Source organism: Cognatishimia sp., assembly GCF_049116455.1.
Lineage (GTDB): Bacteria > Pseudomonadota > Alphaproteobacteria > Rhodobacterales > Rhodobacteraceae > Cognatishimia.
The window spans coordinates 515,741-572,784 of record NZ_JAGDYW010000005.1; the positions used below are offsets into that span (position 1 = coordinate 515,741).

Annotated in this window: 55 protein-coding genes (2 of these 55 running past the window's edge); 30 read left to right on the top strand and 25 right to left on the bottom strand. The window is 53.5% G+C overall.

Annotated features, from left to right (window positions below; all coding sequences use genetic code 11):
- The 3 genes from JXQ85_RS14450 to JXQ85_RS14460 all read left to right on the top strand — a co-directional run.
- Positions 1-717: the 3' portion of a hypothetical protein gene (locus JXQ85_RS14450; RefSeq protein WP_421749649.1), read on the top strand. Its footprint begins 12 nt before the window's first position; 717 of the gene's 729 nt are visible here — the last part of the coding sequence; its start codon lies beyond the left edge, outside the window; the stop codon is at positions 715-717.
- 447 nt (positions 718-1,164) lie between these two features.
- Positions 1,165-1,284, top strand: coding sequence for an entericidin A/B family lipoprotein (locus JXQ85_RS14455; RefSeq protein ID WP_421749650.1), 120 nt, complete (start codon positions 1,165-1,167; stop codon positions 1,282-1,284).
- Between the two features lie 187 nt (positions 1,285-1,471).
- A complete protein-coding gene (locus JXQ85_RS14460; protein WP_421749651.1) occupies positions 1,472-1,804 on the top strand; it encodes a GYD domain-containing protein in 333 nt (110 codons plus the stop codon).
- A 32-nt stretch (positions 1,805-1,836) separates the two neighbouring features.
- Here the strand turns inward: JXQ85_RS14460 and JXQ85_RS14465 are convergent, their stop codons facing one another.
- Complete coding sequence (locus JXQ85_RS14465; RefSeq protein ID WP_421749652.1) at positions 1,837-3,060, bottom strand: urate hydroxylase PuuD; 1,224 nt, start codon at positions 3,058-3,060, stop codon at positions 1,837-1,839.
- An 88-nt stretch (positions 3,061-3,148) separates the two neighbouring features.
- Here JXQ85_RS14465 and JXQ85_RS14470 point away from each other — a divergent pair, with 88 nt between their 5' ends.
- Complete coding sequence (locus JXQ85_RS14470) at positions 3,149-4,054, top strand: LysR family transcriptional regulator (protein ID WP_421749654.1); 906 nt, start codon at positions 3,149-3,151, stop codon at positions 4,052-4,054.
- Here JXQ85_RS14470 and uraH read toward each other — a convergent pair.
- Entirely contained in the window at positions 4,051-4,404 is a 354-nt protein-coding gene (uraH, locus tag JXQ85_RS14475; RefSeq protein WP_421749656.1) for a hydroxyisourate hydrolase, read from the bottom strand. The two genes, JXQ85_RS14470 and uraH, sit on opposite strands and share 4 nt — an antisense overlap.
- A 140-nt stretch (positions 4,405-4,544) precedes the next feature.
- Between uraH and puuE the strand changes: the two genes are divergently transcribed.
- From puuE to lpdA, 6 genes are all read left to right on the top strand, one after another.
- The gene (gene puuE / locus JXQ85_RS14480) at positions 4,545-5,960 is read left to right on the top strand and encodes an allantoinase PuuE (protein ID WP_421749658.1); all 1,416 of its coding nucleotides are present in this window, start codon (positions 4,545-4,547) and stop codon (positions 5,958-5,960) included.
- The gene (locus JXQ85_RS14485) at positions 5,957-6,442 is read left to right on the top strand and encodes an ureidoglycolate lyase (protein ID WP_421749659.1); all 486 of its coding nucleotides are present in this window, start codon (positions 5,957-5,959) and stop codon (positions 6,440-6,442) included. Before puuE ends, JXQ85_RS14485 begins: the two co-directional genes overlap by 4 nt.
- A gap of 64 nt (positions 6,443-6,506) precedes the next feature.
- Positions 6,507-7,820 (top strand): uracil-xanthine permease family protein, encoded by a 1,314-nt coding sequence (locus tag JXQ85_RS14490; RefSeq protein ID WP_421749660.1) that lies wholly within the window; start codon positions 6,507-6,509, stop codon positions 7,818-7,820.
- Between the two features lie 321 nt (positions 7,821-8,141).
- The gene (gene aceE / locus JXQ85_RS14495; protein ID WP_421749661.1) at positions 8,142-10,793 is read left to right on the top strand and encodes a pyruvate dehydrogenase (acetyl-transferring), homodimeric type; all 2,652 of its coding nucleotides are present in this window, start codon (positions 8,142-8,144) and stop codon (positions 10,791-10,793) included.
- Positions 10,794-10,815: 22 nt separating this feature from the next.
- Positions 10,816-12,081: a dihydrolipoyllysine-residue acetyltransferase gene (gene aceF / locus JXQ85_RS14500; protein WP_421749662.1), complete on the top strand. Its 1,266-nt coding sequence runs from the start codon at positions 10,816-10,818 to the stop codon at positions 12,079-12,081.
- Between the two features lie 12 nt (positions 12,082-12,093).
- Positions 12,094-13,824 (top strand): dihydrolipoyl dehydrogenase, encoded by a 1,731-nt coding sequence (gene lpdA / locus JXQ85_RS14505; protein WP_421749663.1) that lies wholly within the window; start codon positions 12,094-12,096, stop codon positions 13,822-13,824.
- A gap of 33 nt (positions 13,825-13,857) precedes the next feature.
- Here lpdA and JXQ85_RS14510 read toward each other — a convergent pair whose 3' ends face one another.
- From JXQ85_RS14510 to JXQ85_RS14525, 4 genes are all read right to left on the bottom strand, one after another.
- The gene (locus JXQ85_RS14510) at positions 13,858-14,409 is read right to left on the bottom strand and encodes a cysteine hydrolase family protein (protein WP_421749664.1); all 552 of its coding nucleotides are present in this window, start codon (positions 14,407-14,409) and stop codon (positions 13,858-13,860) included.
- A gap of 2 nt (positions 14,410-14,411) precedes the next feature.
- On the bottom strand, positions 14,412-15,413 hold the full coding sequence (locus tag JXQ85_RS14515; RefSeq protein WP_421749665.1) for a type I glyceraldehyde-3-phosphate dehydrogenase: 1,002 nt from the start codon (positions 15,411-15,413) through the stop codon (positions 14,412-14,414).
- 93 nt (positions 15,414-15,506) lie between these two features.
- Positions 15,507-16,328 (bottom strand): bifunctional allantoicase/(S)-ureidoglycine aminohydrolase, encoded by an 822-nt coding sequence (locus JXQ85_RS14520; RefSeq protein WP_421749666.1) that lies wholly within the window; start codon positions 16,326-16,328, stop codon positions 15,507-15,509.
- Positions 16,329-16,433: 105 nt separating this feature from the next.
- Positions 16,434-16,739, bottom strand: coding sequence for a DUF1992 domain-containing protein (locus JXQ85_RS14525; protein WP_421749667.1), 306 nt, complete (start codon positions 16,737-16,739; stop codon positions 16,434-16,436).
- A gap of 124 nt (positions 16,740-16,863) precedes the next feature.
- Between JXQ85_RS14525 and JXQ85_RS14530 the strand changes: the two genes are divergently transcribed.
- Complete coding sequence (locus JXQ85_RS14530; RefSeq protein ID WP_421749668.1) at positions 16,864-17,871, top strand: serine hydrolase domain-containing protein; 1,008 nt, start codon at positions 16,864-16,866, stop codon at positions 17,869-17,871.
- Between the two features lie 49 nt (positions 17,872-17,920).
- On the opposite strand, the gene JXQ85_RS14535 is transcribed toward JXQ85_RS14530, so the two are convergent.
- Positions 17,921-19,501 (bottom strand): bifunctional metallophosphatase/5'-nucleotidase, encoded by a 1,581-nt coding sequence (locus JXQ85_RS14535; protein ID WP_421749669.1) that lies wholly within the window; start codon positions 19,499-19,501, stop codon positions 17,921-17,923.
- Between the two features lie 154 nt (positions 19,502-19,655).
- Here JXQ85_RS14535 and JXQ85_RS14540 point away from each other — a divergent pair, with 154 nt between their 5' ends.
- The 3 genes from JXQ85_RS14540 to arsC are packed head-to-tail and all read left to right on the top strand — an operon-like array spanning position 19,656 to position 21,387.
- Entirely contained in the window at positions 19,656-19,997 is a 342-nt protein-coding gene (locus JXQ85_RS14540) for a DUF952 domain-containing protein (protein ID WP_421749670.1), read from the top strand.
- Entirely contained in the window at positions 19,994-21,052 is a 1,059-nt protein-coding gene (locus tag JXQ85_RS14545) for a quinone-dependent dihydroorotate dehydrogenase (protein ID WP_421749671.1), read from the top strand. The genes JXQ85_RS14540 and JXQ85_RS14545 overlap by 4 nt, the downstream gene beginning before the upstream one ends.
- Positions 21,049-21,387 carry an arsenate reductase (glutaredoxin) gene (gene arsC, locus JXQ85_RS14550; RefSeq protein WP_421749672.1) on the top strand — a complete coding sequence of 113 codons (339 nt, stop codon included), beginning with the start codon at positions 21,049-21,051 and terminating at the stop codon, positions 21,385-21,387. The genes JXQ85_RS14545 and arsC overlap by 4 nt, the downstream gene beginning before the upstream one ends.
- Here arsC and JXQ85_RS14555 read toward each other — a convergent pair.
- Genes JXQ85_RS14555 through JXQ85_RS14565 form a run of 3 tightly spaced genes read right to left on the bottom strand, consistent with a single transcriptional unit; the run spans position 21,384 to position 23,654 of the window.
- Complete coding sequence (locus tag JXQ85_RS14555; protein WP_421749673.1) at positions 21,384-22,712, bottom strand: MATE family efflux transporter; 1,329 nt, start codon at positions 22,710-22,712, stop codon at positions 21,384-21,386. The two genes, arsC and JXQ85_RS14555, sit on opposite strands and share 4 nt — an antisense overlap.
- A 7-nt stretch (positions 22,713-22,719) precedes the next feature.
- The gene (locus JXQ85_RS14560; protein WP_421749674.1) at positions 22,720-23,232 is read right to left on the bottom strand and encodes a PaaI family thioesterase; all 513 of its coding nucleotides are present in this window, start codon (positions 23,230-23,232) and stop codon (positions 22,720-22,722) included.
- Positions 23,229-23,654: a PaaI family thioesterase gene (locus JXQ85_RS14565; protein ID WP_421749675.1), complete on the bottom strand. Its 426-nt coding sequence runs from the start codon at positions 23,652-23,654 to the stop codon at positions 23,229-23,231. The genes JXQ85_RS14560 and JXQ85_RS14565 overlap by 4 nt, the downstream gene beginning before the upstream one ends.
- Positions 23,655-23,773: 119 nt before the next feature.
- Here JXQ85_RS14565 and JXQ85_RS14570 point away from each other — a divergent pair, with 119 nt between their 5' ends.
- The 8 genes from JXQ85_RS14570 to JXQ85_RS14605 all read left to right on the top strand — a co-directional run bounded on the left by JXQ85_RS14570 (position 23,774) and on the right by JXQ85_RS14605 (position 31,427).
- Positions 23,774-24,142: a MerR family transcriptional regulator gene (locus JXQ85_RS14570; protein ID WP_421749676.1), complete on the top strand. Its 369-nt coding sequence runs from the start codon at positions 23,774-23,776 to the stop codon at positions 24,140-24,142.
- Positions 24,143-24,434: 292 nt separating this feature from the next.
- Positions 24,435-24,836: a MerR family transcriptional regulator gene (locus JXQ85_RS14575; RefSeq protein ID WP_421749677.1), complete on the top strand. Its 402-nt coding sequence runs from the start codon at positions 24,435-24,437 to the stop codon at positions 24,834-24,836.
- Positions 24,837-24,854: 18 nt separating this feature from the next.
- Entirely contained in the window at positions 24,855-26,630 is a 1,776-nt protein-coding gene (locus tag JXQ85_RS14580; RefSeq protein WP_421749678.1) for an acyl-CoA dehydrogenase C-terminal domain-containing protein, read from the top strand.
- Between the two features lie 9 nt (positions 26,631-26,639).
- Positions 26,640-26,852: a hypothetical protein gene (locus JXQ85_RS14585; protein ID WP_421749679.1), complete on the top strand. Its 213-nt coding sequence runs from the start codon at positions 26,640-26,642 to the stop codon at positions 26,850-26,852.
- Positions 26,853-26,905: 53 nt separating this feature from the next.
- Positions 26,906-27,547, top strand: a complete 642-nt coding sequence (locus tag JXQ85_RS14590; RefSeq protein WP_421749680.1) for a glutathione S-transferase family protein — start codon at positions 26,906-26,908, stop codon at positions 27,545-27,547.
- A gap of 10 nt (positions 27,548-27,557) precedes the next feature.
- The gene (locus JXQ85_RS14595; protein ID WP_421749681.1) at positions 27,558-28,769 is read left to right on the top strand and encodes an acetyl-CoA C-acetyltransferase; all 1,212 of its coding nucleotides are present in this window, start codon (positions 27,558-27,560) and stop codon (positions 28,767-28,769) included.
- Positions 28,769-29,245 (top strand): cupin domain-containing protein, encoded by a 477-nt coding sequence (locus tag JXQ85_RS14600; protein WP_421749682.1) that lies wholly within the window; start codon positions 28,769-28,771, stop codon positions 29,243-29,245. Before JXQ85_RS14595 ends, JXQ85_RS14600 begins: the two co-directional genes overlap by 1 nt.
- On the top strand, positions 29,238-31,427 hold the full coding sequence (locus JXQ85_RS14605; protein ID WP_421749683.1) for a 3-hydroxyacyl-CoA dehydrogenase NAD-binding domain-containing protein: 2,190 nt from the start codon (positions 29,238-29,240) through the stop codon (positions 31,425-31,427). The genes JXQ85_RS14600 and JXQ85_RS14605 overlap by 8 nt, the downstream gene beginning before the upstream one ends.
- A 14-nt stretch (positions 31,428-31,441) precedes the next feature.
- On the opposite strand, the gene JXQ85_RS14610 is transcribed toward JXQ85_RS14605, so the two are convergent.
- A complete protein-coding gene (locus tag JXQ85_RS14610; protein ID WP_421749684.1) occupies positions 31,442-32,089 on the bottom strand; it encodes a sulfotransferase family 2 domain-containing protein in 648 nt (215 codons plus the stop codon).
- A gap of 134 nt (positions 32,090-32,223) precedes the next feature.
- Here JXQ85_RS14610 and JXQ85_RS14615 point away from each other — a divergent pair, with 134 nt between their 5' ends.
- Positions 32,224-33,858, top strand: a complete 1,635-nt coding sequence (locus JXQ85_RS14615; RefSeq protein WP_421749685.1) for an AMP-binding protein — start codon at positions 32,224-32,226, stop codon at positions 33,856-33,858.
- 63 nt (positions 33,859-33,921) lie between these two features.
- Positions 33,922-34,932, top strand: a complete 1,011-nt coding sequence (locus JXQ85_RS14620) for a hypothetical protein (protein WP_421749686.1) — start codon at positions 33,922-33,924, stop codon at positions 34,930-34,932.
- Positions 34,933-34,972: 40 nt separating this feature from the next.
- Here the strand turns inward: JXQ85_RS14620 and JXQ85_RS14625 are convergent, their stop codons facing one another.
- The 6 genes from JXQ85_RS14625 to JXQ85_RS14650 all read right to left on the bottom strand — a co-directional run bounded on the left by JXQ85_RS14625 (position 34,973) and on the right by JXQ85_RS14650 (position 40,358).
- Positions 34,973-35,773, bottom strand: coding sequence for a hypothetical protein (locus tag JXQ85_RS14625; protein WP_421749687.1), 801 nt, complete (start codon positions 35,771-35,773; stop codon positions 34,973-34,975).
- A gap of 64 nt (positions 35,774-35,837) precedes the next feature.
- Positions 35,838-36,470: a uracil phosphoribosyltransferase gene (gene upp, locus JXQ85_RS14630; RefSeq protein ID WP_421749688.1), complete on the bottom strand. Its 633-nt coding sequence runs from the start codon at positions 36,468-36,470 to the stop codon at positions 35,838-35,840.
- The gene (locus JXQ85_RS14635; RefSeq protein ID WP_421749689.1) at positions 36,467-37,453 is read right to left on the bottom strand and encodes an adenosine deaminase; all 987 of its coding nucleotides are present in this window, start codon (positions 37,451-37,453) and stop codon (positions 36,467-36,469) included. Before JXQ85_RS14635 ends, upp begins: the two co-directional genes overlap by 4 nt.
- Positions 37,450-38,661 (bottom strand): phosphopentomutase, encoded by a 1,212-nt coding sequence (locus JXQ85_RS14640; protein ID WP_421749690.1) that lies wholly within the window; start codon positions 38,659-38,661, stop codon positions 37,450-37,452. Before JXQ85_RS14640 ends, JXQ85_RS14635 begins: the two co-directional genes overlap by 4 nt.
- Positions 38,658-39,965 carry a thymidine phosphorylase gene (locus JXQ85_RS14645; protein ID WP_421749691.1) on the bottom strand — a complete coding sequence of 436 codons (1,308 nt, stop codon included), beginning with the start codon at positions 39,963-39,965 and terminating at the stop codon, positions 38,658-38,660. The genes JXQ85_RS14640 and JXQ85_RS14645 overlap by 4 nt, the downstream gene beginning before the upstream one ends.
- Entirely contained in the window at positions 39,966-40,358 is a 393-nt protein-coding gene (locus tag JXQ85_RS14650; RefSeq protein WP_421749692.1) for a cytidine deaminase, read from the bottom strand.
- Between the two features lie 253 nt (positions 40,359-40,611).
- Here JXQ85_RS14650 and JXQ85_RS14655 point away from each other — a divergent pair, with 253 nt between their 5' ends.
- The 3 genes from JXQ85_RS14655 (at position 40,612) to JXQ85_RS14665 (ending at position 45,424) form a co-directional block, all read left to right on the top strand.
- Positions 40,612-42,891 (top strand): NADP-dependent malic enzyme, encoded by a 2,280-nt coding sequence (locus JXQ85_RS14655; RefSeq protein WP_421749693.1) that lies wholly within the window; start codon positions 40,612-40,614, stop codon positions 42,889-42,891.
- A gap of 251 nt (positions 42,892-43,142) precedes the next feature.
- Positions 43,143-45,035 carry a propionyl-CoA synthetase gene (locus JXQ85_RS14660; RefSeq protein ID WP_421749694.1) on the top strand — a complete coding sequence of 631 codons (1,893 nt, stop codon included), beginning with the start codon at positions 43,143-43,145 and terminating at the stop codon, positions 45,033-45,035.
- Between the two features lie 182 nt (positions 45,036-45,217).
- Entirely contained in the window at positions 45,218-45,424 is a 207-nt protein-coding gene (locus JXQ85_RS14665; protein ID WP_421749695.1) for a cold-shock protein, read from the top strand.
- A 76-nt stretch (positions 45,425-45,500) separates the two neighbouring features.
- Here the strand turns inward: JXQ85_RS14665 and JXQ85_RS14670 are convergent, their stop codons facing one another.
- Positions 45,501-46,262: an NAD kinase gene (locus JXQ85_RS14670; RefSeq protein ID WP_421749696.1), complete on the bottom strand. Its 762-nt coding sequence runs from the start codon at positions 46,260-46,262 to the stop codon at positions 45,501-45,503.
- Between the two features lie 173 nt (positions 46,263-46,435).
- On the opposite strand from JXQ85_RS14670, the gene glyA reads away from it, so the two are divergent.
- Entirely contained in the window at positions 46,436-47,731 is a 1,296-nt protein-coding gene (gene glyA / locus JXQ85_RS14675; RefSeq protein ID WP_421749697.1) for a serine hydroxymethyltransferase, read from the top strand.
- 93 nt (positions 47,732-47,824) lie between these two features.
- A complete protein-coding gene (locus tag JXQ85_RS14680; RefSeq protein ID WP_421749698.1) occupies positions 47,825-48,682 on the top strand; it encodes a DUF817 domain-containing protein in 858 nt (285 codons plus the stop codon).
- On the opposite strand, the gene JXQ85_RS14685 is transcribed toward JXQ85_RS14680, so the two are convergent.
- Positions 48,679-49,053 (bottom strand): hypothetical protein, encoded by a 375-nt coding sequence (locus JXQ85_RS14685; RefSeq protein ID WP_421749699.1) that lies wholly within the window; start codon positions 49,051-49,053, stop codon positions 48,679-48,681. The genes JXQ85_RS14680 and JXQ85_RS14685 overlap by 4 nt on opposite strands.
- A 73-nt stretch (positions 49,054-49,126) precedes the next feature.
- Here JXQ85_RS14685 and JXQ85_RS14690 point away from each other — a divergent pair, with 73 nt between their 5' ends.
- Positions 49,127-49,891, top strand: a complete 765-nt coding sequence (locus JXQ85_RS14690; protein WP_421749700.1) for an alpha/beta fold hydrolase — start codon at positions 49,127-49,129, stop codon at positions 49,889-49,891.
- 1,240 nt (positions 49,892-51,131) lie between these two features.
- Here the strand turns inward: JXQ85_RS14690 and JXQ85_RS14695 are convergent.
- The 6 genes from JXQ85_RS14695 to arsB all read right to left on the bottom strand — a co-directional run.
- On the bottom strand, positions 51,132-51,356 hold the full coding sequence (locus JXQ85_RS14695) for a hypothetical protein (RefSeq protein WP_421749701.1): 225 nt from the start codon (positions 51,354-51,356) through the stop codon (positions 51,132-51,134).
- A gap of 45 nt (positions 51,357-51,401) precedes the next feature.
- The gene (locus tag JXQ85_RS14700) at positions 51,402-51,722 is read right to left on the bottom strand and encodes a hypothetical protein (RefSeq protein WP_421749702.1); all 321 of its coding nucleotides are present in this window, start codon (positions 51,720-51,722) and stop codon (positions 51,402-51,404) included.
- A gap of 148 nt (positions 51,723-51,870) precedes the next feature.
- Complete coding sequence (gene lepA, locus JXQ85_RS14705; RefSeq protein WP_421749703.1) at positions 51,871-53,685, bottom strand: translation elongation factor 4; 1,815 nt, start codon at positions 53,683-53,685, stop codon at positions 51,871-51,873.
- Positions 53,686-53,799: 114 nt separating this feature from the next.
- Positions 53,800-55,047: an organoarsenical effux MFS transporter ArsJ gene (arsJ, locus tag JXQ85_RS14710; protein ID WP_421749704.1), complete on the bottom strand. Its 1,248-nt coding sequence runs from the start codon at positions 55,045-55,047 to the stop codon at positions 53,800-53,802.
- 51 nt (positions 55,048-55,098) lie between these two features.
- Positions 55,099-56,097 carry an ArsJ-associated glyceraldehyde-3-phosphate dehydrogenase gene (locus tag JXQ85_RS14715; protein ID WP_421749705.1) on the bottom strand — a complete coding sequence of 333 codons (999 nt, stop codon included), beginning with the start codon at positions 56,095-56,097 and terminating at the stop codon, positions 55,099-55,101.
- 25 nt (positions 56,098-56,122) lie between these two features.
- A protein-coding gene (gene arsB, locus JXQ85_RS14720; protein WP_421749706.1) for an ACR3 family arsenite efflux transporter crosses the window boundary here: on the bottom strand, positions 56,123-57,044 show its 3' portion. Its footprint extends 143 nt past the window's final position; only the last 922 of its 1,065 coding nucleotides appear in the window; its start codon lies beyond the right edge, outside the window — the gene reads right to left on this strand; it ends in the stop codon at positions 56,123-56,125.

Consider the following 57,044-nt stretch of genomic DNA (forward strand, 5'->3'; position numbering starts at 1 on the left):
CATATTAAGCGCGATCTTAAGAAAATTGGACTACAGGCAACGCTGATTTATTCGATACTTTTAATTGGAGGCATTCCCTTCGGTTGGTATTTCGAATTTTTAGTACTTAAGCCAATATCGATAAATGAATTAGGTGATTTTCTTGCGGGCGCTTTTGGTCCGCTAGCACTCTTTTGGTTAATTCTCAGTTTCTTTCAACAAAGCAAAGAACTTCAAAATAGTGTCGATGCGCTGAACTTGCAGGCCCGCGAGCTACAACGAACTGTAGAGCAGCAGACGAAGCTGACAGAAATTACTGAAGCGCAACATCAACTAGATGTCGCGGCACGCGAAGAAGAAACTCAAATGAGGTTGGATCGCGAAACTCCCAATATTTCAATTAGCTCTCGCGGAGCATCCGGAGGCAAGGAGATTACCAATCAATTCGCTGCAAAAAACAAAGGCGGGGACGCAAACAGAGTATTAATCACAACAACACCAAAGATAAAAAGAACAAGCCCATCTGTATTGCATAGGTTGGACAGCAAAGCTGATAGCAACTTCAACCTAATTACTGAAACAGCAATGTCAAAAACACCCGGCCTAAACTTGATTGTTATCAGTGAAGGAGCAAACGGAATGTCGCGAATTCAAGAGTTCGATATTAGCAAACCTGGCTGGCCAGAAATAAACAACAGAATATTTAAAACCGGTGAAGCGGAATCAACCGTCGACTAAATTAACCTTGATAGCTTTGGCTATGGAACAAATGCAACAAACCAGAATACTGCTTAACGCTTAGATGGACATCGCCTGACCGCGGGCGGAAGCCAAGCGCCCGCCCATGGGGGCGGTCGGGCGCTGCCCGTGCCGCAAGCGTCACTGGCGGGAATTGTCGGGACGTTTCTGTGCAATTGCGTATTTGCCTTCGGCAAATTGGGGGCGGTCACCTCTCATCGATTGCAAGCAATCGACTACCGGTCAATGGGGCGCTGCCCGTGCCGCAATCGTCACGGGTGGGGTTTGGTGGAACGTTGCAGATAAATGCGAAATGTAGGCCGGGCTTCAGCCCGGCATTGGGATGCTGCATCTTGCCGGGCTGAAGCCCGGCCTAGGGGTTGCCTCGCCTGAGGGTGTCGTTAAATTCAACCCAAATCAATTCCCAGTTTCTATCTTGGAGCCGACATGACCCGCATTCTGATGATCACCGCCCTCTTCGCTCTGACCGCCTGCGAAACCATCGAAGGCGCGGGCCGCGACCTTGCGACGGCGGGCAACGCCATCGAAAACGCCGCCAAGAAGTAAGGCGCGCAACGCCAAATTAAATCTCACTTTGAGATTTCGCCCATCCTGCGGTATATTCCTGCTTGCGGGAGGGGCCGTCGCACTCAAGTCAACTCAAGATCAACGCATGTTCGAGAACCGAGCATCCGATCGTCCCATTTTATCAGGCATACCGATCAGAGCAGGGTAACCTGTTCAGGAGAACGCTATGCCTACATTCATTACATACGGATCCTTTTCCAACGAAGGCTGCAAAGGGCTGATCGCCAAACCGGAAGACCGCGCTGTTGCGCTAAAACCCATGTTTGATGCCGTTGGAGCCACGATCCAAAACATCTATTTCACCACAGGCAGCAACGATGTGATTGTCATCAGCGAAGCCCCGGATGGCACTGATACCGTCACCCTTGGCATGGTAGTAGCCGCTTCAGGCGCGATGTCGAGCATCGAGACGGTGCGCGCCTGGACTTCTGCGGAATTCGTGGAGATCGCCCAACGTGCAGGCTCAATCGCCTCAAGCTACTCACCACCGGGTTCATAAAGGTACGGCGGGCACCTGCCCGCCCAATCGACCTAAGACCCGTTTTTGAACCAACGCACAATCTGCGCGCGCTCTGCGTCTTCCATCCAAGACACATTCGCGGGCGGCATGGCGTCGCTTTTGCCCGATTGCACATAGATCATCTGCGCAAGGGCTGCGATCTCGCCATCTGTTTCCAGCAACACGCCTCTCGGGGCGCGGTGAATCCCATCATAAACCGGCTCCCGCGCGTGGCACATAGAGCAGCGCCCCAGCACAATATCGCGCGCCTCTTCAAAACCCTCCGCCTCGGCAAATTGCACAGCATGGGCGGGCATCTCGGCCTCGGCTTCTTCCAGCGGTTTCATCACCGGCCCCGCTTGCGAGAGCCACATGATCGCGATGAACAAGAGTACTGTGACCAGCCAGGTCCACCAATGCATGCCTTTGCGGGCGTGCATGGAGTTGAAGAAATGCCGGATCGTGACACCCATCAAAAATACCAACGCGGCGATCAGCCAGTTGTACTGCGTCGCGAAGGCCAGCGGGTAGTGGTTTGACAACATAAGGAAAATCACGGGCAGCGTGAGGTAGTTATTGTGCGTGCTACGCAGCTTGGCGATCTTGCCATATTTGGCATCTGGCACCCTGCCCGCCTTCAAATCCGTCACCACAATCCGCTGGTTCGGCATGATGATAAAAAAGACATTCGCCGTCATGATCGTAGCCGTGAATGCCCCCAGATGCAGCATCATAGCGCGGCCTGTGAAGACTTGATTGAGGCCGTAGCCCATCACCACCAGCAACACGAACAAAAGCACCATTAGGACAGTGGGATGCTCCGCCAAGGGCGATTTACAGAGCGCATCATAGATCACCCAGCCAACGCCCAAAGTGGCGGCAGAGAGCAATATCCCCTGCCAGATCGCCAAATCGGATTTGCCAGCGTCGATAAGATAAAGCTCTGCCCCGGTCCAATAGACAATCATCAACAGGACAAATCCTGAGAGCCAGGTCGAGTAGCTCTCCCACTTAAACCATGTCAGGTGATCGGGCATGGCCGCTGGGGCAACGAGGTATTTGCGGATGTGGTAGAACCCACCGCCGTGCACCTGCCATTCTTCGCCATCTGCACCGCCGAAATCCCCGTCACGGCGCAGGCCTAGATCCAAGGCGATGAAGTAGAAGGACGAGCCGATCCAAGCGATTGCCGTAATAACGTGCACCCAGCGAGCGGCGAAGCCCAGCCATTCCCAGATAATCGGCCATTCCTGCATGTGTCTCGCTCCGCCTTCTTGACTATCTGTTGATTAGATTATCTTCTATCTTCTAACAAACCCGAAGAGTTTCAAGAAAAACCTTACAATGTCCTACTTTGAGAATATCCGAACCTTCATCCGTGTCTATGAATTGGGCAATATGTCTGCGGCTGCGCGGGATCAGCGTATTTCAGCGGCCGTCGCAAGTTCGCGGATTGCGCAGCTGGAAGAGCATCTGAAGGTACGGCTGTTTCAGCGCACAACACGTCAGCTGCATCCCACCGAGCAAGGGCAAATTTTTTACGGTGGGGCCTGCAAAATTGTGGAAGCCGTCGAGCAAGCCGAGGCCGATGTGGAAAGCGTTACGTTGACCCCTCGCGGGTCTTTGTTAGTGGCGGCGCCCTTGGGGATCGGACGTCGCTTGATTGCGCCTCTCATCCCAAAATTCAAAGAAGCATACCCGCTGATCGACATTCGCCTGCGACTGTCGGATCGCGCGCTCGACATCACCGGCGAGGGTCTGGATATCGCTTTCTTTCTGGGTCTACCCAAAGACAGCGCGCTGAAAATCCGCAAAATTGCAGATTGTGCGCGTGTGCTCTGCGCAGCTCCGGCTTACGTGCAACAAAAGGGGCACCCCAAATCCCCGCAGGAATTGGAAGATGGCACCCATGACTGTTTGAACCTAAGGTATCCCGGCGCGCCAGAATTCCAGTGGCCGCTGCAAACATCTGATGGCACAGCGAAATTTGCGGTCAAAGGCCCGTTTGAAACAGATGATGGGGATGTGCTGACGTCATGGGCCCTAGAGGGACATGGGATTATCTTGAAGCCGGCCTTTGAGGTGCAAGAGCATCTAAAGACGGGCGCTTTGGTGCCGGTTTTACCGGAACATGCCCCGATCTCTGTGCAGCTAGGTTGCCTTTATAGCCATCGCCGTCACCAAGACCCAAAGACGCGGCTGTTTATTGATTTTCTCGCCAAACCCATGGCCAAAGCTGTCGCTACTTAGCTGCCGCGATAGGTCGAATAGCCATAGGGCGAAAGCAGCAGCGGTACGTGGTAATGCATCTCTTCACTCATGCCGAACCGGATGGGCACCTGATCTAGAAACATCACATTGCCCTGATTGTCGCCGTGATTGCGCAGGTAGTCGCCACAGAAAAAGATCAATTCATAATGCCCGGTTTTGAATCTCCCTTCGGGCAGGATCGGCGCATCGGTACGGCCATCAGCGTTGGTTAACGCCGATGCAATTTTGCGATGAGAATTGCCTGACACCCGGTAGAGTGCAATTTCAATCCCCTCAGCAGGGCAGCCCCGCGCGGTGTCCAAAACATGAGTTGTCAGATATCCGCTCATTACGCTCTCCATTTAGGCAAATCTTTCATAGACGCTCTGCATTCCTACTGCCCACTGTACAGATGCCGTCAGGTCTTTCAAAATACTTGATAAAGTCAGGCTGATCTTTTCATCCTATGGTGCAGCCAAAGGAGTAATACATGAACAGATACCCTCGCGATTTGCGCGGATATGGGGCAACACCCCCCAATGCCAATTGGCCGGGCGATGCGCGGATCGCGGTGCAGTTTGTGTTGAACTTCGAAGAAGGTGGCGAGAATTGCCTGCTGCACGGTGATGCTGCATCCGAAGCCTTCTTATCTGATATCCCGGGTGCGCAGCCATGGGTTGGGCAACGCCATTGGAATATGGAGTCGATCTACGACTATGGTGCACGCGCAGGGTTTTGGCGGTTGCATCGCTTGTTCACTGGACGCCACATTCCTTTGACAATCTATGGTGTAGCCTCTGCTTTGGCCCGCGCTCCAGAACAGGTTGCTGCGATGAAGTCCGCAGGCTGGGAAATCGCAAGCCACGGTCTGAAATGGGTTGAGCACAAAGACATGGCTGAGGAAGACGAGCGAGCTGCGATCGTTGAGGCGGTCCGTCTGCATACTGAAGTCGTCGGGGAACGCCCAAGGGGATGGTACACGGGCCGGTGTTCCGAGCGCACTGTGCGTCTGGTTTCTGAAGAAGGTGGCTTTGACTACATTTCGGATGCCTATGACGATGATCTTCCTCATTGGATTGAGGTCGATGAAAGAGATCAATTAATCATCCCTTACTCGCTGGAAACCAATGACATGAAATTCTCAACTGCTCCCGGCTGGGTGACAGGGCAGGATTTCTACACCTATCTCAAAGATGCCTTTGATGTGCTTTATGCCGAAGGACGCGAAGGTGCGCCAAAGATGATGAGCATCGGGCTGCACTGTCGCCTGATCGGCCGTCCCGGCAAGATCGCTGGGTTGATGCAGTTTCTCGACTACATCGCGGATTTTGAAGGTGTGTGGACGCCACGCCGCATCGATATTGCACGCCATTGGGCGACGGAGCACCCACATCGCCGCTTTGAACGCCCTCGCGACATGCCTAAGAAAGACTTCGTTGCCAAGTTCGGTGGTATCTTTGAGCATTCTGCGTGGATTGCAGAGCGTGCTCATGGTTTGGAATTGGGGCCTGCGCATGATTCAGCGATGGGCTTGCATAATGCCCTGGCGCGGAGCTTCCGCAGCGCCTCTTATGAAGAGCGTCTTGGCGTTCTCAATGCCCATCCTGATTTGGCTGGAAAGCTCGCAGCAGCCGGGCGGCTGACAGCGGACTCGACGTCAGAGCAAGCCAGTGCAGGATTGGATATGCTGACCGATGCTGAACGTTCAGAATTCCAAAAACTTAACGCGGAATACACAGCCAAACATGGATTTCCATTTATCATTGCCGTGAAAGATCACGCCAAGGCCGACATTATGCGAGCCTTTGAGCGACGGATCGCGAATAAGACCGAGACTGAGTTTGATGAGGCCTGCCGACAGGTTGAACGGATTGCTGAACTTCGTCTGAAAGATTTGCTGCCATGACAACGATCACTCCCATCCCTCTCACCGCAGAGGGCTTTGCACCTTTTGGAGATGTGATCGAGCTTGGGACGAAGGCTTTTAAAATAAACGACGGCATGTGTGATCGTCACCACGACCTCGCGCAACTGGAATTCCTCGAGGGCAAAGCGGGTATCAGCCTGTTTCAGGCTGTGCCACGTGAATTGCCCTACGCCATTGATTTGGTTGAGCGACACCCAAAAGGCAGTCAGGCCTTTATTCCAATGTACCTGACTTCTTTTCTGGTGATTGTCGCGCCTGACGAAAACGGAACTCCGGGTACGCCACTGGCGTTTTTGACCAACCCCGGTCAAGGCATCAACCTACAGCGCAATACATGGCATGGCGTCCTGACACCACTGCAATCGCCGGGCTTGTTTGCTGTGATCGACCGGATCGGGGACGACACCAATTTAGAAGAACATATCTTTGAGACACAATATGTGGTAGATTCACCGGGCTAATTGCGCAGATATCGCGCAATTGCCGGAATACTGTGCAACTTAATCAACTGTAGAGGGACAGAAGATGACTGCAACAGACTACCGGGATCCAAACGTGACCCCACCACTCGGGCAAGCGATACCGCTTGGCTTTCAACACGTTTTGGCGATGTTTGCGTCAAACGTTACTCCATCCATCATCGTTGCCGGGGCCGCGGGCCTGGCCTTTGGCGGTGCCGAGCAGGTTTATCTAATTCAGATGGCCATGCTGTTTGCCGGGATCGCAACGTTATTCCAAACCGTTGGCTTTGGTCCAGTCGGCGCGCGACTGCCAATCATGCAGGGAACAAGCTTTGCTTTTGTGGGTGTTCTTGCCGGGGTCGCTGCAACTCAAGGGCTGGGCGTTGCTTTGACGGCCTGTATCATTGGCGGTGTGATCCACTTCATGCTGGGCTCAGTCATTGGTAAGCTCCGCTGGCTTTTCCCACCGCTCGTAACCGGCCTCGTGATTTTGGCGATCGGTCTTTATCTAATTCCGGTGGCAATCAAATACGCCGCAGGAGGCGCAGCCCAGTTCCAGATGGAAGCGGAAAGCTTTGGATCGCTGAAACACTGGAGCGTCGCTCTGACAGTTGTCGTCGTCTCTTTGGTCCTGAAGTTTTTCACCAAGGGCATAACTTCCAACGCCGCCATCCTGATCGGACTTTTGGCAGGGTATGTTCTTGCATTCCTGGTCGGCATGGTGAATTTCGGCGCCGTTGGCAAAGCCTCATGGATAACGGGGATCACGCCCATACCTTATGGTTTTGAATTCAGCCTAGGGGCTGTCATAGCGGTCACTTTGGTCTCTATCGTTTCGGCAATTGAAACCGTCGGGGACGCTTCGGCGACCGCAAAGGCAGGTGCCGGGCGTGACGCCACAGACGAAGAAATCGCAGGCGCGACCTATGCCGACGGCCTTGGCACTGCGGTCGCCGGGGTTTTTGGTGGCCTTCCAAACACCTCCTTCAGCCAGAACGTTGGTATTGTCGGCATGACAGGCGTCATGAGCCGCCATGTTGTCACCATTGGTGGCCTCGTCTTGGTGGCCTGTGGCTTGATCCCAAAAATTGGCGCTGTGATCGCTTCTATGCCCCTGCCCGTTCTTGGCGGTGGCGTGATCGTCATGTTTGGCATGGTCGCCGCTGCGGGCTTGAATGTTCTGTCCGAGGTCAAACTTAACCGGCGCAATATGGTGATTATCGCGATCTCGCTTGCGATTGGCTTGGGTCTGAATTTGGTCCCAACTGCCGTTCAATATCTGCCAGGTGTGGTTAAGATCCTCATGACATCAGCGGTGGCCCCAACAGCGCTTTGCGCCATCGTGTTGAACCTGATCCTGCCAGAAGAAGCGGAGTAACATGCTCGGTCGGCGTTGAATACACCCGCCGAATAACTGTATCGGGCCGCATGCTCTGCATGCGGCCCTTTCTATTTTTCGAGTCCTATTTCAGTGGAAGCACTGCGCTCTCTTTCGTCAAAACTTATATAGTTTAAAATTAAACCAATATCCCAAACCAACTTTCGATACTCCGCCTCCAATAAGCTGATAAACTGTCAAAATACCCAAAAATACGAGTTTCCCGCTCCGTGCATGGCTGCTATGTCGCAGGAGTACTACCCAAGTAGTTTAATATTAAACTATAAGAGATCAGCCCAATTCGGAGGAGGAAGCCCAATCATGGCAAATTTCGAAGACATTGATCCAATTGAATCCCGCGAATGGCAGGAAGCCATTGAAGACGTGATTGCAAAAGATGGCGCTGATCGCGCGCATTTCCTGCTGGATCGCGCTGTACAACAGGCCCGCGCCGCTGGCGCCACCCTGCCTTTCTCAGCAACAACACCTTATCAAAACACCATCCCAACCGATGATCAGGAGCCTTTCCCGGGCGATCTCGACATGGAATGGCGTATCCGCACAATCAACCGCTGGAACGCGATGGCGACAGTTGTCCGCCGCAATAAAGTTTCAAGCGAATATGGCGGTCACATCGCATCATTCGCGTCCTCCGCCGTCATGTATGATATCGGCTTGAACCACTTCTGGCGCTCCAAGTCAGCCATCCACGGTGGCGATCTGGTCTTCTTCCAAGGTCATGTGATCCCGGGGATCTACGCGCGCTCCTTTATGGAAGGCCGCCTGACCGAAGAACAGCTGGAAAACTTCCGTTCTGAAGTGAATGGCAACGGACTATCCTCCTACCCACACCCATGGCTGATGCCGGATTACTGGCAGTTCCCTACGGTTTCCATGGGCCTTGGCCCGCTTATGGCGATCTATCAAGCGCGGTTCATGAAATACATGCACAACCGTGGTCACATTGATATGGCCGACCGAAAAGTCTGGGTCTTCCTCGGCGACGGTGAAATGGACGAGCCTGAATCTCGTGGTGCTATCGATCTGGCGGCGCGCGAAGGTCTGGATAACCTGATCTTTGTGGTGAACTGCAATCTGCAACGTCTTGATGGCCCAGTGCGGGGCAACGGCAAGATCGTTCAAGAACTCGAAGGCGGCTTCCGCGGCGCGGGTTGGAACGTCATCAAATTGCTTTGGGGCAAAGGCTGGGACGAGCTGCTAGAGAAAGACACCTCAGGCAAGCTGCGTCAGCTGATGGATGAAACCGTCGACGGTGACTACCAGACATTCAAATCCAAAGACGGCGCCTACATTCGCAAGCATTTCTTTGGCAAATACCCAGAGACCGCGAAGCTGGTTGAAGACTGGTCAGACGAGCAAATCTGGTCCTTGCGTCGCGGCGGCCATGACCCGCAGAAAGTATATACCGCTTTCAAACGTGCGTCTGACACCAAGGGTCAACCAACCTGCCTGCTGGTGAAAACAGTCAAAGGCTACGGCATGGGTTCAGCTGGCGAAGGCCAGAACACCACCCACCAGCAAAAGAAAATGGCCGAAGATCAACTGCGTGCCTTCCGAGATCGTTTTGAAATCCCGGTCAGCGACGAAGATCTGCCAAAAGCGCCGTTTGTCAAATTGAACAACGCACAAAAGGCCTATCTGGCGGATCGTCGTCAGGCTTTGGGCGGGGCCTTCCCGAAACGTGAAGCAAAATCCGACAAGCTGGAAATCCCAGCGCTGGATAAATTCGCAGCCCAGCTGAAATCCACAGGCGAGCGTGAAATCTCGACCACAATGGCCTTCGTCCGCATCCTGACCACGCTTCTGCGTGATAAGAAGATGGGTAAAAACGTTGTGCCGATTGTGCCGGATGAAAGCCGCACCTTTGGTATGGAAGGCCTGTTCCGCTCTGTCGGCATCTACAACCCGCTGGGTCAGAACTATACGCCAGAAGACGCTGATCAGATGCAGTACTACAAAGAGACCACTGATGGTCAGGTTCTGCAGGAAGGCATCAACGAGGCCGGCGCAATGGCCGATTGGATTGCGGCGGCAACGTCTTATTCCAACCACGGCGTACCGATGATCCCCTTCTTCATCTACTACTCGATGTTTGGTTTCCAGCGTATTGGCGACCTTGCATGGGCGGCTGGTGACAGCCGTGCGCGTGGCTTCATGCTGGGCGGTACTGCAGGTCGGACAACGCTGAACGGCGAAGGTCTGCAGCACGAAGATGGCCACAGCCACATTCTGGCGGGCACTGTGCCGAACTGCATCAGCTATGACCCAACCTTCCAATATGAGGTTGCGGTGATCATCCGGCACGGCATGAAGGAAATGTATGAAGAACAGAAAGACGTCTTCTATTACCTGACGCTGATGAATGAAAACTACGCGCACCCTGATATGCCGATGGGCGTTGAAGATGACATCATCAAAGGCCTTTACCGTTTCAAAGAGGTTGCAAAACCGGGCAAGAAACACGTCACATTGATGGGCTCTGGCACCATTCTGATGCAGGCGATCAAGGCTGCCGAGATGTTGGAAGAGGACTTTGGCGTGACGTCTGAAATCTGGTCCGCGACAAGCTTCAACGAGTTGGCTCGCGATTGTCAGGATGCAGAGCGGCACAACCGCCTGAACCCGCTGGCAGAGCCAAAGACCCCGTTTGTGGCAGCACAATTGGCCAAAACCAAAGGCCCGATTATCGCAGCAACTGACTACATGAAGAACTTCGCCGAGCAGATCCGCGCCTGTGTGCCCGGTCGCTACACGGTGCTGGGAACAGACGGCTACGGCCGATCTGACAGCCGCGTGAACCTGCGTCGCTTCTTTGAGGTCGATGCAAACCACATCGCAGCCGCGGCCATGGTGGAGCTTTTCCGTGAAGGGGCCATCACCAAAGCCGTGCTCGAGAAGGCGCTGAAGAAATACGACATTGACGGCAACAAACCGAACCCCCGTCTGGTGTGATCGGGACAGAGGAGACAAGATCATGACAATTGAAGTCAAAGTACCTGATATTGGGGATTTCGACGCGGTTCCCGTTGTATCCGTTCTGGTTGAAGTCGGCGATGTGATCGCCGTCGAAGATCCAATCATCGAGTTGGAATCCGACAAGGCAACGATGGAGGTCCCCTCCTCTTCCGCCGGTAAGGTTCTGGAAATCAAAGTCGCTGAAGGCGATGAGATTGGAGAAGGCGCCGTCGTATTGGTTCTGGAAGCTGAAGCAGGTGCTGATGCGCCAGCCGCGGCAGCAACTACAGAAACGCCTGCGGCGGCACCAGCATCCGCTACGCCCGCAGCGGCTCCTGCTCCGGCGGCGTCAGTGGCGGTAACCGACAGTGGGTTTGGCAAAGCACACGCCTCCCCTTCCGTTCGTGCCTTTGCTCGCCAGCTGGATATCGATATCGCGAAAATCAACGGTTCGGGCCGCAAAGGTCGCATCCTGCGCGAAGACGTCACAGCCTTCCTGAAATCCACTTCCGCGCCTGCGGCAGCAGCGCCTGCAGCAAGCGGCGGCATGGGTATCCCACCGATCCCTGCAGTTGATTTCAGCAAGTTCGGCAAGGTCGAAGATGTTGAGATGCCACGCATCAAAAAGATCTCTGGCCCTGCCTTGCATCGTTCCTGGTTGAACATCCCGCATGTGACGCACAACGACGAAGCGGACATCACGGATCTCGATAAGTACCGCAAAGAAATGGACACGATGGCCAAGGAAAATGGCTACCGCGTTACTCTGCTAAGTTTTGTCGTCAAAGCATCCGTTTCTGCGCTCAAAGAACATTGGGAAGTCAACAGCTCTATCCACCCGGATGGCGACAAGCTGATCAAGAAAGACTACTACAACATCGGTTTTGCGGCGGACACACCGAATGGACTGATGGTCCCAGTGATCAAAGACGCAGACCGCAAGGGCATCGTCGAGATTTCCAAAGACCTGATGGATCTGTCCGGTAAAGCACGCGAAGGCAAGTTGAAGGGCGACGACATGTCCGGCGCGACCTTCACGATCTCGTCTCTTGGCGGCATTGGTGGCACCTCTTTCACTCCGATTGTGAACGCACCTGAGGTGGCAATCCTTGGTCTGACACGGTCGAAAATGGCACCGGTCTGGAATGGTGAGGAATTCGTGCCTCGCCTGATGCAACCGCTGTCCTTGTCTTACGATCACCGCGCCATCGACGGGGCATTGGCCGCACGGTTCACCGTGACGCTGAAAACCCTGCTCGGCGATATGCGCAAGTTGATGTGGTAAGGAGAGAGATCAATGGAAGTTAAAGTCCCTGATATTGGTGATTTCGACAGCGTCCCAGTGGTATCGATCCTGGTTGAAGTCGGCGACACCGTTGCCGTCGAGGACCCGCTGATCGAGCTGGAATCTGACAAAGCCACAATGGAAGTGCCTTCCCCAGCCGCAGGCGTGGTCAAGGAAATCAAAGTTGCCGAAGGCGACGATGTTTCTGAGGGTTCACTGATCTTAGTATTGGACGGTGCGGAAGCTGAAACTGCAGCGGAAGCACCTGCTCCCGCCGAAGCACCCGCTGCGCCTACTGCCGTTGCGCCAACCGGTACAGTGTCTGGCGCTGGTGATGTACATGCAGAAGTCGTGGTTCTGGGCTCTGGCCCGGGTGGTTACACGGCAGCATTCCGCGCAGCCGACCTTGGCAAAAAGGTTGTTCTGATCGAGAAAGACAGCTCCCTCGGTGGTGTCTGCCTGAACGTTGGCTGTATCCCTTCCAAAGCCTTGTTGCACGGCGCGAAAGTGATCACCGAGGCGGAAGAAATGGCACATTTCGGTGTGAAATTCTCCAAGCCAGAGGTCGACCTGGACGCGCTGCGTGGTTGGAAAGAAAGCGTAGTCAATCAATTGACCGGCGGTCTAGGCGGTTTGGCCAAGGCGCGTAAGGTTCAGGTTGTGAACGGCTACGGCACATTCACTGGCCCGAACATGATCGAAGTCGACAACGATGGTGCAAAGTCCACCGTCAGCTTTGATCAATGTATCATTGCTGCAGGCTCTGAGCCTGTCACTCTGCCGTTCATCCCGCATGACGATCCTCGTGTGATCGATTCCACTGGCGCGCTGGAGCTGGAAGATATTCCAGAGCGTCTGCTGGTTCTGGGCGGCGGTATTATCGGTCTGGAAATGGGTACTGTCTATGACGCGCTGGGATCGAAAGTGACCGTCGTTGAGTTCATGGACCAGATCATTCCTGGTGCTGACAAAGACATCGTAAAGCCTTTGCAGAAACGCATCGAAGGCCGCTACGAAGCCATCCTGACCAAAACCAAAGTCACCGCTGTTGAAGCGACCGATGCTGGTATGAAAGTCACCATGGAAGGCCCAGATGGCGAGACCGTCGATACCTTCGACAAGGTGCTTGTTGCGGTTGGTCGTCGCCCAAATGGCGCAAAAACCAACGCCGCAGCAGCCGGTGTTGCGGTAGACGAACGCGGTTTTATAGCGGTCGACAATCAGCAACGCACGGGTCAGTCCCATATCTTCGCAATTGGCGATGTGGTGGGCCAACCTATGCTGGCGCACAAAGCCGTACACGAAGGCAAAGTAGCAGCGGAAGTTGCAGCCGGCCAAAAGCGTTTCTTTGATGCGCGCGTGATCCCATCCGTGGCCTACACCGACCCTGAAGTGGCATGGGTTGGCATGACCGAAACGCAGGCGAAGGCTGAAGGCGTAAAAGTTGGCAAAGGCGTCTTCCCATGGGCGGCCTCTGGTCGCTCCCTGTCACTGGGTCGTTCCGAAGGCATCACCAAGCTGGTGTTTGACGAGCATGAGCGTGTGATCGGCGCAGGTATCGTTGGTCCGAATGCTGGCGATCTGATCGCCGAAGTTGCGCTGGCGATCGAAATGGGCGCGGACGCAGTGGACCTGGGTCACACCATTCACCCGCACCCGACCTTATCGGAAACCGTGAACTTCGCAGCTGAGATGTTTGAAGGCACAATCACTGATCTGATGCCGCCCAAAAAGCGTAAGTAAATTAAAAAAAAGCCCCGCCAAGTGCGGGGTTTTTTATGCCTGAAGCAACACGTCGCTTTGCACTACCCTCGCAAATTCACCATGAAGATGTGCCAAGGCGGTTCGGTGAATTTCTTCGGCGGTTAACGCAGGTCCATCATCAAAGCTAGTATCAGCATTGGACGCGAAAGCCGCGCAGGCGTCCTCGACAAGATTGACAGTAAATCCAAGATTGGCGGCCATACGCGTGGTTGTCGAAACACAATGCGGCGTGGTCAGTCCACAGATTGTGAGTTCGGTCGCACCGATCTCCTCCAGATGGGCCTGCAAGCCCGTTCCGATAAATCCTGAATTAACCGATTTCTCGAATATCACATCTGAAGGCAAGGGCGTGACCTCTGGCTTGAAGTCAGTCCCAGCCCCCGACAGAGGAGATCCCGGTTCAACGCTGACATGCCGAATGTGAACAACCGGTCGATCTTGCGCGCGCCAGTACGCCAGTAAGTCCCCTGCGCGTTCTTCCGCATGCGGGTTGTTGCGTGCACCCCAGACCGGAGCTTCAAATCCACGCTGAATATCGATCAAGATCAATGCATTCTGAGTCATCGTCAACCTTTCTCTGCCATACGTTTCGCCACGTCGAGCAAGCGACATGAAAAGCCCCATTCGTTGTCATACCAGCCAAAGACCCGCAGCAGCCCACCGACAGAAACGGATGTTTCACGTTCGCAAATCACCAAGGATTCCGGACGCATACGCAGATCCGTAGATACCAAAGGTTTACTGGTGCGTCCCAGAACTCCGGCCTCGCAAGCCTTTAGAAGATGTGCATTCACACTCTCTTTTGTCACCGGTTTCTCGGTTTGAATCGTCAGATCAATTGCACTGACCGAGGCCGTCGGCACACGGATCGCACGGGCTTCGACACGGCCTTCTAGATGCGGCAAAACGCGGTCGATCATCTTCTGCGCACTTGTTGTGGTTGGGACCATCGACAAAGCCGCCGCGCGGCTACGCTCTAAATTGCCACGAGGTTTATCGACAGTGGGCTGCGAACCGGTATAGCAATGCACTGTTGTCATATGCCCGCTTATCAGCCCATAGGCCTCATCCAAAGTCTTCATAAGCGGCGCAAGCGCATTGGTCGTGCAAGACGCATTAGAGACTATCTGCTGATTTTCCAGCGCGTCTTCATTTGCACCCATCACGATGGTCACATCCGCCTGATCACTAGGCCCCGAGATCAGCACCTTGCCAGCCCCGGCTTTCAAACCGCGTTCAACAACGGCGCGATTGCCTGTCATACCGGTGCATTCCAACACGATATCCACACCTGACAGATCCAAGGTGGCGATATCTTCGGCACTGTGGAATGCAAAACGCTGGCCATCGACGATCAGCGCATCCGCATCCGTTTCGACATCACCATTGTAGGTACCAAACACGGAATCATATTCAAATAGATATGCACAAGCCTCCAAAGACTCGATGTCGTTAATGCCGACAATTTCGAAGTTTGGATGGGCGTTCGTCTGCGTCAGGATTCGCAAAACTGTGCGACCAATGCGGCCGAACCCATTGATGAATATGCGAATTTTACGCTCAGACATGTCATCACTCCTGCAATCACTGCGCTTAAGGGCACTTCAACGGCTTTCGCCAGAAATGACCAGCCCCAGATTGTATGGGTTACAAAGCCAGTCTCACCGCAGCTTAGGGTGGCGATTGACGTCTTTATAAAGCAGGTATCTGAAACGGGAGGAGCCTTTTGCCGTGCAGGCCTGCGGGCAGAAGGCACGCAGCCACATAAAATCGCCTGGCTGCACATGCACCCAGTCTTGATTGAGCAGGTAATCCGCCTCCCCATCAAGCACATAAAGCCCGTGTTCCATCACATGAGTTTCCGGAAACGGGATCAGCCCGCCCGGCTCGAATGTCACGATGTTCACGTGCATGTCGTGTCGCAGATCATCCGGATCGACAAAGCGCGTCGTCGCCCAGCGCCCTTCGGTGTCTGGCATCGCGGTCGGTGTAATGTCTGCCTCGTTGGCGATGACAAAGGCCTCTGGGATGTCGATCCCCTCAACCTGTTCGTATGATTTCCGTATCCAATGAAAACAGGCACTCGCTTCCGTTTCATTTTGTAATTTCCAGTCACATCCCGGCGGAAGAAAGGCATACCCGCCCACGCTCAAAGCGTAGGCTTGTCCATTGATCGCCAAAGAGACACTGCCTGACACGACAAAAAGGACACCCTCCCCATGCGGATCGGGTTCCGGTAGCAGGCTCCCGCCCCCCGGAGCCACTTCCATAATGTATTGCGCGAAGGTTTCGGCAAATCCACTCAATGGCCGCGCGATGATCCAAGCCCGCGTGTTGGTCCAATGCGGCAGGTTCGACGTGACAATATCGGTCATCACGCGTTGTGGTAAAAAAACGTAGGCCTCATTAAACACCGCTCGACTGGAACCGAATGGTTTCTGGGGCGGCAATCCTCCCGGTGGCGTGGCGTAGGTATTCGTCATGAGGGCACCCTTATTGGACTGAAACCACTAAACCCTGAGGCAGTCCGTTGACCAATAGAAAAACAGCATATGCACTTACTTAAAGCGTTTGATAATCAGTCAAAATCACCGATGTGCCTTGCGCGCGATATCAATGCGCGCTTCCATTATCGACATCTCTTTCAGTATGTCCTGACGACGGGTGCGATCTCCTGTATCTCGTAATTCATCACGTAGCTTTTGTAGCTCGCGACCAAGCAAGACAAATTCAGGAACACCACCGCTTTCCTTCACCAGACGGTTCAGCAAAGCGTTTTCGGGATCATCAACTTGCGGCAAGGGCTTGCCCTGCCCTTCAAGATTGTCAAATGCACCGTCAGCTTCAGCTTCGGAGATTTTCTGGTTGATAAGGTCGATCAGTGGATGGTCCATAGCGCGAGTTTAGGAAATTGAGAAAGCCAGCGCCAGCCTTACAAACGCTTCTTGAAATGCAGGCTATGGCACCAACATAGAACAAAGCGATCTTATTAAAGTTCTTTGGCTGATTGGGTTTCCGTTGATTGATACTGTTTTTAATAAACTTGCAGGCCGCACACCGAAGCTTGCAACTGGTCTGGCCTATTCCCAGCATGGGTTATCTCCTGAGCTCCGGGTTCAAGGTCCGCTATGGAACGGTTCCAAACAACGAGTTCCAGTAGATGCGAATTGGCATATTGGATCGATAACAAAAACATTTACTGCAACTATGGCGATGCAGCTGGTTGAACGGGGAGCATTAGATTTGGATGCCCCAATCAGTGAATATCTGGTTGATCGAAAGACAGTGCATCCCGAAGTGCGGGCCACGACCATGCGACGCCTACTCAGCCATTCAAGCGGCATCGCAGCAAATCCGTCGATGAATGAGCTGTCCTTGTGGCGGGATCAGGCCCCGGATGTCGGCAGGTTCAATATACTTAAGCCCTATATGGCCAATGCATTGCCGCATGAGCGCGGGCAACACCTGTATTCAAATCTAGGCTATATGCTTGCAGGCCATATTCTCGAGCAAATAACCGGGTCGCCTTGGGAGGCTCAGGTGGTTTCCGAGATTGCAAAGCCTTTGGGATTGAAAAGTCTTGGATTCGGAGCCCCAGAGGGTGATAGAGATCCGCGTGGGCATCGACGCACATTGTTCCGCAGCACGTCAGTCGATCCGAAAACCGGAACATCAGATAACCCACCTTGGCTTGGCCCTGCGGGCACGTTGCATCTCTCCCTGCCAGACCTCGTCACATATGGGCAGGCCCATCTAAAGGCGGCAAACGAGGGTCGGCTTGGCTTTCTGTCAAAGCCTTCATCGGCCCTGATGCGAACCGAAGTCGCGTCCAATTATGGACTTGGTTGGGTGCGTCAAGGTGATGTCTTTTGGCACAACGGATCAAATTCCATGTGGTACGCGCTGCTCACGATCGATCCAAAATCCAATCATGTCGTCGCATTGGTCCAAAACAGTTACCAGCATTCACGGCGGATCGATAACGCGGCCCGAGAGATTTTAGAGCAGCTTCAGCGGGCCTCATAAAAAAAGCCCAACCAATAGGTCGGGCTTTTCATCTTCTTAGAACATCAGCTTACTTCTGAGTGATACGACCGTCTGTGTAAGCAGAATATGGCGCGTTTTTCGCGATATATTCCGCGGTGACATCGGCCAGATCAGGGCCAAAGTCGTAGGCGTTTTCAGCGTCACGGAACATTTTGTAACCGTCGCCACCATTGCGCACATAGTTATTTGATACCAGACCATAGGTTTTCGCCGGATCGATTGGCACCCAAGCGCCACCGTCCATGACCATCACTTCTTGGATACGGCCTTCATTTGGCGCAACCGAAGCATCAAAAGTGAACTTCAGACCCGCAACCTGAGGGAAGCGGCCTTTCACTTCTTCGATCTGGCTCACGCCGTTTTCTAGCGCATCAATCACGCTCTGACCAGACACTTGGAAGGTCGACAGCGTGTTCTGGAATGGCAGAACAGTCAGAACCTCTCCCATGGTGACTTCACCTGCATCGATGGATGCGCGCAGACCACCAGAGTTTTGGATTGCAATGGTGATACCTTGATCCGCGACGCGGTCGAGCATGGCATCAGCCACAAGGTTGCCCATGCCACATTCTTGCAAACGGCACACATTGCGGTCTCCGTTGATGACGTCGGCCGCATCCGCGACCACGCGCTGTTTCATTTCCTCAATGGGGGCACCCATCTCAGCAACACGCGCGATCATTGCAGCATTTGGTTCGACAGAGGCATCCAGCAGGATCGGCTCACCTGCCGCAGAAGTCACATTGCCTGCGTCATCAAAAGTCAGGGTGATCTCACCCACGTATTTTGAATAGGCATAAGCCTGCACAACCGGAACATCGCCTACCATGGTCGGGTATGGCCCCGCCGCGCGATCAGAAGTGTTAGACAGCAATGAATGCGAGTGACCGCCAACAACCAGATCAAGGCCCGGAACGTTTGCGGCAATATCCAGGTCCTTCGCCAGACCAACATGGTTCAACGCGATGATCTTAGTCACACCTTCTGCTTCCAAAGCGGCGACATCGGCCTTCAGACTGTCGATCTCATCTTGGAAGACAACATTATCACCCGGAGAAGAGGTTTCGACCGTATCAACGGCCAAAGCTGAAATGATGCCAATCTTTTCGCCGCCCACTTCCAACACAACGTGGTTTTTGACCTTGCCATTCAGCAGTGGCTCAGAAGTCAGATCCAAGTTGCCGGAAATCACAGGGAAGGAAACCGTATCTACAAATTTTTCGAGGCCAGCTGGGCCGTCGTCAAATTCGTGGTTGCCCACCGCCATCACATCATAGCCGATCTGCTCCATGAATTCAGCTTCGGCTTCACCTTTATAAGTGGTGTAGAACAATGAACCCTGGAACGGATCACCTGCGTCCAGAACCAAGAAGTTCTGACCCGCCAGCTCTTGGCGTTTTGCATCGATCAAAGTTTTGATACGTGCAACGCCACCAAAGCATTTGCCTTCTGCTTCGCCCTCGGCGTTACAAGTGGAATCATATTTGTTGATCGACTCAATCCGGCTGTGGATGTCGTTTGTGTGTAAGATGGTCAGCTTATATTCGGCTGACGCCATGCCAGCTGTCACTGCTAGCGCGGCAGCACTGGTTAGAAATCGCATGAACATCGGAACTCCCCTTTATTGTTATCGGAGTGATTTGGACACAATTTTGACCCTTGAGTCAAAACTCTTGTCGCGGAAACTAAAGTTGTGGCGGTAACAGGATCATGACAGCGCGCTATTACTTGACCAATGCACAATGGACAGGCATGTCAGCCTCATGCTGATTTTCAAGATATTGCGGGCCGATGAATGGGCCCAGTTCCAAGCCGATGGCGCCACCCAAGGCGCGCCGATTGATCTGGCCGATGGCTTTGTTCATTTCTCTACCGCCACACAGGCCGCTGAAACCGCCGCGAAGCATTTTTCGGGCTTAGAAGGTCTTTGGCTATTGGCGCTAGAGGCGGATGATCTCGGCCGCGCATTAAAGTGGGAGGTCTCTCGTGGAGGCGATAAGTTCCCGCATCTCTATCGCGACATGCGCCTTGATGAGGTGCTTTGGGCCAAGCCGTTACCACTCGTTGATGGCGTCCATCAGTTCCCAGCGGAGGCAGGCGCATGAACTTTCTAGAAAAAATCGGCATGCCACTGTTGCATAAGATCGATCCAGAGACCTCTCATGGTCTGGCAATCAAAGCGCTACAACTGGGCGCTGCAGCCAATCCGGGCCTCGTGACTTCCCCGCGCCTGCGTACTACTTTTGCAGGAATGGAACTGCCAAACCCTGTGGGTCTTGCTGCGGGATTTGATAAAAACGCGACAGCGCTCTTGGGCCTTTCGCGCGCAGGCTTTGGCTTCTTTGAGGTCGGCGCCGCGACACCGCGCCCACAGCCAGGCAACCCGAAACCGCGTCTGTTCCGATTGACTAAGGATCGCGCGGCCATCAATCGTTTTGGGTTTAACAATGACGGAATGGAAGCCATTGCCGCACGCTTGGCCCAGCGTCCAAGGGATGCTGTGATTGGCCTGAATTTAGGAGCTAACAAAGACTCTGATGATCGCGCTGCAGATTTTGCCAAGGTCCTCGCCCATTGCGGCGCGCATCTGGATTTTGCAACCGTCAATGTCAGCTCTCCGAACACTGAAAAACTACGCGACTTGCAGGGCAAAGCGGCTCTTTCTGCACTACTGGCTGGCGTGATGGAGGCCCGCGCTGGCCTTGAACGCAAAATTCCTGTCTTCCTGAAAATCGCACCGGATTTGACCGAAACCGAGCTCGCCGAGATTGCTGAAGTGGCCATAGAGAGCGGCCTCGATGCCATCATCGCGACCAACACGACATTGGATCGCGACGGCTTGCTGTCTGAACATCGTGGCGAAAAGGGCGGCCTGTCTGGCGCGCCTTTGTTTGAGAAATCCACGCGTGTGCTGGCGCAACTGTCCAAGCTCACCGAAGGCAAACTGCCTCTGGTGGGTGTGGGTGGTATTTCTAACGCCGATCAAGCCTATGCCAAAATCTGCGCCGGCGCATCTGTCGTGCAGCTTTATACGGTGTTGGTTTACGGTGGTCTCTCCATGGTCGAAGACATTGTACGCGGTCTGGATGAATTGCTGGCGCGCGATAGCTTTGGCAATGTGTCCGAAGCCATTGGCAGCAAACGAGAGGACTGGCTATGACTGAAATTTGGCACAACCCACGCTGCTCAAAATCGCGTCAAACATTGGCACTGGTTGAAGAAAAAGGCCCGGTCACCATCCGTAAGTACCTTGAAGATGCCCCCACCGAGGCTGAAATCCGTGCCGTTTTAAAGATGTTGAACATCCCAGCCATCGATCTGATGCGTAAGGGCGAGGCAGAGTTCAAAGAGCGTGGGTTAAGCAATGACACGGATGAGGACGCGTTGATCGCTGCAATGGTCGAAGTGCCAAAACTGATCGAGCGCCCTGTTGTGATCGCGGGTGGGCAAGCCCGTTTGGGACGTCCTCCAGAAAGCGTTCTGGAGATCCTTTAAGTTACGACAGACCTTTCCAATGCGGGGTAGCGCATTCCTAGCGTCACGCCACGCACCGCAAAAGAAACAAGCAACGCAGCCCACAGGCCGTGGTTCTCAAAGGCTGGGATCAGGACCAAAACTGCAATTACATAAACAACGCTGCTAACGATCATCATGTTGCGCATATCGGAGCCACGTGTGGCACCGATGAATATACCGTCTAACATCCACGCGGCGCAGCCAACGATTGGTGCGGCTATCATCCAAATCAGATAGACTCCCGCATCGGCCTGAACCTCGGCGGATTTGGCCATCACGTCGATCAACCATGGCCCTCCGATCGCAAAGAAAAGCGCCATGCTGGTGCAAGTTACAGCCCCCCAGAAAGAACACATCAGGGCCGATTTGCGCAGGCGTCGCACGTTGCCCTGCCCGATGGCACGGGCAATCAGCGCTTCGGCCGCAAAGGCGAAACCATCCATCGCGTAGGCTACAATGTAGGTGAATTGGATCAGGACTTCGTTGGCAGCCAAAGTTACATCGCCAAAGCCAGCGCCCAGGAAAACAAAGCTTGAGAAAATGGCCATCAAGAGCGCTGAACGGATCAAAATATCGGCATTCAAAAGACCCATACGGATCAGCTTTGCGCGATCAATCACCCGCCCCCAACTGCGCCACGCAACATTGGCAAAAGCGTCCCGGCAAAGCCATATGCCCAGCCCCGCACCCGCTAATTCTGCAATAACCGTTGCGATGGCAACGCCCTCAACGCCCCAACCGAGGCCCAACACGAACCACAAATCCAGTAAGATGTTGATCCCATTCATCACGAACTGAACCCAAAACACGCCAGTTGTGCGCTCCATCGCGACCAACCAACCCGTGGCGGCGTAGACCGCGATCGCAGCAGGTGCTGTCCAGATGCGGATTTGCAGATAGTCTCGCGCAAGGCTTTCAACCTCAGGCGAAGCAGGCGATAGCACAAAAGCCAATGCAAATATCGGGATTTGCAATAGAACCAGCAGCAAGCCCCCAACACCCGCAATTAAAAAGGCCCGCGTAAGAATGGCCGAAACTTCTGCATGATCCTCGGCCCCGGCTGCCTGTCCAACGAGCCCAGCCGTTCCCATGCGCAAAAAGCCAAATATCCAGTAGATCGACGATAGAATAATCGCCCCCATGGCGACGGCCCCAATAAGAGCCGCCTCGCCCAATTGACCAACCACGCCGACATCTACAGCGCCCAATATCGGCACAGTGGCATTGGACAACACCACCGGTAAGGCAACTTTCAAGATGCGGCGATGAGTGACCTCGGGGGGCCGGGCTATCTGTGACGACATGTGATGATCAGTCAGCCAAAGGTGCTGGCATCAGAAAATGTCCGGTCGCCTGCGCAATCAACTGCTCACGCCGATCTTGCCATGCCTCGACATGCACCGACGCATAGCGCCGCCCAGAGCGATTAACCCGCGCGCGCGCATAGGCGTCGCGCGGTAGACCTGAACGTAGATAGTCCACCGTGAAATCGATGGTTTTGGGTAGCCGTGGGAGATTGCCTTTCTCAAGCTCATCCAAAGATAACGTGCCGCTTTCCATATCCTCCCAAAGCGTGGCCCAGCGCAGACCAATCAGCGAGGTAATTTCCAGAAAGGCTGCCGTCGCGCCGCCATGTATTGCCGGCAGGATAGGGTTGCCGATATTGGTCTCCTGAAACTGCATTATGCCGGTCAGTTCATCTCCGCGACGTTCAAAATGAATGCCAAGAAAATCACAATACGGGATGCTGGCAACCAAAGCGTTCAGCGCTGCATCACGGCGCTGCTTCACAACTTGAACCGGTTCCGGGCGTGGTCTGTTCATGCCTTTTTCTCCGCAGTGAAAGCCCCTGTGGCTGTGGCCACCGGGTTTTCGCGATCGTTGTCATATGATCTGGCGCGCACAAAGGCGACGGTTCTGGTTAAATGATAAACCTCGGCCACCGCGACGATACGCTCCCCTGGCTTGGCCGCACGCATATAATCAATACGCAGATCAATCGTGGCCGTTGCCCCGTTCACTTGGGGATGGCTCATGACGGCAGCACCGCAACAGGTATCCATCAGCGCGGAAATAGCCCCTCCGGAAATCACGCCTGTATCAGGATCCCCAATGAACCTTGGATCATAATCCATTTCAAGCTGCGCTTTGCCGCCAGCGATTTCAGTGATCACCATCCCCAATGCTTTGGCATGGGGGATGGCCTCAATGAATTGCTGGGCAACCTTTAAATCTTCAGAGCTCAATGGCTTGCCTTTCTGAACTGCTACATTTTTACACGCTTAAGAACGTGACGAAACGAACAACCTGACCTGTTGCTCTCTTTGAACACTCCGCATAAGTTTGCTGCAAGGGAGAATTTGTTATGACCACGCAGCGTCTGACATTTAAGGAAATGTGCGCGAAATTTGACGTCACGCCAAGAACATTGCGTTACTATGAGTATATCGAACTCCTCGCACCTGAGCGCGAAGGGCGATCTCGGTATTATGGCCCACGCGAAGTTGCGCGAATGACATTGATCATTCGCGGCCGCCGATTTGGCCTGAAATTAGAACAGTTGCGGCAGTGGCTTTTAATCTACGAAAAAGAAGGCAGCGAAGCGCAAATGTCAGCCTTTGTAGAGATGGCGGACGAACAATTGACCCAGCTTTATGAGCAACGCGACCAGCTCGCCGAGGCCATTCAAGAGCTGGAAGAATTGCGTGCGGAAACCGCAAACTCACTGAAATAGCCAGTCGTGCACGGGCTTTCCTCGAGAATGTCCGTAACGTCACAAAATTGTGTAGTGCGATTGCGCGCCCTCCTTAAATTCCTGATTTAAATCGAAAAACACCCCGTCATTTCTCCAATTTTTTCGCAAATTAGGGAAATGTTAATAGTTTACGTGATGAAAGCTTACGTAAGGCTACAATTGACGCAATACCGAACTTACGTAAACGTAAAGAAACAGGTCTCAGATGAGACTTGGGATGCCCCTGCTGATTTGAGGAGATCAGTGCGGGGGTTGATGAGAGGGGAAACCGATGACTGAAGACTATATGACCATCCGCGAAATGTGTGACGCCTTTGGTGTCACACCACGTACTTTGCGGTTTTATGAAGCCAAAGAACTCTTGTTTCCGATCCGAGAAGGTCAGAAACGCCTCTTTACCCGCCGCGATCGTGCACGTTTGAAACTGATCCTGCGCGGCAAACGATTTGGGTTTTCGCTCGAAGAAATCCGCCAACTTTTGAACCTATACGACATGGGCGACCAGCAGCTGACCCAGCTCAGCCGCACCTATGACATCGCCCACGAACGCCTCGCGGATATGGAACGCCAACGCGAAGAACTCGACGAGGCGATCGCAGATCTGAAAGAGCAAATGAAGTGGGGGGAAAAGATGATTTCCTCGCTAAGCCAGCCCAAGCGCGCAGCTGAATAACCTGTTCCGGAGACGATTATGCCCACCTATACAGCGCCTACAAAAGACATGCAGTTCTTGTTGCACGATGTTCTGAAAGTCAGCGAATCCGATACCCCGGGCTACGCCGATCTGGATCGTGATTTCACAAATGCGATTTTCGAAGAAGCTGGACGGCTTAATAGCGAAGTTGTCGCGCCTTTGAATGTGGTTGGTGATCAAGAAGGATGTCGTCTGGAAAACGGTGTGGTCTATACGCCCAAAGGTTTCAAAGAAGCCTTTGAACAAGTGAAAGAAGGCGGTTGGACCGGTTTGGATATGCCGGAAGATTACGGCGGGCAGAATATGCCTGCGGTGGTGGGCACAGCGGTCGGCGAAATGTTTTCTGCCGCAAACCAGGCGTTCACCATGTATCAGGGTCTGACCCATGGCGCCGCCTCTGCTATTTTGGCGCATGGTACGAACGAGCAGAAAACAACTTATTTGCCGAACATGGTCAGCTGCGCATGGACCGGCACCATGAACCTGACCGAACCGCATTGCGGCACGGATCTGGGCCTGATGCGCACCAAAGCTGAGCCACAGGATGATGGCAGTTTCAAGATTTCTGGGCAGAAAATCTTTATCTCGGCTGGTGAGCACGACATGGCGGATAACATCGTCCACCTGGTGCTGGCGAAAATTCCTGGCGGCCCCGATGGCATCAAAGGCGTCTCTCTCTTCATCGTACCGAAATTCATGGTCAACGAAGATGGATCTTTAGGCGCTCGCAACGGTGTTTCCGTTGGCAATATCGAAAAGAAAATGGGCATCCACGGCAACTCGACCTGTGTGATGAACTACGACGAAGCAACCGGCTATTTGCTTGGGGATGAACATAAAGGCATGCGCGCCATGTTCACTATGATGAACGAAGCGCGGCTTGGTGTTGGCATGCAAGGCCTGTCCCAAGCAGAAGGGGCCTATCAGAACGCCGTGGCCTATGCCAAAGACCGCTTGCAAGGTCGTGATGTAACTGGAGCGAAGAACCCAGAAGGCCCTGCCGACCCGCTGATTGTCCACCCAGACATTCGCCGCGCGCTTATGGATCAAAAGAGCTTTATTGAAGGTGGTCGTGCCTTCCTGCTTTGGGGGGCTCAACTGATTGATCAGTCGCATCGGTCTAATGATAAAGACGCCGACGGTCTGGTGTCCCTACTCACCCCGGTCATCAAGGGGTTCTTGACCGATCAAGGCTACGACATGACGGTGCAAGCGCAACAGGTTTATGGCGGTCACGGTTACATCGAAGAACATGGCATGAGCCAGTTCACCCGCGATGCGCGCATCACCATGATTTATGAAGGCGCGAATGGCGTCCAGGCACTTGATCTGGTCGGTCGTAAACTGGCGCAAGATGGCGGCAAGCACGTCATGGCGTTCTTTGACCTAGTGAAAGGCTTCTGTAAGGAACATGGCGAAGATGAAGCCATGGCAGATTTCATCGCGCCGCTGAAAACCGCGAGCAAGCACCTGCAGGCAGCCGGCATGTATTTCATGCAAAATGGCATGAAGAACCCGAACCATGCTTTGGCCGGATCTTACGATTTCATGCATCTCTTTGGTCATGTTTGTCTGGGCCTGATGTGGGGCCGCATGGCACACGCATCCTTGGATGCAATTGCATCTGGTACTTCCGACGTGGCATTCCACGAGACCAAATTGGCAACAGCGCGTTACTATATGGCACGACGCTTACCGGCTACGGCCATGCATCTAGCCCGCATTGAAAGCGGCGCTGATACGGTCATGGCCCTGGATGCCGAAGCTTTCTAAGGAGAAAACATGCCAAAGCGCTTTCGCCTAACCCGCCGCATGCCCATCGCCATGACCGAAGATGCCTATCGGCGTTTGAAGCGGTTTTCTCAGGAGGCCGGATTGGATGAAGGCGAAGCGCTGTCTTTTCTCTTTGAAAACTTCGACGCCATCACAGACGAAGAAGGGCTGGCGCAGCGATTGCGCCGGTTCAATCTGGAACTCGAAGCGCGCAAACGCTGATTTAGAAATGGCGGATTAAACTCCGGCATACAGATGCATTTTGGGAGCACCTAATGACCTTAAAACTCTACTGTTTTGGCGAAAGTGGCAACGCATATAAAGCCGCGCTTGCGCTGGAACTTTCTGGCCTGCCTTGGGAAGCGGTCTTTGTTGATTTCTTCAAAGGCGAAGCTCGCAGCGAAGAGTATTTGAGCAACGTGAATGAGATGGGGGAAGCGCCGGTTCTTGTGGATGGGGATGTGAAGCTTTCACAGTCCGGCGTGATCCAGCAGTACATCTCTGACAAGTCTGGGAAGTTTGGCGGTAAAGACGATACGGAACGCTATGAAATTCTGCGATGGGTTCTATGGGATAACCATAAGCTTTCGTCTCAGAACGGCGTGACCCGCTTCTTGATGAATTTTCTGCCAGAGGACAAACGCCCCAAGGAAGCTATTGCCTTCCTCCAGGGTCGTCTGAAAGCAGCTTACAAGGTTTTGGATGGCCACTTGGAGGGCCGAGATTGGATGGTTGGGGACAACCTCACCAATGCCGACATCTCCTGCTGTGGCTACCTCTTTTACCCAGAACCCTTCGGCTTTGACCGCAAGGACTGGTCCAATATCGACCGATGGCTTTCAAACATCGAAGCCACCCCCGGTTGGAAACACCCATACGATTTGATGCCCGGTCACCCGAGTGACCGCGGCCTTTAAGGAGAAGAGCATGACCGAAGCCTATATCTATGACGCTGTGCGTTCCGTGCGCGGCAAGGGCCGAAAAGACGGCTCTTTGCACGAAGTCAGCGCGCCTCACCTCAGTGCGGCAGTTCTCAACGCGCTGAAATCCCGCAACAATCTGGAAGGCCACGCGGTCGAAGATGTGATCTGGGGCAATGTCACTCAAGTGGGTGAACAAGGGGCCTGCTTGGCGCGGACGGCCGTGCTGGCCTCAGACCTAGACGAGAGCATTCCCGGTGTTTCTATTAACCGTTTCTGTGCCTCTGGACTTGAAGCAGTGAATATGGCTGCAAACCAAGTGCGAGGCGGTGGCGGTGACGCCTATATCGCGGGTGGCGTTGAATGCATGAGCCGCGTACCGATGGGCATGGATGGCGGTGCCATTGCAGTGGATCCATCCATCGCGATCGATAACTACTTTGTTCCTCAAGGTATCTCAGCCGATATTATCGCAACCGAATATGGGTTTACGCGTGATCAGGCTGATGCTCTGGCGGTTGAAAGCCAACGCCGCGCAAAGGCTGCATGGGATGCCGGGCATTTTGATAAGTCCGTGATTGCAATCGAAGACATCAACGGCCTACCGATCCTAGCCCATGATGAATTCATGCGACCACAAACGGACATGCAATCACTTGGTGCATTGAAACCGTCGTTCAAAGACATGGGTGAATTCATGCCCGGTTTCGACAAGATCGCGCTAATGAAATACCCGCATCTCGAGAAGATCGAGCATATCCACCACGCCGGGAACTCCTCTGGTATTGTGGATGGATCAGCCGCTCTATTGATCGGCAACAAGGAATACGGCGAACGTATGGGGCTAAAGCCGCGCGCGCGTATTAAATCGACTGCTAAAATCGGTACGGATCCGACCATCATGTTGACCGGTCCCGTCCCTGTGACCCAGAAAATCCTACGCGAAAGTGGTATGGAAATCGGCGATATCGACCTCTTTGAAGTCAACGAAGCCTTTGCTTCTGTTGTGATGCGCTTCATGCAGGCCTTTGACGCTGACCCAGCGAAAGTGAACGTGAACGGCGGATCGATCGCCATGGGGCACCCATTGGGCGCGACAGGGGCCATGATCCTTGGCACATTGCTGGATGAGCTTGAACGATCAGACAAGGAAACCGGCTTGGCGACGCTCTGCATTGGATCTGGCATGGGTGCTGCAACCATTATCGAGCGCGTCTGATGCCTAAGATAGATTTGACAAAAATCCCGATCCAAACCGGCTCGGGTTACCCCGAACAATTCCGCGAAGAAATGCAGGGACGATCAAGCCAACGTATCGGCGACACAGGTGGCATCACCCAGTTCGGCGCCAATATCACGATATTGCAGCCCGGCGCCAAATCGAGCTTGCGCCATTGGCACGAAGAGCAAGACGAATTCATGATGGTCATCTCTGGGACTTGCAAGCTTGTAGATGATTTCGGTGAAACCGAATTAACAGTTAGCGAATGCGCGGCCTTTCCGGCCGGGGACGCGAACGGACATTACGTGGTGAACAACTCCAGCTCTGAGGCGCGGTTTCTGATCATCGGCTCTCGCACTGCGACTGAAACCGCATGGTACAGCGATATCGACATGAAAGTGACCGTTCAAGACGGGACTTACGACTTCACCCATAAAGACGGCAGCCCCTTCACAGGAGGTGAAAATGACTGATTTTACTATGAATATTGATGCCGATGGCATCGCAACTTTGGTTTGGGATACCCAAGGCAAAAGCATGAACGTGCTGAACCTTGAGGCACTTGAACAGTTGGATAAATATACGGATGAAGCCCTTGCCGATGAGCAGGTCAGAGGCATCATCATCACGTCTGGCAAAGAAGGAAGTTTTGCGGGTGGCATGGACCTCAACATCATCGCCAAGATGAAAGAGATGGCCGGTGACAACCCAGCGAAGGGCCTGTTTGACGGCATTATGAACATGCACCGCATCCTGCGCAAAATTGAGCGCGCGGGTATGGATCCTAAGACCAACAAAGGTGGCAAACCTGTGGCTTGTGTGATGCCGGGAACCGGGCTTGGCATTGGCATGGAAATCCCATTGGCGACGCACCGAATTTTTGCAGCTGACAACCCGAAGGCCAAGATTGGCTTGCCAGAAATCATGGTTGGCATTTTCCCCGGAGCTGGCGGCACAACACGTCTTGTCCGTAAACTCGGAGCCATGGCGGCAGCCCCATTCTTGTTGGAAGGCAAGTTGAGCGATCCGAAAAAAGCCAAGGCAGCAGGCCTGATCGATGAGGTCAGCGATGACCCGATGGCAGCCGCGCGCGAGTGGATTTTATCCGAACCGAAATTTGTCAAACCTTGGGATGAAAAAGGCTATAAAATGCCCGGTGGCGCGCCTTACCATCCAGCCGGTTTCATGACCTATGTCGGGGCTTCTGCAATGGTGCACGGCAAGACCTGGGGCGCATTTCCAGCAGCTAAGGCCCTGCTGAGTGCGGTCTATGAAGGCGCATTGGTGCCGTTTGATACCGCGCTGAAAGTCGAAGCGCGCTGGTTCACCAATGTTTTGATGAACCCAAGCTCTGGCGCGATGATCCGCAGCCTCTTTATCAACAAAGAGGCATTGGAAAAAGGCGCGAACCGCCCGGCGGTTGAAGATCAGAAGGTCAAAAAAGTTGGTGTTCTAGGCGCAGGCATGATGGGTGCCGGTATTGCATTGGTTTCTGCTAAGGCCGGTATCGAAGTCGTGTTGATCGACCAGAACCAAGAAGCGGCAGATCGTGGTAAGGCTTATACCGAAGCCTTTGCCGACAAAGGCATTGCGCGTAAAAAGGCGACCCCTGAGCAAAAGGAAGCGATGCTGTCGCGTATCGACGCAACCACAGACCTAGATGCTCTCAAAGATGTAGACCTGATCATTGAAGCGGTGTTTGAAGATCCAAAGGTGAAGGCGGAAATGACCCAAAAGGTCGAGGCCGTGATCCCGAGGGACGCGATCTTTGCCTCCAACACCTCGACTCTGCCAATCACCGAACTCGCCAAAGCCTCAAGCCGCGCGGATCAATTCATTGGCATTCACTTCTTCTCTCCTGTTGAGAAGATGCTGCTGGTTGAGATCATCAAGGGTAAAGAAACCGGCGACAAGGCCGTGGCAAAGGCGCTGGATTTTGTGCGTCAGATCAAAAAGACGCCAATCGTGGTCAACGATGCGCGCTTTTTCTACGCCAATCGCTGCATCATCCCATACATCAACGAAGGTCTTCGCATGATTGGCGAGGGCGTAGCCCCTACCCTGATTGATAACTCCGCGCAGCTCCTAGGCTTCCCGGTGGGTCCAATCCAGTTGGTCGATGAAACCTCGGTTGATCTTGGCGCCAAGATCGCGCGTGCCACCAAAGCCGCGATGGGAGACACCTACCCCGATAGTGCCGTCGATGACGTGATCTTCTTCATGGAAGGCGAAGAACGTCTTGGCCGCAAGGTCAAAGCGGGCTTTTATGACTATGACGAGAAAGGCAAACGTGAGGGCTACTGGTCAGGCCTCGGCGCGCAGTATGAACGCCTTCAGGATCAACCCGATGTCACTGAAGTGCAAAACCGCCTAATGTTCGCACAAGTGCTGGAAGCCGTCCGTGCGCTCGAAGAAGGCGTACTGGAAGATATCCGCGAAGGCGACGTCGGGGCGATCCTTGGCTGGGGCTTTGCCCCATGGTCTGGCGGACCATTTGCATGGCTTGATATCGTCGGAGCGGCTTGGGCTGCCCAACAATGTGATTCATTGAAAGAGAAATACGGAGCGCGTTTTGCCTGCCCGAAACTCCTGCGCGATATGGCAGACAAAACCGAAACCTTCTACGAGCGGTTCGCCCCGGCTAAAGCGGCCTGATTGATCCAGCCGTATTAGTCGAAACGATAGCCAAACCGGTCAATATCGACCCGACAGATGTCGCCCAATAGGGCGGCATCTTCTTCGTCGTAATAGTTGCGATAATCGCTGTCCCGTTCAGATCGATTGACCTGCGGCAATTCCAGCTCAAATCCCAAGTGTTCAAACAACGGCTGAGCGTCCTCATTAAAATGCTCCAACCGGATATAGAGCTTTGCCTGCTCCACCCCACGCATATCCGTCAGGTAACGCACAAATGGGGATCCCTCGAGCGAAGCCTGCGTGTGAGGGTGCGATAAAAATTCCTTAAATGTCAGCGCCTTAGACAGGCGAACTGCAGTGTGCTCAAACCCCTGCTCTCGCAGCCAATGATAGTAACTGACAAAGCGATCCCATGGATTGCGGACCAAAGCAAAGCTGTAAAAGCTTTCGATCTCTTCACGCGTTGCCAGACCTTCAATGTCTGACAGGCCAGAGTGTTTCCAAAGTCGGCCGTTTGCGAGAACACCTTTGACGCGCCGCCGCCGCTTCGCAGCCTTCGGTGTGTCGCCCAACATAATGTCATCCTTCTTGGCCCGGTCCTCTAAGGCCAATGCCAAAGATGTCCCCCCCGTCTTGGGGATATGCACAAAGATGTAACGACGTCCGCGCGATAAAATCATAAAGCCAGCCTATCCAATCCAAACCGCCGCGCCTAGCACGTTACGTAAATCTACGGACGGGTTCCTACGGGTTTCCCAAAAGTCTTTGCCTCGCTAGGGTTTACAAAAATCAGACATGTAGGGAGGACATGGCTATGGGCTGGATGAACGACGAGACAGGACTTGAGAAAAACGCGGCGAACTATGTTCCGCTAACCCCGCTTTCGCATTTAAAGCGCGCCGCAGAGGTCTATCCAGAAAACCTCGCCGTTGCGTATGGCACTCACCGCGTCACATACCAAGGTTATTTGGATCGGGTCACACAGCTTGCGTCAGCTCTGACAAAACTTGGTGTTACCCCCGGCGACGTTGTGGCTACGCTGTTACCCAACGTGCCGGCCCAGGTCGAAGCCCATTTCGGGGTGCCTGCCTGCAGCGCTGTGCTTAACACCATCAATACACGTCTGGATGTTTCAACCGTCGCTCACATTTTTGAACATGGCGAAGCCAAGGTCGTACTGGTGGACAGCGCGCTCATACCCCTTGCTGAAGCCGCGATTGACGCCATGGATGGTACCGGTCCATCCATTGTCGAAGTAGCTGATCCAAATGCAGGTATTACGGCCTCAGGGCGCTATCCTGAATACGAAGACCTACTGGCGGCAGCCGATGCTGGTTTTCAATGGATTTGGCCAAAGGATGAGTGGGAAAGCCTTGCCCTGAACTACACCTCTGGCACCACTGGGCGCCCCAAAGGTGTCGTCTATCATCATCGCGGAGCCTATCTGATGACGATGGGAACCTTGGTCAGCTGGAATATCGGGCAAAAGCCGGTTTACCTGACCATCGTGCCTTTGTTTCACTGCAATGGCTGGAACCATTCCTGGATGATCCCAATTGTCGGTGGCACGGTTGTTTGCTGTCGGGATGTAACAGCGGCGAACGTCTTTAACGCCATCGCCGACGAAGGCGTGACACATTTTGGCGGTGCTCCGATTGTACTAAACGCATTGGTCAATGCGTCAGAAGCTGACCGCCGGTCGTTTGATCAAGAAGTGCAGGTCTTTACGGCTGGTGCCCCACCTGCCCCGGCAACCTTGGCCAAAGTGGCAGAACTTGGGTTCAACGTGACACATGTTTATGGGCTGACTGAAACCTATGGCCACGTCACAGAATGTCTGTGGCAAGCGGATCGTTGGTCAGATTGCGATGACGCAGAAACCGCAGCCATCAAAGCGCGCCAAGGCGTTGCGATGCCTATCCTTGAACCGGTTGTGGTACGTGATAGCGCCCATTCCGACATTCCGCGTGACGGCACAACCCAGGGTGAGATCGCTCTGCGTGGGAATACGGTGATGAAAGGGTATCTGAAGAACCCAGAAGCAACTGCAGAAGCCTTTAAAGGCGGCTATTTTAATTCGGGCGACATCGCGATCCAGCACCCTGATAGCTATATCCAAATCGCTGACCGCGCGAAGGACATCATCATTTCCGGCGGCGAAAACATCAGCTCTGTTGAAGTGGAAAACACTTTGATGGCGCATCCAGATGTGTCCCTAGCCTCGGTTGTTGCCATGCCAAACGAAAAATGGGGCGAAGTGCCCTGCGCGTTTGTTGAGCTTAAAGACGGTGCCGCCGAAGACGCCGAAGCTTTGGTCGCCTTCGCACGGGAACGTCTTGCCGGTTTCAAAACTCCCAAAAAGGTTGTGTTTGAGACACTCCCCAAAACCGCAACGGGCAAAGTTCAAAAATTCGAACTGCGAAAGCGGGCCATCGAACTTTCGGCATGATTGCAGCAGCGGATTATTGCGCGTAAACTCTGCGCAAAATAGGGAAAGAGCAGTTTTCCGAATATGACCGCGCTGAACAAATACCAGCGCCTAGAGGCTTCTGGTCTCTGGCGCGCCACAACGGATGAGCAACGCCGCGAGGTGATTGCATCGATTGGGGATGCAACGTTGGTGATCTCGGATATGCGCGACCAGCCGCTGACCCATTGGTCCATTGCGGCCATCAAACGCAGCAATCCGGGAAAATTGCCTGCCGTGTTCCATCCCGCTGGGGATTCCAGCGAAACCTTGGAATTGGCCGAACATGAAACCGAAATGGTGGCTGCAATCGAAAAGTTGCAAAAGGCCATCCACCGTAAGGACTCGCGCCCTGGGCGTCTGCGCGGTGCTATGGTTGCTGCAAGTATCGCCGCTGTGGCTGCTGGAGTTGTCTTTTGGCTGCCTGATGCACTGCGCAACCATGTGACCAGCGTCGTTCCTGACATCAATCGCGTGGTGATTGGCCAGGACATTATGGGGCAGATGTCGGCGGTCACAGGCCAAGCCTGCCAAGAAGAGATCGCTGTCGGAGCACTTGGAAAACTCGCTTTGCGTCTTGATCTCAACGAGATTGTCGTCGTGCCCGGAGGCATTCGTAGCACTGCCAGCCTACCCGGCGGTGTGGTTCTGGTTTCGCGCGCTATTCTTGAAGATCATGAAGACCCTGCTGTGGTCGCAGGTTACGTTCTTGCGGAAAAGCTCCGAGCTGAAGCCAATGATCCGCTTGGGAAGCTGCTAGAAACAGGCGGCATCTGGGCCAGTTTCCGTCTTTTGACAACCGGACAACTGAAGACCGAAACATTAAGAGACTTCTCTGAAACTCTGGCAGGTGAAATCCCGATGCTTGTCGAGGGTGATCTGCTAGCGGGGGCCTTTGCGCAAGCTCAAGTGCCGGCCACGCCATATGCTTATGCGATTGATATTTCTGGGGAAACCACGATCGATCTCATTGAAGCTGATGCTTTAATTGACAGCGACACTGAAGTCATGAGTGACGGAGAATGGGTTGCGCTTCAAGAGATCTGCAACAGCTAAACTCGTCCCGCTAAGGGAAAAGTTGTATTGGCTACTTAATTCAGCCCGCAGGCTTTGAGATCAAACGACGCGGAACCGTCTGCGTCCAAATCGCATCCATCTTAGCTTTACCGTTGAAGGTTTGCTCTGCCCGATGCGGATTCAGACGATCATCTTTCCAAACGGTCCGATACCCTTTGGGCACTTTAACCTTGGTATTCTGGCGCTGTTCATAAACATGTTTCGGCACAACGCGCACGTCACCCGCAACAAAGCCTTCATACACGATATCACCTCGCCTTGGCTGGGCATTAAACATCCGCTCCGGACGTGCGCTAAATACCGACGATGTAACCACCTTAGGCATCGGATCTGCCTTAGGTTGGTGAGGCTTAACTGCAATGGTGCGAGATGGTGCGGCCATCACTTTGACCGGCGCCGCTGTTGTTTTGAGCGCGGACAATGGTTTTTGCACAGGGGCAACACGCACCGGAGTTGGCTTTGACTTGGCCATAATGACCGGTTTGGCGATGGGCTGTGGTGCAGCAGTTGGCTCCAAAGTGATTTTCACCACTTCAGTGGGCGCAGAGGTCGACTGACGCTGGTCAGCCGTCAAGGTCGGTTTGAATCCACACACCAATTTACGATCTCGTGTAACCCGGGGCACCCAGTTGGTCCCGCTGTTCACGCCCGCGCGCACGAAAACGCAGCCGCGGCTATCGACGTATTGATTGCCTGTAAAACTTGACGAAGGATATTCAGCAGGCTTCCCGTCACCGCGCAATGACATCGCATTTGCGGCTTGTAGCCCTGAAATCGAAGCGATCAACGCGATCGCAATTGCCCTGGTAAACTGCATCATGCCCCCACAAGATATGGGGGCAGTGTAGCCTCAATACGCTAAATGAGTAAAGCACCCATATAGGCTATTTTGTACCAAACATCCGGTCGCCTGCATCGCCCAATCCTGGAACGATATAGCCTTTTTCGTTGAGCTTTTCGTCCAAAGCCGCGGTGACAACGGGCACATCTGGGTGCGCTTCTTTCATGCGCGCCACGCCTTCTGGCGATGCCAGCAGGCATAGGAAATGGATATTGGTGGCGCCTGCCTCTTTCAGCATATCGATCGCCGCCACAGAGGAATTACCGGTTGCCAACATGGGGTCCACAGCAATCACCAAACGCTTATCTAGCTGGGTTGGCACCTTAAAATAATACTGAACTGGCTCCAGAGTTTCCTCGTTGCGGTACAGTCCCACAAAGCCCACACGCGCTGATGGGATCAGTTCCAGCATGCCATCCAGCAGCCCATTGCCGGCCCGCAGGATCGACACCAAAGCCAGTTTTGGGCCTGCCAAAACCGGTGCGTCCATCTCTTGCATGGGCGTATCAATCGACTGTGTCGTTGTCGGCAAATCACGGGTGACTTCATAAGCCAAAAGCTGACTGATCTCGCGCAAAAGCTGGCGGAATTCCGCCGTAGAGGTCGATTTTTTCCGCATCAAGGTCAGCTTGTGCTGCACCAATGGGTGGTCGACAACAGTGAGGTGGTCGGTCATGAGCGCTCCAGTTTTTTCAAGACACGCTGGCGTGTCCCATCATCGCAGAAAGCCGCATTGGCGGCCGTTGTATTCAGGTTGGTGAAATCATCCGCATCCCAGCCAAAGGCTTGGTGCAGCATCTCATATTCGCGGCGCATTGTTGTGCCAAAGAACGGGGGATCATCGGTCGATACCGTTACGTTCACACCTGCGTCTCGCAGGCGTTTGATCGGGTGCGCGGCAATGGAAGGGTAGACACCTAAGACAACATTGGATCCAGGGCAGACCTCCAAAGTAATCTGACGTGCAACAAGTTCCTTAACAAGTCCCGCATCCTCAATCGAACGCACACCATGTCCAATCCGTTCTACATTCAGATCTTCAATGGCTTCACGCACGCTTTGAGGACCGCCAAATTCGCCCGCATGCGTCGTCAGTCGTAAATCCGCTTCACGCGCCATGTCATAAGCATAAGAGAAATCCCCTTGATGCCCCTGCCCTTCGTCGCCGCCCATGCCGAAACCAACGATCCAATCGCCAGCGGTTTCCGCTGCACAAAGTGCTGAGGCCTTGGCCTTTTCTGGTCCGAAATGGCGCACACAGGTCACGACACCTCGCATGGTAATGCCCAGATCAGCCTCGGCCTTATCCGCCGCTTCACGGATCGCCGCTAAGTAGTCACGCCACGCTGCAACATCGCCGCCACCGCAGAAGTCAGGTGAAATAAAGCTTTCGGTGTAAACTACGCCGTTTGCTGCGCTTTCTTCGAGCACCGCACGGGTGAGCCGCGCGTAGTCCTCTGGAGTTTTCAGAACAGAAGTTGCTGCTTCATAGACTGACAGAAAATGCACAAAGTCTTTAAATGCATAGCCACCTTGGTCATTGAAAACCTTAGAAATATCGACTTTCTTCTCTGCTGCCAGCTGGCGCACAAAAGCAGGAGGCGCTGCCCCTTCATGGTGTAGGTGCAATTCTACCTTTGGCAGGTCTGCAACGTTCATACAAAACTCCTTCCGGGGCCTAGCCCGGTCACGTCTAGATGCGCCGCGACCGTAGCGCCGACATCTACAAAATTCACCAATCCGGCCTGACCTTTACCAAGCCCATGGCACAGAACCGGCACCCGTTCGCGGGTATGATCCGTGCCCACCCAGCTGGGGTCATTGCCATGATCTGCCGTCAGCAGCAACAGATCATCCGGCCTCAATTTTGGGATCAGCTTGCCTAGTTCTGTATCAAACCACTCTAGCGCTCGCGCGTAGCCCGAAATATCGCGACGATGGCCGTATAGGCTGTCAAATTCGACAAAATTCGCGAAGGTCAGGCTGCCATCTTCGGCGGTGTCTACCAGATCAGAAAGATGCTGCATCAATTGCACATCGGCTCCTTTGCGCACCTCATCGATCCCCTGCATCGAAAAGATATCGCCAATCTTACCCACCCCGTACACATGCCGCCCAGCGTCCTGCACCCAGTTGGTCAAAATAAGACTTGGCGGTGTGATGGCAAAATCTTTGCGATTTGTGGTCCGCGTAAAGCCGTTCTCTGCGTCCCCAACAAAGGGACGTGCAATCACACGTCCAACTTTTTGGGCATGTAAAATGGGCGCAATCGCTTCGCAGAACTCGAGCAGTCGCGCCAAGCCGAAGCTGTGCTCATGGGCCGCGACCTGAAAAACACTGTCCGCCGAGGTGTAGCAAATCGGAAAACCCGTATGCATATGCAACGCGCCAAGTTCGTTGATGATCTGCGTACCTGAGGCATGACAATTGCCCAAAATACCCTCGATGGAGCCAACGTTGGTAATCTTACCGACCAGATTTTCTGGGAAAGATGGACGCTGATCTGGGAAATAGCTCCAGTCCCATGGTACTGGCAAACCCGCAAGCTCCCAATGGCCTGATGGAGTGTCTTTGCCTTTAGAGTGCTCCTCTGCAACGGCCCAAAAACCGACCGGGTCTGCATTCAAACCCGGAGTGTCGGCATTTGACGCCAATCGCGTGGCGGCACCCAGACCTAACGCATCCAGATTGGGCAAACGTAATGGCCCTGATCGGCCCTCCTCTGCACGCCCAGCCGCACAGGCCTGGGCAATATGCGCTAATGTATTGGCCCCGGTATCAGGCATATTGCCATTGAAAAACTGGTCGGCATCGGTTGCACCTCCGATGCCAACAGAATCCATCACGACCAGAAAAGCACGGCTCATGAAACGATCCGTTCATGAATAAGCTCAGGACGCGTCACGGCTGCATCACCGATTGAAACCGCATTCAAAATGGATTTTTCAGCGCGATCCGCTTGATCTTCCCGCGCAGCATGAATGCGCATCAAAGGCTGGCCTTTGGTCACTTTGCTGCCCAAACGGATCACCTCAGACAATCCAACCGCAGGATCGACAACATCGCTCTCCACTTGTCGGCCACCACCTAAACCCACGACACAGAGCCCAAGCATCTGGCCATCAATACCTGAGACATAACCATCGCGCGCTGCTTTTACTTCACGAATAACCGGCGCTTCGGGCAGGAAACGACGCCAGTTTTGTGCAAACTCAACGGGCCCGCCCTGCGCATAAACCATCTTAGCAAAGGCCTCTGCAGCACGCCCATCTTTAACGGATGCAGCAATCATCTGGGTGCCTTGATCTACGTTTTCTGCAAGACCCGCATTGTTTAAAAGAACACCGCCCAATGCGCATGACAGCTCTAACAATGGCCCGGTTTTTCCATCGCACAGCACGGCCATGACTTCGGCAATCTCTAACGCGTTGCCCAATGACGACGCCAAAGGTTCGTTCATATCCGAAATGATTGCAGAGGTCGGACAACCGGCCAAATTGGCAGTGCGTACCAGAGATGTGGCCAACGCGCGCGCTTCTTCAGTTGTTTTCATAAACGCGCCGGAGCCCGTTTTCACGTCAAGCACCAGATGTTCTAGACCACCTGCAAGCTTTTTGGAGAGGATCGATGCGGTGATTAAATCCAGGCTTTCGACTGTCGCCGTCACATCCCGGATCGCATAGAGCCGCTTGTCTGCTGGCGCAATATTGGCCGAAGCACTGACAATGGCTGCCCCTGCATCTGAAACAACGTCGCGGAACCTATTTTCGTCCAGATCTACGCGCAGACCCGGGATGCTTTCCATTTTATCAAGCGTGCCACCTGTATGCCCCAAACCGCGACCTGAAATCATCGGTACGTAAGCGCCACACGCCGCCAAGGCCGGGGCCAGCACCAAGGACACACAATCCCCAACACCGCCGGTGGAATGTTTGTCCACCACGGGGCCGTCATAATTCCAAGACAGGCAATCGCCGCTGTCCCGCATCGCCAAAGTCAAATCCGCGCGCGGCACCTCATCCAGACCATTCAGACAAACGGCCATAGCAAAAGCACCGGCTTGTGCGTCACTGACAGACTGATCCGCTAAGCCACGCGCAAACCATGCAAGCTCTTCTTTGCTTGCAAGTTGTTCAGCCCTAAGCTTCGCAATGATGGCGCGTGCGTCCATTTAGGTGTTCTCCAGATGCTCTTCGGTAAAGGCTCCGGGCATCAAATCTGCAAGCGTCATGCGTTGCTCCAAACCGCTAACGGTCGCCATCGTGACCGGAACATGCCCTGCCCCAAATTCGATCAGCTTCTGGCGGCACCCACCACAAGGCGACACAGGCATCGGTGCGTCCGCAACAATATAAACTTCCATGAGTTGGGTCTGACCAGATGCAATCATTGCAGCAATCGCACCGGCCTCAGCGCAGGTCCCTTCGGGATATGCGACGTTTTCGACGTTGCAACCAACAAAGGTTTCGCCGTTTTCGGCAATCAATGCAGCGCCAACTTTGAATTTCGAATATGGCGCATAGGCATTATCTCGAACCGCTAGGGCCTTGTCTTTCAAACTCATCTGCGCTTTCCTTTTCTGAGGCCCATTAAGAACGGGTCGATAAATCGGGCCAAATCCAATGATTAGGTCCGGCGTCGAAAGGATGATTTTTAACCCATCGGTCAAAAAAAACAACGCTCTCTTAGAACCCATTTCAGTTCAGAAAAATTCTGCGATTGATCGGCGGAATTTGCAAGGGACGCCTTTTTAGCCACCCCTCTTTACGCCGATGAAAAAAATTAGTTTAAGGCTAAACAAATTCCAGGAGAGACTCATGACCGACAGCACTAAAGACACCCAACGTCAGGCCGCGCTGGATTATCACGAGTTTCCAAAACCGGGAAAATTAGAAATTCGCGCGACCAAGCCTTTGGCAAATGGTCGCGATCTTTCGCGCGCTTATTCACCAGGTGTCGCGGAAGCCTGCTTAGAAATCAAAGAAAATGCTGCACATGCAAGCCGCTACACGGCACGTGGCAACTTGGTCGCGGTGGTGTCAAACGGCAGCGCAGTTCTGGGCCTGGGAAATATCGGTGCATTGGCATCAAAGCCGGTTATGGAAGGCAAAGCGGTTCTCTTTAAGAATTTCGCCAATATCGACTGCTTTGACATCGAAGTTGATGAAACCGACCCGGAAAAGCTCGCTGATATTGTTTGCGCTTTGGGACCTACCTTTGGGGCGATCAATCTAGAAGACATCAAGGCGCCCGATTGCTTCATTGTCGAAGACATCTGCCGTGAGCGTATGAACATTCCGGTTTTCCATGATGATCAACATGGCACAGCCATCGTTGTTGGCGCTGCTGCGACCAATGCTTTGCGGGTGGCCCAAAAATCCTTTGAGGACATCAAAATCGTGTCCACCGGCGGCGGCGCAGCTGGGATCGCCTGCCTTAATATGTTGGTCAAACTGGGCGTTAAGCGCGAAAATATCTGGCTCTGCGATATTCATGGATTGGTCTATGAAGGTCGCGCTAAGGATATGAACCCGCAGAAAGCTGCCTTTGCGCAAGCGTCGGATTTGCGCACATTGGACCAAGTCATAGACAACGCTGATCTGTTCCTTGGTCTGTCTGGTCCTAATGTTTTGAAACCAGAGATGGTTGCGAAAATGTCGGATCAGCCGATCATTTTTGCACTGGCCAACCCGACGCCAGAAATCATGCCAGAAGCCGCGCGCGAAGTGGCGCCAAATGCGATCATCGCGACAGGTCGCAGTGATTTTCCAAACCAAGTAAACAACGTCTTATGTTTCCCGTTCATCTTCCGTGGCGCGCTGGATGTGGGTGCGACCGAAATTAACGATGACATGAAAATTGCATGTGTCGAAGGCATTGCCGAATTGGCGCGGGCAACAACCTCTGCCGAGGCCGCAGCGGCTTATCAGGGGGAGCAACTGACCTTTGGGGCGGATTATTTGATCCCGAAACCTTTCGACCCGCGTTTGGTTGGAGTGGTTTCAGCCGCAGTCGCCAAAGCTGCCATGGAAAGCGGTGTTGCGACGCGCCCGATTAAGGATCTAGACGAATATGTCGAAACCCTGAACCAATCGGTCTTTAAGTCAGCGCTTCTGATGCGCCCTGTCTTTGAAGCCGCACGTACAGCGTCGCGTAAAATCGTATTTTCTGAAGGTGAAGACGAGCGCGTATTGCGCGCCACTCAGGCGATTTTGGAAGAAACCACAGAAAAGCCAATTCTGATTGGACGCCCAGAAGTAGTGGAGCGTCGCTGCGATCGGCTTGGGCTAACGGTGCGCCCTGGAAAAGACTTTGACATTGTGAACCCGGAAAACGATCCGCGGTATCGCGATTACTGGCAAACCTATCATAAGATCAGAGCGCGTGACGGGGTTACACCGGACATTGCCCGCGCAATCATGCGCACAAATTCGACGGCGATTGGCGCTGTGATGGTGCATCGTGGCGAAGCAGACAGTCTGATCTGTGGCACGATTGGCGAGTATCGCTGGCATCTGGACTATGTGAACCAGGTGCTTGGCGATGACGTGTATTCACCACACGGTGCGCTGTCGTTAATGATCATGGAAGACGGGCCACTATTCATTGCGGATACGCATGTCTGGTCCCTTCCATCACCGGAAAACCTGGCCATTGTGGCTCAAGGGGCTGCTCGTCACGCGCGCCGTTTCGGCGTAGAGCCACGGATTGCATTCTGTTCACAATCTCAATTCGGCAATCAAAAAGAAGGGTCAGGTAAACGCCTGCGCGATGCGATTGCATTGCTGGATCTACGCGATACGGATTTTGAATACGAAGGCGAGATGAATGTTGATGCGGCACTTGAACCAGAAGTCTGCGCACGCCTTTTGCCGGACAGCCGCCTGTCAGGTCCTGCCAATGTTTTGATTTTCGGACATGCAGATGCAGCCTCTGCAACGCGCAACATTTTGAAAGCAAAGGCCGACGCTATTGCCGTTGGACCAATTCTGATGGGAATGGGCAACCGCGCACACGTCGTGACACCGTCCATTACCGCGCGCGGCCTACTGAATATGGCAGCCATTGCGGGCACGCCGGTTGCAAACTACGGTTAGCAGACCTGAACTGGGTTAATATTCGATCCACAAAATTTACAGGATTTACACCTCAAATCAAAAAAGGTGTAAATCCTTAGAAAACTTTGCAAATCTCGAAATTGTCCCAAGATTTGATCCGCCTTTGCAACGGTTTGCATGACAATGTTTTACCTGTTTGCAAAGTTCTCAACAGAATTTACGTCACGGATTGCCGCTCACCTTTACAGAAATGACGGCCGAAATGTAGTCTCTTCATAAGGGAGAGACACATGACGTATTCAGCCACCTATGACGCTTGGAAGGCAGATCCAGAAAACTTTTGGATGCAAGCTGCTTCATCGATTGATTGGGTTGAGGCCCCTTCCAAGGCCCTTACAGAAAAAGGCGACGGGCTTTTCGAATGGTTTGCAGACGCAAAGGTTAACACCTGTTGGAATGCGGTCGACAGGCATGTCGAAGCGGGCCGAGGTGCGCAAGATGCGATCATCTACGATAGCCCTGTCACAGGTGTGAAGGAACACATCACCTACGCCGACCTCCAAGAGCGCGTCGCAGGTCTTGCAGGTGCCCTAAAGGCGCAAGGCGTCGAAAAAGGGGATAGGGTTATCATCTATATGCCAATGGTGCCGCAAGCGATCGAGGCCATGTTGGCCTGCGGTCGGATTGGCGCGATCCATTCGGTTGTCTTTGGTGGCTTTGCTGCAAATGAACTCGCGGTGCGCATTGATGACGCCGCCCCCAAGGCCATCATCGCTGCCTCCTGCGGGATCGAGCCAGGTCGCATTGTGGCTTACAAACCCTTGCTGGATGCCGCGATCGAAACTGCGTCGCATAAACCTGATTTCTGCGTGATCCTGCAACGCAAAGAACATCGCGCCGATATGATCGAAGGCCGAGACCTAGATTATATCGCGTTTCAGGATGGGGTGGCGCCGGCTGACTGCCTCCCGGTTGAAGGCAACCACCCCTCCTATATTCTCTATACATCCGGTACCACCGGGCAGCCCAAGGGCGTGATCCGTCATACGGCGGGTCAACTGGTCGCTCTGAATTGGACGATGCAGACGATTTATAATGTAAATCCTGGAGACGTCTTTTGGGCGGCCTCTGATGTGGGTTGGGTCGTGGGGCATTCGTACATTTGTTACGCACCGCTGATCCACGGCAACACCACCGTTGTGTTTGAGGGCAAACCTGTAGGCACGCCCGACGCTGGTACATTTTGGCGGGTGATTTCTGAACACAATGTGACATCCTTTTTCACAGCACCAACGGCTTTACGCGCTGTGAAACGTGAAGACCCTGATGGGCAACTCGTGAAGGACTATGATCTTTCAAACCTGGGTCAGGTCTATCTTGCTGGTGAGCGCGCCGATCCGGATACGCTTGAGTGGGCACAAACCCATTTGAAAGTCCCTGTGATTGATCACTGGTGGCAGACTGAAACCGGTTGGGCGATTGCAGCAAATCCACTTGGGATCGAAGAATTGCCGATAAAACTTGGCTCACCCGCGAAACCCATGCCCGGCTATGACGTCGAAATTCTAGGCGATGACGGCCATCCGGTGGCAGATGGAGAACTGGGTGCAATTGCCATCAAGCTTCCCCTGCCGCCCGGCACCCTGCCAACCCTGTGGAATGCAGAAGCAAGATATAAGTCTTCGTATTTGGAGGCCTTCCCAGGTTACTACGAAACCGGTGACGCGGGCATGAAAGATGCGGATGGATATCTTTATATTATGGCACGCACGGATGACGTGATTAACGTTGCTGGCCACCGACTATCAACAGGCGCAATGGAAGAAGTGCTTGCCGCCCACCCAGATGTTGCTGAATGTGCCGTGATTGGCGTTGCAGACTCCTTAAAGGGTCAAATGCCGGTTGGCTTCCTTTGCCTCAATGCTGGCTGTGATCGCGACAATGATCAGGTTGTTCAAGAAGTCATCCAAGATGTGCGCAATCAAATCGGCCCCGTTGCTGCATTCAAAAAAGCCGTCGTTGTTGATCGCCTACCGAAAACCCGGTCTGGGAAAATCCTGCGCGGCACCATGGTGTCGATTGCAGATGGTCAGGATTGGAAAATGCCGGCCACAATTGATGATCCTGCAATCTTGGAGGAGATTACACATGTCCTAAAAACCATAGGATACGCTTCGACTTAGCCAAGCAACTTAGCCCTTTGACATATCTTTGTCCTCGTGGCATCAGTCATCTGCACGACGTGCCTACCTCGTTTACCTGTTACTGCCCCGACTTCACTCTTGGCGACCACGCATTCGATACCCGCACAGACGTCAGAGAACCGCCGCATACTGCGTGTGGAATATTTATTAGGAGATACGGAATGCCTACAGGTACCGTAAAATGGTTTAACACCGACAAAGGCTACGGCTTCATCGCACCAGAAGATGGCGGCAAAGATGTGTTTGTACACATCCGCGCAGTACAAGATTCTGGTCTGCAAGGCCTAGCAGACAACCAAAAAGTTTCTTACGAACTGCAAGCTGGCCGTGACGGCCGCGAAAGCGCAGGCGGACTGGAACTGCTGTAAGCTTTTCCTCGCATCGTATTGCAAAACGGGCGCCATTGGCGCCCGTTTTCATTTAAAGTCACATGTATTCAGAGACTTAAACAAACTGTTCGCGGATCAAACGCTCTTCCAGACCGTGACCCGGATCAAAAAGAATCCTGTGCCCTACTGCTGGCTCTGATCTGATCTCCACAGAAATCACATCGCGCACCGATCGGCTGTCAGCATCAGCCATGACAGGGCGCTTTTCGGGGTTCATCACTTCTAGGCGCACCACTGATTCTTTGCGAACCAACGCGCCACGCCAGCGACGTGGGCGAAATGGTGCAATAGCTGTCAGCGCAAGGACATCAGAACCAATTGGTAATATCGGGCCGTGCGCCGAGTAGTTATAGGCGGTTGAACCCGCTGGAGTGGCCAACAAGGCCCCATCGCACACAAGCTCGTCCAGGCGCAGTCGTTCATCGATCCAGATTCGCAATTTAGCCGCCTGAGGACCCTGACGAAGCATTGAAACCTCGTTGATGGCCAAGGCTTCATGCACTTTGCCATCAGCAGTTGTAGCGCGCATGGACAGCGGATTGATCACCTCTTCTTCAGCGATCATCAAACGATTCAACAGATCCGTTTCGGCATATTCATTCATCAAAAAACCAACCGTGCCACGGTTCATCCCATAGACCGGAGCATTCAAATCCTGCGTCGCATGCAGGGTCTGCAGCATAAAGCCATCTCCGCCAAGCGCGACGATCACGTCGGCGTTTTCAGGTGGGCAGTCGTCATAACGCCCCACCAAAGCCGCGCGCGCGGTTTGCGCGACGGGGGCATCGGAGGCGAGAAAAGCGATTCTCTGAGCCATGGGCACTCGATTCCTGTTTCCAAAGGCCGACATGTGGTTCCGAAAGAAACACAAGTTTACCGAACACACCAGACTTTGAGGTATGATTTGCGCCATCAAGTCGTTTATGACCTTCCATTTTCAAAAAGTTTCCTTTAGGAAACACGCAAATTTCATGACTTGGAGTCCTCTAAATGACCGCCAACATCCGCGACGCCGGTTTCTTCACTGAAAGCCTTTCCACACGTGACCCGGAGCTGTTTGGCTCCATCACTGACGAACTTGGCCGCCAGCGCGACGAGATCGAACTGATTGCCTCCGAAAACATCGTGTCCGCTGCTGTGATGGAAGCGCAGGGCTCGGTTCTGACCAATAAGTACGCTGAAGGCTATCCGGGCCGTCGGTATTACGGTGGTTGCCAATATGTGGACGTAGCTGAAAACCTGGCGATTGATCGCGCAAAGCAGCTGTTCGGCTGTGAATTTGCGAACGTTCAGCCAAACTCTGGTTCTCAAGCGAACCAAGGGGCGTTTACCGCACTGATCAGACCGGGCGACACCATCCTCGGCATGAACCTTGCTTCTGGTGGTCACTTGACCCATGGTGCCGCTCCAAACCAGTCTGGTAAGTGGTTCAACGCCGTCCAATATGGCGTACGCAAACAAGACAATATGATCGACTATGATGAAGTTCAGGCCTTAGCAACAGAGCATCAGCCAAAACTGATCATCGCCGGTGGTTCCGCGATCCCACGTCAGATCGACTTTGCCAAGTTCCGTGAAATCGCTGATTCCGTCGGGGCATTCCTGATGGTCGACATGGCACACTTCGCGGGTCTTGTGGCAGCGGGCGAGCACCCATCTCCATTCCCATATGCGGACGTCGCAACCACAACCACGCACAAAACTCTACGCGGACCACGTGGCGGTATGATCCTGACAAACAATACAGATATCGCAAAGAAAGTGAATTCTGCGATCTTCCCAGGCATCCAAGGTGGCCCCCTGATGCACGTCATCGCAGCGAAAGCTGTCGCATTTGGTGAAGCGCTGCGTCCAGAATTCAAAACCTACCAGCAGCAAGTGCGTGCAAACGCGGTCGCACTTTCTGATCAACTGATGAAGGGCGGTCTGGACATCGTGACTGGCGGGACGGACACCCACGTCATGCTGGTTGATCTGCGTCCGAAAGGCGTGAAAGGCAACTCAACCGAGAAAGCACTAGGTCGCGCGCATATCACTGCCAACAAAAACGGCATCCCGTTTGACCCAGAAAAGCCGATGGTGACCTCTGGCCTACGTTTGGGTACCCCAGCCGGCACCACGCGCGGCTTTGGCGAAGCAGAATTCCGCCAAATTGCGGATTGGATTGTTGAAGTGGTCGAAGGCCTTGCGGCCAACGGCGAAGAAGGCAACGCCGAAGTCGAAGCCAAAGTAAAAGCCGAAGTTGCAGAGCTTTGCGCACGCTTCTCGCTTTACGACAACTTGTAAAACGTTGAACAATTAGAATTGACCGTGCTCATGAATTTGAGCACGGTTTTTTTGTGCGAAACCCAAATTGAATTTGCAGCTAAGGACTTTGTGATGCGTCAAACCCCAACTCGCCAGCTAGAACGCCGACTGGGGGATTGGATGCGCGCGCGGCTTCCTTTCGCGATTTCAGAGCTGGTGATGTTTGTTCTCAAACAGGGTTGGGCTGCGATATTTGGCGGCGCATTTTTAGTCGGGATCATCGTTAGCAGCCAGATTTGGCACTCTGATTGGCCAGTCGCACGATACGACGCGTTGTTGGTTTACGCGCTCGTGCTGCAAGCCTTGTTTCTAGCAACAGGCATGGAGTCCTGGCGCGAGGTCCGCGTGATCTTGCTGTTCCACCTGACCGGAACAGCGATGGAGATTTTCAAAGTCTCTGCTGGCAGCTGGGCCTATCCCGGCGTTGGAGTGATGAAACTCTTCGATGTGCCTCTGTTTTCTGGCTTCATGTATGCCGCTGTTGGCTCCTACATGGCGCGCGTCATTCGGTTGTTTGATATGACATTCGCCCCTTACCCGCCATTTTGGCAATCGCTCCTGCTTGCTGTGGCAATCTATGTGAATTTCTTCGCTCACCATTTCATCCCAGATATCCGACTGGTACTTTTTGCGGCGACGGTGATGTTGTTTGCACGCACGCGCATCTGGTTTGCTATTGGTGCACGCTATTACTGGATGCCCCTGCCGGTCGCAGCCTTCTTCTCTAGCTTCTTTCTTTGGCTTGCTGAAAACATCGGAACTCTGACCCAGACCTGGCTTTACGCTGGTCAATCCAGCCACCAAGCCGTCAGTTTCGCAAAAATGGGATCATGGTACTTACTGCTTTACGTCAGCTTCGTAACGGTCAGTTTGATCTTTAGAGAGGCGTTGTCTCAAGCGCCCTACACTCCGAATCCAAAAGACCCTTAACGGGTGTTCACTAAGTAAACTGCCAGCGCGATAATTCCCGCCAAGCACAGCAAGTTAAAAACAGTCGTCGCTAAGATATCCAGTACCTGGCCCTTCAAAGCGTCCTTGCGATCGTAGCCCTCGATAGCTTCGATCAATGCATTATAGGGCGTTTTCAAACTTGCCTCATCAATCTGCATTGCGATCTTGGGGTGATCCGCTTTTGATTGCGCATCCAGTAGCAGCTTCGCATTGCGATGCGCGGACTTTGGCAAACGCCGCCCGATCTTGCGCATCGCAGGTCCAAGATCATCCGCCACAATACCGAATTGACGTTCGATCAGCTTTAAAACCTGCTGAATATCTGAATTTAAGGTCTTTGCATCAATCACTTAAACAGCCTCCACGCGCAATCTATCATGCTGATGGGTTGCCCAACAGAGGCGCTGTGATAAAGCTTGACCTATGCTGAATATGATCACACATGGCGAACCCACAGATCTGCAACCGCTTTTGATTGTACACGGGCTTTATGGGTCTGCGCGCAACTGGGGTGTCGTTGCCAAAAAACTCTCAGACGAACGCCAAGTCTTTGCAGTCGACATGCGCAATCACGGCAATTCTGACTGGCAAGACAGCCATAGCTATCCTGACCTTGCAGCGGATCTGGCAGAAGTTCTGGACCACATTGGCCCCGCTGACATGCTTGGGCACTCTATGGGCGGCAAAGCTTCTATGATGGCAGCCCTCGCCCATTCCAACCTCGTGAAACGCCTGATCGTGGCCGATATTGCCCCCGTCACCTACGGGCACACGCAGCTGCCGTTCATTCATGCCATGAAAAAGGTTGATCTAAGCCGTGTTGAAAAGCGCTCAGATGCTTTGGCGCAGCTTGAGGCTGCCGGTGTTGATGACCCAACTCTACGGTCTTTCTTCACGCAATCGCTTGATCTGAAAGCACACAAGTGGCGGCTTAATCTGGATGTTCTGGAAACCGAGATGCCCAAAATCATGGGCTTCCCCGAGGATATCAGCGGATCCTTCGAAGCCCCAGCCCTGTTTCTGTCTGGTGCCAATTCCGACTATGTGCTGCCCGAGCACCGCGATAAAATCCGAAGCCTCTTCCCGAAAGCGAAATTTGTGAAAATGTCCGGCGTCGGCCATTGGCTGCATGCCGAAAAACCGGCGGAGTTTATCGCAACCGTACGCGCGTGGCTGGCGCGGGCGTAACGCATGCGTCAAAACCCAGACATCACCACAAGATATAGTTGATTTTCGCCACTGCCCTCTATATCCATGCCCTTACAGGTGCATGACGCGGTATGCAGAACTGACGTACGGGGCGCGTTACCTTCCTTTATTGGAATGGCAACGCGCCCCGTTTCAGTTCGTCAGGCTCGGTTTTACGCCGCAAAGGCACAAAAAAACCGAGCAATGCTCGATATGTCTCTGGAAACCGAAATTCCAAAATAGGAAAAGACGTCAGGTGCTTAGACGCGGTCCTCGCAGCGGGGCCGAAACCCCAATCCCTGACGCCTTCCTAGAATGTCGCATCAACGGAACTCCACACGGGAAAACCAGCTGATCCGGTCATTCAAAATGCAAATGCTCTGTCGAGCCTTCGCACGCGGGATACGATCCAATGGGGCAGACCCCGAAGGGCAAACCATGGGAACGCTCCCCCCTAGCCGGTGTATCAACGCCCAACGAGCGAGCCCGCTGGATGCCGCCTAATGAAAGCCCATGTCATTTAGTCCGAGGACATCATCCATGTGACCGGCACTAGAACCGACCCACACAAAGGTTTATGCGCTGCCTTCCCGCGAGGTGGTCTCTGAAAGAGAGCCCGTTGTTTCGGCCAGCGTCTCAGCTCGGGTGGGATACCGAGGTAACCCGTGCAGGGATGGATCGTTGCCTCACCTTCCCCGCGCCAGCCCTGAGAGGCCTTTGCGTCCCGCTTGAGAGTGTCTGGTTTGATCTGATGATCTTGCCGTGTGCTCTCTTGCGTTGGATTAACGTTGGCATTTGATCCTGTGACCTGACAAGAAAAATATTGAATGTTATGTCAATTTCTTGAGGGTAACCCTTTGGAAAGGCTTGTGGATTTCCTGTGGATAAGTCGAAATTCCGCAGTTTTGCGGCAGGCTTGCACGGTTGGGAAAGAAATTTTGAGAAAAAGGCAAATGCTGCATTGCGGCGTTTAAGGAATTGTGGGGTGTGAGGAAGAATCGCCCTGTAGGGTGGGGTTTCACCCCACCAAATTGGCCGCCAATTTCGGGAATCGGTGGGGTAAAACCCCACCCTACAACTTCACAATCGGCACCGCGTCCGCGCCTTGCTGTAATCCCACCCTCTCAATTGACCCCAGCGCCCGGCCCGGGGTGGGCGAGAAGCGCCCGGCCCGGGGTGGGCGAGAAGCGCCCGCCCATTGGAGCGGGTCGGGCGCTGCCCATGCAAAGCATGGGCCCGATTATAAATGATCAAAGATCATCTTCGTTTCAGGATCCGTAGCAAGCTGCAATCGCGCCAAGTCTTTGGCAGAGATGCTAGTAAATGAGTAACCTACATCCCTACGCATCGCTACCAGAACCTTGGCAACAGCTTTCATTATTCCAGCTAATTTTGAAGCCATTTCCTGGGGTTCAAATTCTTGACTACCCTCAGAAAAATCTGTCAGTTGATCTTTAAAATCCAAGTAAGCCCTTACCACTTCATCAGATCCCCAGAATATAACTTCCTTTTAAAAATCTAGCATTTCTCGCATTACGTCATTTGACGATTTTGGCTTTCCATGAATTTTTTCATAGCTCATAATATCAAAGTAGAATTGGTAGAAAGCTTTGTAGATTTCAATTTTTTCACTATTTATTCGCAACTTTGCTTCGCGACGCTGCTCGAAGTATCTACCAAGCAAGAATATTGCGACTGAACCAAAAGCTGCAATTGAGGCTGCTTTTATTGTATCTGATGCCCCTCGATAAATTTCGAATAAACCTGAAAATGAAAACCAAAGCCCGGCCAATACCACCAATAGAACCAACATCGCAAAAAATTTATTCATTAAAGTCCTCACTAAAAAAGGCGGGGTAAACCCCCGCCCTACAATCCCTCAACTGTCCATCGGAACGCAAGACCAACGCCTCACAAAACCGGATTGGGCACGCGATTGGCTGCGCCATTCGCTTTCGCTCACCGGCACTTAAAATGGATTAATCATCCATTTTAAGTGCAGAAATAAACGCTTCTTGCGGGATATCCACCTTACCGAACTGGCGCATCTTCTTTTTACCCGCCTTCTGCTTCTCCAACAATTTCTTCTTCCGGGTTGCGTCGCCGCCGTAACATTTCGCGGTCACGTCTTTGCGCAGCGCTGACAATGTCTCGCGCGCAATCACCTTGCCGCCAATCGCCGCTTGGATCGGGATTTTGAACATGTGACGCGGGATCAGATCCTTGAGCTTTTCACACATCGCCCGGCCACGCATCTCGGCGCGATCCCGGTGCACCATTGTGGAAAGCGCATCCACCGGCTCGTCATTCACCAGAACGGACATTTTCACGAGGTTATCCTCGCGGTAGCCCGTCATCTGATAATCGAACGACGCATAGCCCTTGGTCACGGATTTCAGACGGTCGTAGAAGTCAAAGACCACCTCGTTCAGAGGCAGGTCATAGACCACCATCGCGCGGGTGCCGGCGTAGGTCAGGTCTTCCTGAATGCCGCGACGGTCCTGGCAGAGTTTCAGCACATCGCCGAGGTATTCGTCAGGGACCAGAATGGTCGCCTTAATACGCGGCTCTTCCAGGTGATCGACTTTAGACAGGTCCGGCATGTCGGCTGGGTTGTGCAGCTCGATACGCTCAGGCTCTTCGCCCTCTTTGGCCTTCATAAAGATGTGATAGATCACCGACGGCGCGGTGGTGATCAGCTCGATATTATATTCACGCTCGATCCGGTCGCGGATCACTTCGAGGTGCAAAAGCCCCAAGAATCCGCAGCGGAAGCCAAAGCCCAAAGCGGCAGAGGTTTCCATTTCAGAGGAGAAAGACGCGTCATTCAGCGCGAGCTTTTCAATCGCGTCGCGCAGGTCTTCGAATTCAGAGCTATCCACCGGGAAGAGGCCACAGAAAACCACCGGTTGGGCTGGTTTAAAGCCCGGCAGAGCAACTTCGGTGCCGTGACGGTCATTGGTGATCGTGTCACCGACACGCGTGTCGCGCACCTGCTTGATAGAGGCCGTCAGAAAGCCGATCTCACCCGGGCCGAGTTCATCGACCATTTGCATTTCCGGGCGGAAGACACCGACGCGGTCCACGGAATGCAGCGTGTCGTTGGACATGAATTTAACGCGTTGACCCTTTTTCAGGGTGCCATCCATGATGCGGACCAGAACGATCACGCCAAGGTAGGCATCATACCATGAATCCACCAGCATCGCCTTAAGTGGTGCATCGCGGTTGCCTTCTGGGGCTGGGAGTTCATCAACGATGGCCTGCAGGGTTTCACGAATGCCCTGCCCTGTTTTTGCCGAAACCTGCAAAGCGCCGGTTGCGTCGATGCCAATCACATCTTCGATCTGTTCGGCGACTCGGTCACAGTCTGAGGCTGGCAGGTCGATTTTGTTCAGAACCGGGACGATTTCATGATCGGCCTCAATGGCTTGGTAGACGTTCGCCAAGGTCTGCGCTTCGACGCCTTGGGTGGAGTCCACAACCAGCAAAGAGCCTTCCACCGCCTTCATGGAACGGGAGACCTCATAAGCAAAGTCAACGTGGCCCGGGGTGTCGATCAGGTTCAAGACATAGGTCTCACCATCATCAGCGACATAGTCGATGCGCACGGTGTTGGCTTTGATGGTAATCCCGCGTTCGCGTTCGATATCCATGCTGTCGAGCAGCTGCTCTTTCATGTCACGATCTTCCACCGTGCCCGTCTCTTGGATGAGGCGGTCAGCGAGGGTGGATTTACCGTGGTCGATGTGCGCGACGATGGAGAAATTGCGGATTTTCGAAAGCTCTGTCATGCAGGGGGATATGTCGTGGAAACGCTTGCTGGTCAAGCGGTTCTGCAACGCGCTGCTCGGAGGGATTTGCACCCGCCGCATGCCTCCGGCGGGAGAATTTTTCAAAGAAGAAGCTTAGTGCGCTAAACGGCGTGCCGAGAGCCAGCTAAGAGCCGCCATGAGAGCGGCCGTTACAAGGCAGAGAGGGAGGCCTCCGACTTGGTAGCTGACGCCTGATAAGAGCGTGCCAAGCAAGCGACCTGTGGCGTTGGACATGTAGTAGAAACCGACGTCCATGGTGACGCGCTCGTCGCTGGTGAAGGCGAGGATCAAGTAGCTGTGGACCGAGCTGTTCACCGCGAAAATGAAGCCGAAGACTAGGAGGCCTGTGACAACGATGGGCGTTAAGAATGGGATTTGCGCATAGACGGCTGCGGCGAGCGCTGCGGGGACCAATGTCAACAATCCGACCCAGAGAATGGCAGAGTTGACGATTTGTGACGTATCGCGCTCGGCAGCTTTCAGCAGCTTTGGGGCGAGGCCCTGGACGAAGCCATAAAGGATGATCCAGACCGCCATAAACGTACCGATCGTGAAAAAGGCAGCGCGGTTACCGGCTTCTGTTCCATCGCTCAGGACGGCGTAGAAATAAATCGGAATGCCAACCACGAACCAGACGTCGCGTGCGCCAAAAAGGAACATACGCGCAAGGCTGAGGCGGTTGATGTTGCGATCTTTGGACCAGACTTGAGAAAACTTTGCGGATTTTTTGCCCTGCGGTAGTCCTGCAGGCATGAAGATCACGGTACCGATCAAGATCACGGTTAGTACCGCTGCCATAGCCCAGATCGCAGTCAAGAAACCAAAGACTGCCAACAATCCCGCTCCTAGTAGAAAACCAAAGCCTTTCACAGCGTTCTTGGAACCGGTCAGGATCGCGACCCAACGAAAGAGGCCGCCCTGCCCTTTGGGCGCAAGCAGTTTCACCGCAGATTTGGCCGACATTTTCGAAAGGTCTTTGGCAACACCCGACAAACCCTGAACACACATCACAAAAATGACCGAAGCCGTCAGTCCCCAGGCCGGATCAAGCTGCGCTAGAGCCACAAGTGCAATGACTTGCAGGCTGAGCCCCACATAAAGCGTCGACGTTAGTCCAAATCGCGCCGCGATCCACCCAGCAGAGAGGTTGGTGACGACACCCATAACCTCATAGAGGATGAACAGATAGGCCAGCTGTACCGGGGAATACCCCAGCGTATGAAAATGCAAAAGCACCAGCATCCTCAGCGCACCATCCGTCAGCATAAATGCCCAATAGGCCGCTGTGACGGTGATGTATGCCGCAAGGCCGTTTGATTTGTCCTGAGTGGTCTCTGCCATAGGTCCGGTCCAACTGGTAGGGAAAGCCCGACCCAGTGGCCGGGCGAAAGGTTATAGGCTTTCAGCAACCATTTTGGTGATGTCGGCCAAACGGCAGCAGTAGCCCCACTCGTTGTCATACCAAGCGTAGATTTTCACCTGACGCTTGTTCACAACCATGGTCGATGGCGCATCGACAATTGTAGAGCGGTCATCGTTGGTGAAATCACAGCTGACCAACGGGCGTTCTTCGAACCCCAAAATACCTGCCATTGTGCCATTTGCGGCTTCGCTCATGGCGGCGTTCACGTCCTCGGCGGTCACATCACGCGCAACATCAAAAACGATGTCGGTTAGCGACGCATTCAGCAAGGGCACCCGCACGGCGTGACCATTGATGCGACCTTCGAGTTCAGGGAAAATCTGAACGACCGCTTTGGCCGACCCGGTGGTCGTTGGGATCAGCGAGTTCAACGCAGAGCGCGCGCGGCGCGGGTCTTTGTGGACCTTGTCGACAATCGTCTGTGTGTTGGTCACATCGTGAATTGTTGTAAACGACGCCTGTTCAATTCCGAAGGTTTCCAACATCACTTTTACCACTGGCGCGATACAGTTCGTGGTGCAGCTTGCAGCGGTAACGATACGCTGATCGTCATAAATATCGTCGTTCACACCATAAACAATGTTGACCGCCTCTTCGATCTTCACCGGGGCAGACACAACAACCTTTTTCACACCTGCATCAAAGTAGGGCTGCAGGGCCTCAGAGGTTTTGAACTTACCTGAACATTCGATGACCAAATCAATGCCGTCGAGCACCAGATCCGCAGGTTTCATTTCCTGCGTGAACCGCATGGTTTGGCCGTTCATAGTGATTGTGCTGTCATCATGCGAAACATCGCCGATCCATCGGCCATGCACTGTGTCAAATTCGACCAACAACGCATGTGTATCGATTTCACCGAAAGGATCATTCAACAGAACGATCCGATCTCCGAGGCCCATGTCAAACAGACGGCGCAGAACCAGCTTGCCCATACGACCCAGGCCATTGATTGCGATTTTAGTCATGATTTCATTTCCTTAAGCCGGAAGTTTAAGACAGAAACCAGCCGCGTGTGCGGTTGGCAAATGCAACAAGAGACAGCATCACTGGCACTTCGACCAACACACCGACGACGGTGGCAAGCGCAGCCCCGGATCCAAGTCCGAAGAGGCTGATGGCGACAGCAACAGCAAGTTCAAAGAAGTTCGATGTACCGATCAGAGCGCAGGGTGCGGCCACATTAAACGGTACTTTCCAAAGCCGAGCAGCCCCGTAGGCAACAAAGAAGATGCCATAGCTTTGGATAAGCAGAGGGATTGCGATCAGTAGGATCACTAATGGACGGTCCAAAATGACTTGGCCCTGAAAACCAAAGAGCAAAACCACGGTCATCAACAGACCAATAATGGATGCAGGCTTAACCTTCGCCTGAAAGCGCTCTACCGCGCCCTCGCCGCTTCTATTTATCAGAATGCGCCGCGTGACCATGCCTGCGATCAGCGGCAGCGCCACATATAGGACAACCGAAAGTATCAACGTATCCCAAGGCACGGTTATATCGCTGACACCCAGCAAAAATGCGACGATCGGCGCGAAGGCAAAGACCATCACAACATCGTTCACGGAAACCTGCACCAATGTGTAGGTTTCATCACCTCGGGTCAGATTGGACCAAACGAAGACCATCGCTGTGCAAGGCGCAGCACCTAACAGGATCACCCCAGCGATATAAGCCTGCGCATCATCTTCAAGGATCAATCCCGCGAAGGCATACTCAAAGAAAAAGACACCCAAAGCCGCCATGGTGAAGGGTTTGATCAGCCAATTGACCACCAATGTGATCACGATGCCTTTCGGACGATCCCCGATCTGTTTTAGCGCTGAAAAATCAACGCCTACCATCATTGGGTATACCATCGCCCAGATCAGAACTGCCACCGGCAGGTTTACCGAGGCGAGCTCGAGCGATGCC

Excerpts from the sequence above, each read along its gene's own strand:
- upp (WP_421749688.1), bottom strand. The coding sequence starts at position 36,470 with ATGACCGACCACCTCACTGTTGTCGACCACCCATTGGTGCAGCACAAG.
- JXQ85_RS14615 (WP_421749685.1), top strand. The coding sequence starts at position 32,224 with ATGGGCTGGATGAACGACGAGACAGGACTTGAGAAAAACGCGGCGAAC.
- JXQ85_RS14585 (WP_421749679.1), top strand. The coding sequence starts at position 26,640 with ATGCCAAAGCGCTTTCGCCTAACCCGCCGCATGCCCATCGCCATGACC.
- JXQ85_RS14645 (WP_421749691.1), bottom strand. The coding sequence starts at position 39,965 with ATGGACGCACGCGCCATCATTGCGAAGCTTAGGGCTGAACAACTTGCA.
- glyA (WP_421749697.1), top strand. The coding sequence starts at position 46,436 with ATGACCGCCAACATCCGCGACGCCGGTTTCTTCACTGAAAGCCTTTCC.
- JXQ85_RS14670 (WP_421749696.1), bottom strand. The coding sequence starts at position 46,262 with ATGGCTCAGAGAATCGCTTTTCTCGCCTCCGATGCCCCCGTCGCGCAA.
- JXQ85_RS14625 (WP_421749687.1), bottom strand. The coding sequence starts at position 35,773 with ATGATGCAGTTTACCAGGGCAATTGCGATCGCGTTGATCGCTTCGATT.
- JXQ85_RS14610 (WP_421749684.1), bottom strand. The coding sequence starts at position 32,089 with ATGATTTTATCGCGCGGACGTCGTTACATCTTTGTGCATATCCCCAAG.
- JXQ85_RS14520 (WP_421749666.1), bottom strand. The coding sequence starts at position 16,328 with ATGACGAATACCTACGCCACGCCACCGGGAGGATTGCCGCCCCAGAAA.
- JXQ85_RS14595 (WP_421749681.1), top strand. The coding sequence starts at position 27,558 with ATGACCGAAGCCTATATCTATGACGCTGTGCGTTCCGTGCGCGGCAAG.
- JXQ85_RS14515 (WP_421749665.1), bottom strand. The coding sequence starts at position 15,413 with ATGTCTGAGCGTAAAATTCGCATATTCATCAATGGGTTCGGCCGCATT.
- JXQ85_RS14545 (WP_421749671.1), top strand. The coding sequence starts at position 19,994 with ATGAACTTTCTAGAAAAAATCGGCATGCCACTGTTGCATAAGATCGAT.
- JXQ85_RS14690 (WP_421749700.1), top strand. The coding sequence starts at position 49,127 with ATGCTGAATATGATCACACATGGCGAACCCACAGATCTGCAACCGCTT.
- JXQ85_RS14655 (WP_421749693.1), top strand. The coding sequence starts at position 40,612 with ATGACCGACAGCACTAAAGACACCCAACGTCAGGCCGCGCTGGATTAT.
- uraH (WP_421749656.1), bottom strand. The coding sequence starts at position 4,404 with ATGAGCGGATATCTGACAACTCATGTTTTGGACACCGCGCGGGGCTGC.
- JXQ85_RS14660 (WP_421749694.1), top strand. The coding sequence starts at position 43,143 with ATGACGTATTCAGCCACCTATGACGCTTGGAAGGCAGATCCAGAAAAC.
- JXQ85_RS14485 (WP_421749659.1), top strand. The coding sequence starts at position 5,957 with ATGACAACGATCACTCCCATCCCTCTCACCGCAGAGGGCTTTGCACCT.
- JXQ85_RS14635 (WP_421749689.1), bottom strand. The coding sequence starts at position 37,453 with ATGAACGTTGCAGACCTGCCAAAGGTAGAATTGCACCTACACCATGAA.
- JXQ85_RS14650 (WP_421749692.1), bottom strand. The coding sequence starts at position 40,358 with ATGAGTTTGAAAGACAAGGCCCTAGCGGTTCGAGATAATGCCTATGCG.
- JXQ85_RS14570 (WP_421749676.1), top strand. The coding sequence starts at position 23,774 with ATGACCACGCAGCGTCTGACATTTAAGGAAATGTGCGCGAAATTTGAC.
- JXQ85_RS14700 (WP_421749702.1), bottom strand. The coding sequence starts at position 51,722 with ATGAATAAATTTTTTGCGATGTTGGTTCTATTGGTGGTATTGGCCGGG.
- lepA (WP_421749703.1), bottom strand. The coding sequence starts at position 53,685 with ATGACAGAGCTTTCGAAAATCCGCAATTTCTCCATCGTCGCGCACATC.
- JXQ85_RS14575 (WP_421749677.1), top strand. The coding sequence starts at position 24,435 with ATGACTGAAGACTATATGACCATCCGCGAAATGTGTGACGCCTTTGGT.
- JXQ85_RS14470 (WP_421749654.1), top strand. The coding sequence starts at position 3,149 with ATGTCCTACTTTGAGAATATCCGAACCTTCATCCGTGTCTATGAATTG.
- JXQ85_RS14600 (WP_421749682.1), top strand. The coding sequence starts at position 28,769 with ATGCCTAAGATAGATTTGACAAAAATCCCGATCCAAACCGGCTCGGGT.
- aceE (WP_421749661.1), top strand. The coding sequence starts at position 8,142 with ATGGCAAATTTCGAAGACATTGATCCAATTGAATCCCGCGAATGGCAG.
- JXQ85_RS14715 (WP_421749705.1), bottom strand. The coding sequence starts at position 56,097 with ATGACTAAAATCGCAATCAATGGCCTGGGTCGTATGGGCAAGCTGGTT.
- JXQ85_RS14680 (WP_421749698.1), top strand. The coding sequence starts at position 47,825 with ATGCGTCAAACCCCAACTCGCCAGCTAGAACGCCGACTGGGGGATTGG.
- JXQ85_RS14465 (WP_421749652.1), bottom strand. The coding sequence starts at position 3,060 with ATGCAGGAATGGCCGATTATCTGGGAATGGCTGGGCTTCGCCGCTCGC.
- aceF (WP_421749662.1), top strand. The coding sequence starts at position 10,816 with ATGACAATTGAAGTCAAAGTACCTGATATTGGGGATTTCGACGCGGTT.
- lpdA (WP_421749663.1), top strand. The coding sequence starts at position 12,094 with ATGGAAGTTAAAGTCCCTGATATTGGTGATTTCGACAGCGTCCCAGTG.
- JXQ85_RS14490 (WP_421749660.1), top strand. The coding sequence starts at position 6,507 with ATGACTGCAACAGACTACCGGGATCCAAACGTGACCCCACCACTCGGG.
- JXQ85_RS14590 (WP_421749680.1), top strand. The coding sequence starts at position 26,906 with ATGACCTTAAAACTCTACTGTTTTGGCGAAAGTGGCAACGCATATAAA.
- JXQ85_RS14555 (WP_421749673.1), bottom strand. The coding sequence starts at position 22,712 with ATGTCGTCACAGATAGCCCGGCCCCCCGAGGTCACTCATCGCCGCATC.
- JXQ85_RS14510 (WP_421749664.1), bottom strand. The coding sequence starts at position 14,409 with ATGACTCAGAATGCATTGATCTTGATCGATATTCAGCGTGGATTTGAA.
- JXQ85_RS14620 (WP_421749686.1), top strand. The coding sequence starts at position 33,922 with ATGACCGCGCTGAACAAATACCAGCGCCTAGAGGCTTCTGGTCTCTGG.
- JXQ85_RS14560 (WP_421749674.1), bottom strand. The coding sequence starts at position 23,232 with ATGAACAGACCACGCCCGGAACCGGTTCAAGTTGTGAAGCAGCGCCGT.
- JXQ85_RS14605 (WP_421749683.1), top strand. The coding sequence starts at position 29,238 with ATGACTGATTTTACTATGAATATTGATGCCGATGGCATCGCAACTTTG.
- JXQ85_RS14525 (WP_421749667.1), bottom strand. The coding sequence starts at position 16,739 with ATGGACCATCCACTGATCGACCTTATCAACCAGAAAATCTCCGAAGCT.
- JXQ85_RS14460 (WP_421749651.1), top strand. The coding sequence starts at position 1,472 with ATGCCTACATTCATTACATACGGATCCTTTTCCAACGAAGGCTGCAAA.
- JXQ85_RS14455 (WP_421749650.1), top strand. The coding sequence starts at position 1,165 with ATGACCCGCATTCTGATGATCACCGCCCTCTTCGCTCTGACCGCCTGC.
- JXQ85_RS14540 (WP_421749670.1), top strand. The coding sequence starts at position 19,656 with ATGCTGATTTTCAAGATATTGCGGGCCGATGAATGGGCCCAGTTCCAA.
- arsC (WP_421749672.1), top strand. The coding sequence starts at position 21,049 with ATGACTGAAATTTGGCACAACCCACGCTGCTCAAAATCGCGTCAAACA.
- JXQ85_RS14580 (WP_421749678.1), top strand. The coding sequence starts at position 24,855 with ATGCCCACCTATACAGCGCCTACAAAAGACATGCAGTTCTTGTTGCAC.
- JXQ85_RS14665 (WP_421749695.1), top strand. The coding sequence starts at position 45,218 with ATGCCTACAGGTACCGTAAAATGGTTTAACACCGACAAAGGCTACGGC.
- JXQ85_RS14535 (WP_421749669.1), bottom strand. The coding sequence starts at position 19,501 with ATGTTCATGCGATTTCTAACCAGTGCTGCCGCGCTAGCAGTGACAGCT.
- JXQ85_RS14640 (WP_421749690.1), bottom strand. The coding sequence starts at position 38,661 with ATGAGCCGTGCTTTTCTGGTCGTGATGGATTCTGTTGGCATCGGAGGT.
- puuE (WP_421749658.1), top strand. The coding sequence starts at position 4,545 with ATGAACAGATACCCTCGCGATTTGCGCGGATATGGGGCAACACCCCCC.
- arsJ (WP_421749704.1), bottom strand. The coding sequence starts at position 55,047 with ATGGCAGAGACCACTCAGGACAAATCAAACGGCCTTGCGGCATACATC.